A 55,477-nucleotide genomic window follows, 5' to 3' on the forward strand; every position below is an offset into this window, starting at 1 on the left:
TGTCTACTCCGGCGCACACAGATTTTGCGACGCTCTGGGGTGAGGTAACCTTCCGCTGCGCGGCGGCGGCAACCCCCCGAGCCGCCGCCGCGCGCCCTAAGCAGCGAGCCGCACCGCGCGGGGAGGCAGAAGTCGAAGACCTGGCGCCCGTCGGACCGGAGACGGCCCGGAGGGCGGGACGGGAGGCCCTGGTCGAAACGATCACCAAGGCCGTGCCCGGCGGTGACGGCCGGGCCGTCCGTCGGCTACTGGACCGCTTCGCGGAACTGGCCGCCATCGCCGACCTGTACGCCCTGCGCGACGGCCCCTCGGAAGTTCATTTCGAGCCCGGTGCATGCCGGAGGGGGCGGCGGTGTCGCCGTCCGCCACGACCTCCCCTCCTCACCGCCGACCGAGCCGGCGCCACGACCGCAGCCCGTTCCCTCGCCGACCGGCTCGCCGCCGCCTACCGCCTCGACCGGGTCGTTTACCGCAACGGCGCCCGCATGCCCGTCCGGGCCTGGGCCGAAGCCGCCCTCGCCGCCCGCTCCGCCGTCGCCCACAACACCGGCACCCTCAACACCGCCCGCGAGTACGGAATCCACCAGGTCGAGGTCTCTGACGGTCACGACTGCGGATGGAACAGCCACCCCGACCCCGACAAGGCCACCCGCACCCTGCGCACAGTCGAGGAAGCCGCCGACTGGCCCATCTCCCACCCGCGGTGCGCGCGGACGTTCGGGTTGAGCCCCGACGCGTCGGACGCGCCGGGCGAGGACAGTGCTGTCACGGCCCCTTGAACGTCCCCTCCCGTGCCGGCTGGGTGGGAACCGCGTGGGGCAAGTCGACTGGGTGATTCGGAAGCCAACCTTGCCTGTTCGATGGCCTGTTCACACCTTTCGGTGCAGCGGGGTCCGGGGCGGGCTGGGACGATCAAGCCGCCGTGCGCACCTGCGCCCGGGCCGTCCGTGAAACGAATTAAGGACCCCTCGCCATGAGCATTCACGACACCGCCCACCCGCAACTGGCCGAGCACTACAGCCGGGCCGCCGAGTCCCACCTCGACCTGATCACAGCCCGGCGGGCTATCGACCCCGACCTGATCGCCGGGCAAGCGGTGATCGTCCCCAAGAAGTTCTCCTACTCCGGGTCCGTGCACTCCTTCTCGGTCCTCGGGGGCGGTTTCTCCGGGGACTTCACCGACGAGAAGGGCGTCGAGTACGAGATCACCGGTGCCGGAGGCGGCCTGAGCGTCGGAGGCGGAGACGTCTGGGGCACCCTGTGGACCAACGGCCACCTGTCCGACTACGCGGGCTGGACCACCCGCTTCGAGGCGACCACCACCGCGGCCATGTTCAACATCAACCTGTGGGGCCTGGACGGCGAGTACATCGGTTCGTTTGTCGGTGGCGGAGCGGAGATGGGCGTCGGCGCGATGGGCGGACAGGGGAAGATCGACATCAAGCACTGACAACCACCACCTCTGGCCGCGCTGCCATCGTGCAGCGGCAGTGCAGGGTGGGAGTCCAGAGCTCGGAGGCCGGACCGGTGCGATGCTGCTCTTCGGGCCAGGTTGGGCAACTCCGGGACTGGGAGCGCGCCGTCGGCGCTATCGCGCAAGAGTGCTGGCGTGTCCAGAGTATTCACCCGATCGAGTGGCGGCGAATGGGGAGCCGCCTATCGAGGAACTGTCTTGGCCGGGCCCTCGCAGATGCCCGACGGACAGGGCCGCCAACCGCCAGCACAGCACTTCTACAAAGGGGAAGCCACAGATGGGCACGCCGGACTACGACCACCTGCTGAAGACCATCGCCTCTCAGGCCGCAGACCTGGCCACATCGCTGAGCGCGCTGAACGGCGCTCCCGCCCCGGTCAAGGCGAAGGCCAAGGCCGCCATCACGTCGAACCTGGGGACCTACGAGGCGACCGTCGGCGACAAGTACCTCACGGACGACATCGTCTATGCGGTCGGCAAGTAGCACGGGCGCGGTCCCCGGATTCCACCGACTTCTGGAGGCCGCCGGGCTGTCAATGCCTCTCGTTCACGCCGAGGAGCGGGCCATCGCCCGGCGGAGCGCGAGAGCGATCGGGCTCTCCGAGGGACGGTCGCCGTCAGTCCGCACAGACCGGCTGCCAGCCAGCTGCCTCCGGTAGGCGTCATCAGGTGGCGGACGGCTCGTTGGTCCAGGTGCTTGACGCCCCGAAGAAGGAGAACCCCATGCCCGAGCCCGAAGAGTACGTCGACGAGCAGCCCGAACTGGTCGTCCACAGGGTCGCAGACCCGCAGGACGACGGCTCCGACCCCATTGCGGATACCGCCGACCAGGCACTCGGAACGCAGGCACGGACGCGCGCCGGCGGCTTGATGGACCAGGGCCAGATGTAGCAGAGGCCCGGGCGGGTGGGGCTGCCGTAAGGCAGCCCCACCCGCCCCCAGTGGTGGAGGACTGCGTCGGCGGGCGAATCCACCGCGCGTTGGCGCAGAGCGCCGGGTGCAAATGGCGGCCCGCACGGGCGTGACCGGCAGGTCGGGCTGCGGGTAGCTGTGCCGGATCCGCCTCGCGGGCGGATGCACTGCTGCGAGGCGGATCCGGTCCGGGTGCTGCTTCTGCGGGGGTTAGGGGTTCTCGACCTCGACGGCGTAGAGGCCGCGGAGGCGGCCGTCGCCGGCGTCGGACTGGGAGGGGTAGAGGATCTGGACGTCGACGGGCAGCGGGGTGCCGGGGTCGATGGTGTGGGAGCCGTCGTTGGGGGACCCAAGGACGACCGTTCCCTCCAGGCCGTCCTTGATGACCCGGTACCACTGGGTCTGCTGGGGGTTGACGCGGGTGCGCGCGGGGACGTCGAAGGCGATCTCCCAGGCTGTCACGCGGTGTTCGTTGGCGGCCAGGGTGAGGTTGTAGCTGACGAGCCAACCCTTGGCGTCCTCGGGCCAGGTCTGGTCCCACTGCCCGGCGATCTTCTGGCCGACGGTGATCAGCGGCAGTTCGGCAGTGGTGGTGACCTGGCCGGACTGCTGGGCCGCGGTATTGGCGCGGGTGGCGGAGGTGATCCGGCTCGTGGCGGTGAAGTCGCCTTCGTGGTGAGGGTCGACGGTGCCCCTCAAGGTGATCACCGCCTTGCTGCCCTTGGGCAGGCTGAGCGGCTGGTGGAGTTCGCCGTCGGTAGCGGTTCCCGGGCCGCACACCGCGCCGTTCTCCCCGCGGCATGTCACCTCCACGTCGAGCAACTGGACGGGGACGTCGCCGCGCACGACGGCGTCGGGGGCGTCGTTGGGCCCGTGGTTCTGGACGCCGATGGTGTAGGAGATCCGATGGCCGGCCTTGGCGGTCAGCGGGCCGCTCATCTCCAGCGGCATGGCGACGGGCAGGGCGACGGTGAGGTTGCGGATGCGGTGGGCGGCGGTGGCCCCGCCGGTGCCGGCGCCGAACCCGAGCTTGAACGTCGCGGGCATCTGCACCTGGCCCGGGCCGGCGGCCAGGTCGAGATTGTCGATCAGCACCGCGCCGTTGGGGTCCGAGGTGCTGGAGCGCCGCACCGTCAGGCGCCCGCCGATGACGGTCACCTGCAGATGGGCCCCCACCCCCCAGCCGCCCCGGAACCCACCCGGCACCTCGACACCGGCCAGCCAGGCGAAGCCCGTGAGCAGGTCCCCGGAGCCGCGCACACCCACAGTGTCGGGGCTGCGGCCGGGACCGCCGGGGCCGCATGAGGGGGCGGCGAAGTTCCCGAAGTTGTCGAAGCCGACGCCCACATAGCCGGCAGTGACGCCGGGAAGGTTGACCGAGCCGTCCTTGATGTAGGAGTAGCCCAGCGCCCCGCCGCGGGCCCCGGGCTGCGTGGTACGGCTCCCGTCGATCAGGTAGAGGCTGAACCCGTCCCCGAGACCCTGGGCCCCGCCGCCCTCACAGGAGTAGTCGAAGTCGATGCTCACCCCGAGCGAGGAGGAGAACGGTTGGTCCAGGAACGCCGTACCCGCCTTCGAGGGGGTGTTCGGCGTCAGCTCCAGGGCGCCCTCGTTCAGCCGCGCGCTACCCAGCAACTGCCAGTGCTCATTCTCCGGGGCTGTGCCGGTGAACGACTCGGTGATGGGGAACTGCACCTGCTGCTGCGCGGCGTCGGGCGTCTGACCCGTCATGGAAGCTCCTCTTCGCTGGACCGGCACCTTCTCGCGGCCCGCAGTGGACGCGAACCGCAGGGACCGTGACGGCCCCGGCGCTGACCATGCCCAAACCCCCGACATCGTACGCCTGGAGGCCTACACAAAGTGACGATAGATCACCTGTGAGTGTCGCGCGGATGTGCGGGGGCCGGGGGGGAGAGATGGGAGCGCCGCGTCTGCGATGCGGCCGTGTGGGAAGTGGGGTGCGGTGGTGTCCGCCGTTGGTGTGCCGGAGGCCGCTGGGCGCGGTGCGACCGGCCTGGCGGCCCTCGGGGTGGGCGGGGCGGTGGTGGTCACGTGCGGGTGATGGTGAAGGGGATGTGCTTGCGGAGGTCCTGGACGAAGACCTTTCCTTCCAGGACTGCGTCACCGACGGCAGCCACCAGCAGCAGGCCGCCGAACTCGACCGGGCGATCGACACCCTGACCCGGCGCTCGCCCTGGCAGCCGCCGTCCTGCGCCGGCCCTGAGCTCAGTCCTGAGCTGCGCCGAGCCACCTGTCGAGCGCCTCGCCGAGCCCGTCCGGGGCCTCACCGCTGTCGCCCGCCCAGGCGACGAAGCCGTCCGGGCGGACCAGCAGGGCGGCCGGCGTGGGCTGTTCGGGGCAGGGGGAAGTCACGATCCGCAACCGGTCGCGGTGGCCGTCGGCGCGGGCGCGCAGCTCGGGGTCGTCGGTGAGGTCCAGCAGCAGCGCGCGGCCGTCGTGCAGGTGGTCGGCCAGTTTGCTGCCGTCGGCGAGTGCGAGGTCCGGTGCGCTGCGGCCCACCAGCGGGTGTTCGCCGGGCAGGTCGTAGCGCTGCCACACGCCGGAGAGCTGCTTGACGAAGTAGGTCGTCCCGGCCGCGGTGTCGGCCAGCTGGGCGACGACGTTGCGCAGCGCGCCGCTGCCCGGCTCGGGCCGCATCAGCGCGACCTGCGCCCTCGTCCAGTCCAGGACCCAGGCGCCGATCGGGTGCCGCTCGGCGGTGTAGCTGTCCAGCAGGCCCTCCGGTGCCCAGCCCTGTACGGTGGCGGCGAGCTTCCAGCCGAGGTTGATCGCGTCGCCGATGCCGAGGTTGAGCCCCTGGCCGCCGAACGGGGAGTGCACGTGCGCCGCGTCGCCGGCCAGCAGCACCCGGCCCGCGCGGTAGGTGCTCGCCTGGCGGGCGTTGTCCGTGAAGCGGGTCGCGCTGTGCACCTTGGTGATCGTCACGTCCACGCCGCTGACGTTGCGCAGGCTGGCCTGCAACTCCTCGGTGGTGACCGGCGACTGGCGGTCCGCGGGCGGACCGTCGAACTCCACGGTGAGGATCCGGCCCGGCACCGGCCCGTGCACGTACGTCCCGACCGAGGTCCGGTTCCAGCCGGCGCCCAGGGCCTCGGAGCCGGTCATCTCCACTATCGCCTGGTGGCCGGTGATCTCCGGGGCCGTGCCGGGGAAGTCGAACCCGGCGAGCCGGCGCACCGTGCTGCGGCCGCCGTCGCACCCGACCAGCCAGCCGGTTCGGATCGGCGCACCGCCGTCGGTGTGCACGGTCACCCCGTGCTCGTCGGTGTCGAAGCCGGTCAACTCCACGCCCCGGCGCAGCTCGACGCCCAGCTCGGCCGCGCGCTCGCCGAGCACGTGCTCCAGGGCGGCCTGCGGGACGAGGGCGGCCTTGTCGACGGGGCCGCGGTCGGCGAAGTCGGGGTCGTCGGCGGGGTCGAAGCGGTCGAGGCTCAGCATGATTCCGGCGAAGTGCCCGGCGATCCGCTGCGGCGCCCGCGTGGGCACTGCGCTGTCGGCGGGCACTTCGCCGTTGGTGGGCACTTCGCCGTTGGTGGGCACTTCGCCGTTGGTGGGCGGCCCGTCCGGGTGGCGCTGCCGGGTGAACTGGGCGAACTTCTCCATTGCCTGCGCGTGGATCTCTTCGAGCGCGGGGAGCAGCCCGCGCCGGTAGAAGGCCTCCACGCTGGGCGTGTTGATGGCGCCCGCCTTGACCGTCTGGTCCACCTCGGTGAGTCGTTCGATGACCAGCACCGAGGTTCCGGCGAGCCGGAGCTCGCAGGCCAGCATCAGCCCGACCGGCCCGCCGCCCGCCACCACCACGTCGTAGTCCGTGCCTGCGTCCGTGCCTGCGTCGGTGCCTGCGTCTGTGCTCATGTCCGTGTTCATGTCCGTGTTCATGACTTCACTGTAGTCACTAAAAATCTGTGGTGGGTATAATTTCGGTCATGGATGTAGCCAGGACCCCAGACGCCGGCGACGAACCGCAGTCCCGGAACCTCACGATGCGTCAGCGCAAGAAGGTGCAGACCCGGCAGCGGATCTCCGGCGTGGCCACCACCCTGTTCCTGGCGCGCGGGTTCGACCAGGTCACCGTCGCCGAGGTGGCCGAGGCGGCGGAGGTCTCGACCATGACGGTCTTCAACTACTTCCCGCGCAAGGAGGACCTCTTCCTGGACCGGATCCCGGAGGCTGTCGAGCTGTTCACGAGCGCGGTGCGCGACCGCCCGGCCGCCGAGTCCCCACTCGCCGCGCTGCATCGCCTGATTCTCGAACTCATCGACGAGGGCTACCCGTTGGCGGCTCTGCGGGATCGCTTCACGGCCTTCTGGCAGGTCGTGGTGGACTCCCCGTCGCTGCGGGCGCGGGCCCGCGAAGGCGTCGAGGAGCTGGAGGGCGCGCTGGCCGGGGTGATCGCGCAGACCTCGCCGGACCCGCAGCCCCGGCTGACCGCCGCGCTCGCCGTCGCCGCCTATCGCACCGGCTGCCTCACCTCTGCGGGCCGGATGCTGGCGGGGGAGAGTGCGGCGGCGGTCGACCCCGATCATCGCGCCCTGCTGGACGCGGCCTTCGGTGCGCTCAGGCGGGCGCTGCCGCTGTCGTAGCGCCATCGCGGTCGTAGCGCCGCCGTGGGCGCGAACGCGAACGGCGAACGGCGGGCGGCCGACAGGCCGAAGTGGCCTGCGGTCGCCCGCCGTTCAAAATCCCCGCGACTACTCGACGACGAGCGAGACCGGGATGGCCCCGGGTGGGTTTCGCGGGCGCCTTGGCCGGACCCCCAATAGCCGCTGGCCGGGTCGCCCGTCCTTCGGCCACCTGGGATCGGTGTGGCTGCGATCGGGTCTGCGGTCAGCTCTCGACCATGAAGGAGCGCGGGTGCGAGTTGAACCTGACCGAACGGCCGGCCGACACGCTGAACAGCGACCCGCCGGTGCAGTCCTCGCCCCAGTAGAAGCGGACCGTGCTGTCCGTCGCGTTGTTCACGCCTGACAGGGGCCCCTGTGCCTCCCTCGGTACGTCGTAGCAGCCGGGGGCCGGGTCGAGGTACGGCACGCCCGGGCCGCTGCCCGACCCGCCGGGGAAGATCACGTTGTAGAACGTCAGGGTGCCCGTGGCGGCCTGGGCGGACGTGGGGACGGCCACGGCCAGCGTCCCTGCGGCGATGAGGGTACCGATCGTCGTGACGAGGCGTCGCATGATGGGACCTCCGGTACGCCGGGTCGCCAGGTGCGACCCGTGATCGCAACCAACGGTAAGGCTGCGTACGCGAATCGTCACCGGCGTGAAGGGGCGCGAACGGCGCGCGAGGGCCGTGCCCCTGCCAGGTGAAAGCCCGACGGGGGCGCCGTCCCGTCGGGCCTCCGTGGTGCCGATGACCTGCGGGTGCTCCGAGTCGGGCACTGCGCTTGAACCCTTCCCGTCGCCGCCGTGGCGCCCGCCCGTCCGCGGCCGGAACGGGAAGGGCCCCTGGGGCGGGAGTGGGGCTCCCGGCCCGGGGGCCCGTGGTGCGTCCGGCTGGTCAGGACGCTGTGGCAGCGCCGATCAGTGGTCGGTGGCAGGCCACCGCGCGGCCTGGTGCCACCTCCCGCAGCTGCGGTTCCTCGGTGGCGCAGCGGGTGTCGGCCAGGGGGCAGCGGGTGCGGAAGCGGCAGCCGCTGGGCGGGGCGAGGGGGGAGGGCGGGTCGGTGGGGAGGAGGCCGGTGTCGCGCAGCGGGCGGCCGGGTTCGGGGACGGCGGCGAGCAGGGCGGCGGTGTAGGGGTGGGCCGGGGCGGCGAGGACGGCCTCGGTGGGGCCGCGTTCGCAGATGCGGCCGAGTTGGAGCACAGCCACCTCGTCGCTCACCGCGCGGACCACGCCGAGGTCGTGGGAGATGAAGAGGCCGGCCAGTCCGCGTTCCTCGGTGAGCCCGCGCAGCAGGTTGAGCACGGTGGCCTGGGCCGAGACGTCGAGGGCGGAGACCGCCTCGTCGGCGATCAGGACGCGCGGTCCGGCGGCCAGGGCCCGGGCGATGGCGACCCGTTGGGCCTGCCCGCCGGAGAGCTGGTGGGGGCGGCGGTCGCCGAACAGGGCGGGCGGGAGGCCGACGGCCGACAGCTGCTCGGTGACGACCTGCTCGCGGTCGCGGGCCGGGTCGGGGTGGGCGTCGAGGGGTTCGGCGACCAGGTCGCGGACCCGGCGGTGCGGGTTGAGGGAGGAGAGCGGGTCCTGGAACACCAGCTGGAGGCGGGGCCGGACGGCCCGCAGGGCGCGCGGGGAGAGGGTGGCGAGGTCGGTGCCGTCGAGGGTGACGGTGCCGGTGGTGGGTGGGGGCAGCCGCAGCAGGGCCTTGGCGATGCTGCTCTTGCCGGAGCCGGACTCGCCGACCAGGGCGAGGGTGCGGCGCGGGTGGAGGGCCAGGTCGACGCCGCTGACGGCGTGCAGCGGGCCGGAGCGGGTGCGGTGGACGACGCTGAGGTCGGTGGCCTCCAGGACGGCCGTTCCGGGAGCGGCGGCGCCGGGAGCGACGGCTTCGGGGGCAGCAGCGTCGGGGGCGGTGGTCATGCCGCGGGCTCCAGTTCGTCGGGCGAGGGCGAGGGCGAGGGCGAGGGCGACGGCGCGTCAGGCGGCGCGGTGAGCGGGAAGTGGCAGGCGGCGGTGTGGCCGTCCGCCGCGGTGTGGGTGGGCGGCGCGGTCGTGGTGCACAGGTCCGTCGCCAGTTCGCAGCGCGGGGCGAAGGGGCAGCCGGGGGTGGGCCGGGTGAGGTCGGGCGGCGAGCCGGGGATCGCGGGCAGGGTGCGGCGCAGCGGGCCGGTGACCCGGGGTACGGAGCGCAGCAGGGCCGCGGTGTAGGGGTGCCGGGGGTGGCGGGTGACGGCCTCGGTGGGGCCGGTCTCCACGATCCGGCCGCCGTACATGACGGCGATCCGGCGGGCCCGCCCGTACAGCAGGCCGATGTCGTGGGTGATCAGCAGGGTGGCGAGGCCGCGGCTGCGCCGGTGCTGGTCGAGCAGGTCCAGGACGGTGCGCTGGACGGTGACGTCGAGGGCGGTGGTGGGTTCGTCGGCGAGCAGCAGGGCGGGTTCGCCGGCCAGGGCGGCGGCGATGCCGACGCGCTGGCGCAGGCCGCCGGAGAGCTCGTGCGGGTGGGCGCGGGCCCGCCGGGCGGGGTCGGGGACGTCGACGGCGGCGAGCAACTCGGTGGCGGTGCGCAGCCGTTCGCGCCGGGAGAGCCGGCGCCGGTTGGTGAGGGACTCGGTGACCTGGTCGGCGATCCGGACCACCGGGTTGAGCGAGGTCATCGGGTCCTGGTGGACCATGGCGATGCCGGTGCCGAGCAGTTCGGCGCGGCGGGTGCGGGAGGCGGCGAGCAGGTCCTCGCCGTTCAGCCGGATCTCGCCGGTGGCGACGGCCCTGGTGGTGCGGGACTCGACGCCGAGGACGGCGCGGGCGAGCACGGACTTGCCGGAGCCGGACTCGCCGACCACGCCGAGGCACTCGCCGGCCGCGATGGTGAGGCTGACGCCGTGCAGGACGTGCAGGGCACGGCCGTCGGGGGTGTGCAGGACGGTGTCCAGCGAGCGGACGTCGAGCACCGGGACGTCGAGGGCGGGGACGTCCAGGGCGGGTTCGTCGAGGTCGGGGGCGGAGGTCATCCGCGCGCTCCCTTCGGGCCGGCGGGACCACCCGAACGCAGGTGCTCCCCGAGGTAGTTGAGGGCGAGGACGGTCAGGCAGAGCACGGCCGCGGGCGCCAGCGAGATCCACGGCGCGCTGCCGAGGGCCGTGCGCCCCTCGGCGATGATGCCGCCCCAGGAGGGCTCCGGCGGGCGCAGCCCGAAGCCGAGGAAGCTGAGCGAGCCCTCGGCGACGATGGCGACGGTGGTGGCGGTGAAGGCGAAGGTGAGGGCGGCCGGCGCGACGTGCGGGACGATCTCGCGGCGCAGGACGCGCAGCGGGGCGGTGCCGAGCATGCGGGCGGCCTGGACGAAGCCGCGTTCGCTGAGCGAGAGCACGACGGCGCGCACCACCCGGGTGAAGTGCGGGACGGTGAACAGCCCGATCAGCGTGCCGATCACGGTGAGGCTGGGGCCGCGCAGCGAGACCGCGATCATCACCAGGATCAGGCTGGGCACGGACATCAGCAGGTCGGTCGCGAAGCCGATCGCCTTGTCGAGCGGGCCGCGGAACCAGCCGGCGGCGAGGCCGAGCGTTCCGCCGCCGAGTAGGCCGACCAGGATGGTGAGGGCGGCGACGGTGAAGGAGGCGCGGGCGCCGGCGACGGTGCGTTGCAGGACGTCCCGTCCGGCGCTGTCGGTGCCCAGCCAGTGGCCGGGGCCGGGGGCGGCGGCGGGGTGGGCGAAGTCGCCGTGCAGCGGGTCGAAGCCGGGCAGCAGGGGCAGCAGCAGGGCGGCGAGGGCGACGACGGCCAGCCAGGCCCCGGCGGCGAGCACGCCGGCGGGGGGCCGGCGGCGGGCGGTGCGCGCCGCGACCGTCTCGACGGTCACGACTGGGGTCTCAGCGGTGCTCATGGGCGATCCTCGGGTCGATCGTGCGGTACAGCAGGTCGACCGCGAAGGTGGCCGCGACCACGCCGACGGCGCTGACCACCACCACGGCCTGGACGACGGGGAAGTCCCGGCCGGAGATGGCCCCGGCGGCCAGGCTGCCGACGCCGGGCACCGCGAACAGCGACTCGACCAGCACCGAGCCGCCCAGCGAGGTGCCGATGCCGATGCCGACCAGGGTGACCAGCGGCAGGCTGGACGGTCGCAGGGCGCGGCGCAGCAGCAGCCGGGTGGTGCCCATGCCGCGGCTGCGGGCGGCGGCGATGTACGGCTGGTCGAGGGTGTCGAGCAGTTGTCCGCGCAGGGTGCGGGTGAACACGGCGGCCTCGGTGAGGCCGAGGGTGAGGGCGGGCAGCACCAGGTGGCGCAGGTTCTCGGCCGGGTCCTCGGTGAACGGGGTCCAGCCGGTGGCGGGCAGGATGCGCAGTTGGACGGCGGCGAGCCAGATGAGCAGCAGGCCGAGGGCGAAGCCGGGGACGGCGAGCCAGCCGAAGGTGCCGGCGGTGGCGATCCGGTCGAAGGTGCCGCCGGGCCGCCAGGCGGAGAGCAGGGCGACGGGCACGGCCAGGGCGAGCGCCACCAGCTGGGCGGCGAGGAAGAGTTCGAGGGTGACGGGGATGCGGTCGGCGAGTTCGGTGGTGACGGCGGCTCCGGTGGACAGCGAGTGGCCGAGGTCGCCGTGCAGGGCGTCGGCGATCCACTGCCAGGTGGCGGCGAACAGATTGCGGTCCAGGCCGAGCCCGGCCTCGTAGGCGGAGATCTGCTCGGGGGTGGCGGTGGGGCCGAGGGCGGCGGCGGCGGGGGAGCCCGGCATCAGGTGGGGCAGGTACAGGGCGGCGACGGTGACCAGCAGCAGTACGGCCGCGGCGCGGCCGAGCCGCCCGCCGTGGCGCAGCGCGGTGCGGGTGCGGGGGGTCACCGCTTCACCCACAGGGGGGCGGGGGAGACGTTGAGGACGGTGCGCTTGGACAGGTCGGGCAGTCCGCCGACCTTGGCGCCGGCGAGGAAGCCGACGGTGTTCTCGGTGAGGAAGGCCATCGGCACCTCGCCGACGACCCGCCGGGCGGCCTGCTGGTAGGCGGCCGCACGCTTGGCGGGGTCGGTCGAGGCGCGGCCCTCGGCGATCGCCTTCGAGGTCTCCGGGTCGGACCAACTCATGAAGTTGTAGGGCGAGTTGGACAGGTAGAGATTGGTGAGCGCGGTGTCGGTGTCGCCGAACATGCTGGTGGGGAAGTCGATCACCTGGAACTTGCGCTGGAGCATCGCGGTGCCCAGGCCCGCGGCGTCGAGAGGCTTGATGGTCACCTTGATCCCGGCCTCACCGAGCATCTGCTGGATCACGGTGGCGCGCTGCTGGCCCTCGGGGCGGCTGTCGACGAGGTAGTCGAAGGCGAGGTCGGGGTGGCCGGACTCGGCGAGCAGGTCCCGGGCCTTGGCCGGGTCGTGGGCCGGGTACCCGGCGGCGGTGCGGTACGGGGAGCGGGAGCCGATCGGGCCGTCCGAGACCTTGCCCTGGTCGAGGGAGACGACCTTCTCCAGGGCCTCGCGGTCGATCGCGTACTGCACGGCCCGGCGGACCCGCACGTCGTCGAAGGGCGTCGACGCGGTGTTGAAGACCATGGTGGTGGTGCCGCCGGGCCCGGTGGCGCTGCGCAGCCCGTCGGCGGCGGCCTGCTTGAGCTGGCCGGGCGTCTCGGTCCAGATCAGGTCGGTGTCGCCGGAGCGCAGCGACTGGTAGCGGCTGTCGGTGTCGGTGAGCACCCGGTAGACGAGCTTGTCGGCGTGGCCCTTGGCGCCCCAGTACGCGGGGTTGCGGGTGAGGGTGACGGAGACTCCGGGTTGCACGCTCTCCACGGTGTACGGGCCGGAGCCGACGGCGGGGGAGTCGCCGGACGGGGCCTCGGAGACGTAGCCGAGGGAGCGGGTGAATATGTTCGGGAAGGCGGCGTCGGGCGCCTTGAGGGTGAAGGTGAGGGTGGTCGGGCCGGAGACGGTGGTGGCGCCGATGGTGGCTGCGTCGATGGCGCAGGCGCACTTGCTCTCCGGCTTGGCGAGCCGGGTGACGTGGTCGGCGACGGCCTGGGCGTCCAGCGGCTTGCCGTCGCCGAACTTCACGCCCTCGTGCAGGTCGAGGGTCCAGACCGTGGCGTCCGCGTTGGGGGTGAAGGACTTGGCGAGGTAGGGCTGGACGGCGCCGTTGTCGCCGTTGACCATCAGCGGGTCGTACAGGGCGTTGGCGAGGACCATCATCGGCATCGAGGTCAGGGTGCCGTCGGCCGGGTCGAGCTTGGCGAACGGCCGGTCCAGGCCGATCTTGAGCGTGCCGCCGTCCACGGCAGGCCCGTCGTTCGCCGCGCCGGTGTTCCCGGCGCCGGAGCCGGAGACCGTGTCGTCGGAGGCGGAGCAGGCGGTGAGGGTGAGCGCGGCCGTGCAGGCCGCCGCTACCAGGAGGTGGGTGTGCCGCTTCATGGTTCCTCGGTTCGGGGGAGTGGGGGCGGCCTGGGGGAGTGCGACCGCCGACGCTTCACACCATTCCGGAAGTGGCAGTACTGCCAAAAGGCAGTTGTGCAAATTTCAGATGACGGAACCCGGAAGAGTCGGCGCTCGCCTTGAGCGAGCACGGTCGGACGTGATTCGGTACTGACAGCCGCCCCCTCGGCGGCCCCATCCACACTCAACTCACCGAGAGGAAACGGAAGAACCATGCAGGGGACGGACACCGCGGCGGAGCAGGGCATGCGCGACCGCAAGAAGGCGCGCACCCGCGACACCATCCGCACCGCGGCGCTCGACCTCTTCGAGGAGCAGGGGTTCGAGCGCACCACCGTGGACCAGATCTGCCGCCGCGCCGACATCGCCCACCGCACGTTCTTCCGCTACTACCCGGCCAAGGAGGCTCTGCTGTTCGGCTGGGACTTCGGCCAGGCCATCCTCGACGCCTTCGCCGCCGCCCCCGCCGAACTCCCGCTCTGGGCCGCGCTCGACCACGCGCTGACCGCCACCGGCGGCCGGCTGGAAGAGCCCGTCGAGCACACCGAGCGCCGCCGCCGGCTGCGCCGGAGCCTGATCGAGGTGCAGGGTTCCGTGCACAACTACGCCGTGGTCGTGATCGACAGCTTCACCGAACGCACCGTCACCATCGCGGCCGAGCGGCTCGGCGTGGACCCGGCCACCGACCTGCGTCCGACCGCGCTCGGCGCGCAGTTCGGCGGCATGGTGCGCCACCACGTCCTGATCGCGTCCGAGACCGGCACGGTGGCCGACTGGCACAAGGCCTACCGGGACGTGCTCGACACCATCGGCTGACCCGAGCCGACACCCCTACACCCCGTCACCCCTACACCCCGTCACCACTGGGCGATGCCGTCGGCCGTCCGGACGGCACCGCGCGCCCTTTCGCCGCCGGCCCTGCCCTTTCTCTCCCCCCCTCGTGCGGCCCGCCGCGCACCTTCACCACCTGCTTCGCACTTCCTGAAAGGCCCCCCGCATGTCCCTGGTCAACTTCCGCGACCCCGCAGCGCTCGCCGACCCCGCGAGCCGGTGGATCCGCCCCGGCACCCTGTTCCGCTCCGCCCAGCCCTTCCCCGCCGCCGACGAGGCCGTCGTCGCCCAGCTGCGCGAGCACGGCATCACCACCATCGTCGACCTCCGGGGCGAGTCCGAGAGCCGCCCCGAGGACTGGGCCGCCGCCGAGGCCGCCGGCATCGCCGTCGTCCTCGCCCGGATCGAGCCGACCAACGACGAACTGGCGCAGGCCATGCGGGCCATGACCACCGCCGAGGACCTCGGCGCCTTCTACCTGCTGATGGCCGAGTCCGCGCCGCAGGGGCTGGCCGCCGCCGCCGAGGCCACCGTCCGCCCGGGCGGCGTGCTGGTGCACTGCGCGGCCGGCAAGGACCGCACCGGGCTGCTCACCGCGCTGCTGCTGGAGCTGCTCGGGGTGCCCGCCGAGGAGATCGTCGCCGACTACGCCCGCACCAACGAGGCGATCGAGCAGATCTGGGCCGGCCTCGCCGACCGCAACCGCGCCGCCCTCAACGAGGTCGAGGCCGGCCGGCTGGTCGTCCCCGCCCCGCTGCTGGAGGCGCCCGCCGGGGCGATGAGCACCTTCCTCGACCTGGTCCGCGCCAAGCACGGCGGCGCCGAGGGCTTCCTGACCGCCTGCGGGGTCACCGCCGAGACCCTGGACGGCTTCCGCGCCAAGGCCGCCGCCCGCGCCGCCGCCAGCACCGAGGCCGGTACCGCCGCCAGCACCGAGGCCCGTACCGCCGCGTCGAACACCGCCGAGGTGACGGCATGCTGACCCTGCTGCGGCACACCGACGGCACGCCCTTCCGCGACCTCAACCACAACGGCACCATGGAGCCCTACGAGGACCCGCGGCTGCCCGTCGAGGAGCGGGTCGAGGACCTCCTCACCCGGATGACCTTGCAGGAGAAGGCCGCGCTGATGCTGCACGGCCGGATGCTCCCCGGCGACCAGGGCCCGTTCCCCTCCGGCGCCCGCCTGATCACCGAGCGCGGCCTCACCCACTTCGCCATGATGGCCGTCCCCGACCCGCGCGCGATGGCCGAGTGGAACAACCACGTCCAGGACCTCGCCGCGGCCGGGCGGCTGGGCATCCCCGTCACCCTCTCCTCCGACCCCCGGCACGGCTTCACCGCCAACCCGGCCACCGCCCACACCGGTGGCGGCTTCAGCACCGGCCCCGAGCCGATCGGACTCGCCGCCACCGACGACCCCGACCTGGTGCGGCGCTACGCCGACCTGATCCGCCGCGAGCTGTGCGCCGTCGGCATCCGGGTCGCCATCCACCCGATGGCCGACCTCGCCACCGAGCCCCGCTGGGCCCGGATCAGCGGCACCTTCGGGGAGGACCCGGAGCGCGCCTCGCGGATGATCACCGCCTACATCGAGGGTCTCCAGGGCGGGCCGATCGGCCCGGACAGCGTCGCCTGCATGACCAAGCACTTCCCCGGCGGCGGCCCGCAGGCCGCCGGCGAGGACTCCCACTTCGCCGCCGGCCGCCGACTGGTCTACCCCGGCGGCGAGTTCGAGACCCACCTGCGCCCCTTCGAGGCCGCCTTCGCCGCGGGCACCGCGCAGATCATGCCCGCCTACGCGATCCCCTCCGGCAGCGGCCTCGCCGAGGTCGGCGCCAACTTCAACCGGGACGTCATCACCGGCCTGCTGCGCGGGCGCTACGGCTTCGACGGCGTGGTCTGCACCGACTTCAACGCCATCACCGGCATGGACGTCCCCGGAGTGGTCACGCTGCCCCCGCGGCACTGGGGCGTCGAGGAGCTGTCCGTCGCCGAGCAGGTCGTGCTCACCCTGGACGCGGGCGCCGACCAGCTCGGCGGCGAGACGGACCCGGAGCTGATCCTGGCCGCCGTCCGTTCCGGCGCCGTCACCGAGGCCCGGCTCGACGAGTCGGTCCGCCGCATCCTGCGCGACAAGTTCCGCCTCGGCCTCTTCGCCGACCCGTACGTCGACCCGGAGGCCGCCGCCGACCTGGTCGGCGCCCCGGAGGGCCGGGCGCTCGGCCGCGAGGTCCAGCGCCGCTCGGTGGTCCACCTGGCCGGCGAGCCGCGCCCCGCCACCCGGCTGTACGTCGAGGGCATCGACCCCGCCGTCGCCGCCGGGTACGGCACCCTCGTCGAGGAGCCGGAGCGGGCCGAGCTGGCCGTGATCCGCCTCGCCACCCCGTACGAGCGGCGCGAAGGGCTGCTGGAGCAGCACTTCCACAGCGGCTCGCTGGAGTTCGAGTCGGCCGAGGTCGACCGCCTCACCGCGCTGGCCGCCACCGTGCCCACGGTGTTCGCCGCCCAGCTGGAGCGGCCCGCCGTGCTCACCCCGCTCGCCCCGCACGCGGCGCTGCTGATCGGCGAGTTCGGCGCCGCGGACGAGGTCGTGCTGGACGCCGCGCTCGGCCGGGCCCCGATGACCGCGACGCTCCCGTTCGACCTCCCCCGCTCGGACGCCGCCGTCGCCGCCTCCCACGAGGACGTGCCCTTCGACACCCGCGCCCCGCTCTTCCGGCACGGGCATCGGGCCACCGGGGAGAACCGGGCCGCCGGGAAGGGCTGAGGCACCCGGGGCCGGGGCCTGCCACGGACCAGCGGACCGGTGGCAGGCCCCGGCGCGGGTGGAGCCGAGCCGCTGATCAGACCGGATGAATTACCGGCGCTCTCGCACCTCCACCGGTGTGTGCGGCCGACCGATCGGGTACCGGTGCAATTCGTCCGCCTCCCCCATCCGGCCCGCGCGGCCCAGACCTGGAGGTCCGCATGTCCACCGACTCCAGCGCACGGAACTGCCCGTTCGACTTCGCCGAGACCCTAGAGTTCGACCCGACGCTCCGGCAGCTCATGAACGACGCACCGGTCAGCCGCATCCGCCTCCCCTACGGCGAGGGGGAGGCCTGGCTCGTCACGGGGTACGACGACGTGCGCACGGTCACCACCGACCGGCGGTTCAGCCGCCACGCCATCGTCGGCCGGGACTTCCCGCGCATGACCCCCGAGCCGATCGTCCAGGCCGAGGCGATCAACGTCATGGACCCTCCCGCCAGCGCCCGCCTGCGCAGCCTGGTGTCCAAGGGCTTCACCCCCGACCACATCGAGCGGATGAGGGACCGCACCCAGCACGTGGTGAACGGGCTGCTGGACCGCATGCGGGACCAGGGCCCCCCGGCCGACCTCATGGAGCACCTGGCCCACCCGCTCCCGCTGATCACGATCTGCGAGGTCCTGGAGATCCCCGAGGCCGACAGCGCCCGGCTGCGCGCCAACGCCCGGACGATGATGGACGTGAGCCTGGCCAACAAGCCGAACGCGGTACGGGCCAAGGCCGACCTGCGGGCGTACTTCGCCGAGCTGACCGCCGAACGGCGCAGGAACCCCGGCGACGACCTGATCAGCGTGCTGGCCACGGCCCGCGACGGCGACGAGGTCCTCGACGAGAAGGAACTCACCGTGATGGCCATGGTCCTGCTGATCACGGGCCAGGACACCACGACGTACGAGCTCGGCAACCTCTCGTACACCATCCTCAGCCGCCCCGACGTGCTCGCCGCACTGCGCGAGCGGCCCGAGACGCTCTCCCGGACGCTCCAGGAGCTGCTGCGCTTCATCCCCTTCCGCAAGGGCGTCGGCATCCCCCGGGTGGCCCTTGAGGACGTGGAGCTGAGCGGGGTGACGATCCCGGCGGGGGACATCGTGCACGTCTCCTACCTGACGGCCAACCGGGACGGCCGCCGGTTCGACCGGCCCGACGAGCTGGACCTGGAGCGGACCAGCCCCTCCCACATGACCTTCGGCTGGGGCGCGCACCACTGCCTCGGCGCGCCGCTGGCCATCACCGAACTCGAAGTCGCCCTCGGGACCCTGCTGGAGCGCTTCCCCAGGATCGCGCTGGCGAAGCCGGCCGCGGAGCTGGCGTGGAACACCACGTCCATCTGGCGCTATCCGCTGGCGCTGCCGGTCACCTGGTGACGGTGCCCCCACGCTCCGGCGCCCGCCCGCCGCCACCCGCCGCCGGCAACACCGCGCACGTCGGCCCGCACACCCCGGGGTGTGCGGGCCGACATGCGGGACGGGCCCGCCTTCCGTAAATTGGGCTAGGTGGCCTGAACCAACTTGCGACCAGCACGACCGCCCGTACCGCGATCATCCGATCCTCGCCCGGTCGGCTCGTCGGCCACTGAGTTGGGTCCCGCCCGGTGCGTCCCGCCGCCCGCGCCCTCCGCGCGTCCGGCTCGCAGCGGCTGCCGTCGAGTGGTGAAATCCCGCCCCGCCAGGGTCGCACCGGGAACACCGCTCGTCTGGAGGAAGTGCCGTGGCAGTTCTGTGCAAACCGGCGATAGACGTACCCGAGCACGTCATCACCAACGAGGAGACCATCGAGCTGGCGCGCAGGCTCCACCCCGACCACCCACAGCTCGAACTGGCGCTGCGTCTCATCAAGAACACCGGAGTGCGCAAGCGGCACCTGATCCAACCCATCGAGGTGGTGCTGAAGCACCCGGGGTGGGACGAACGGAGCGCCGTCTTCGCGACGGAGTCGAAGGCCCGCGTCCCGGCGGTGGTGCTCAGGGCCCTCGAACAGGCCCAAGTGGAGCCGTCCCAGATCGACTTGATCGTCTATGTGTCGTGCACCGGTTTTATGATGCCGTCGCTCACGGCGTGGCTGATCAACAGGCTGGGCTTCCGGCCGGAGACCCGGCAGCTGCCGATCGCCCAACTGGGGTGTGCGGCCGGCGGCGCGGCGGTGAACCGGGCCCATGACTTCTGTTCGGCCTACCCGGGCGCCAACGTGCTGATCGTGGCCTGCGAGTTCTGCTCGCTGTGCTACCAGCCCACGGACCTGGGCGTGGGCTCGCTGCTGTCCAACGGCCTGTTCGGCGACGGGATCGCCGCCGCCGTGGTCCGGGGCGAGGGCGGGACCGGAATGCGGCTGGAACGCAACGGCTCGTACCTCATCCCGGACACCGAGGAGTGGATCTCCTACGCGGTCCGCCCCACCGGATTCCACTTCCAGCTGGACAAGAGGGTGCCGGGGACGATGGAGCCGCTCAGCCCGGCCCTGCGCGCGGTGGCGGAGCAGCACCAGTGGGACGTGGGCACGCTGGACTTCTACATCGTCCACGCCGGTGGCCCACGGATCCTGGACGACCTCAGCCGCTTCCTGGAGGTGCCGCCCGAGGCGTTCCGCTTCAGCCGGGCCACCCTCACCCAGTACGGCAACATCGCCAGTGCGGTCGTGCTCGACGCCCTGGCCCGGATGTTCGACGAGAAGTCGGCCCTCGACGGCCACCAGGGGCTGCTGGCCGGGTTCGGCCCGGGGATCACCGCCGAGATGTCCCTGGGCACCTGGGCGTCGCCCGAATCCTGAACGGCGGCCGGGGCCGGTCGGCCCGACGCCAGTGCCGGCCGGCCGCTCCGGTGCCCACCAGGTGCCCGGCCCCCGCGTCAGTCGTTCCGGGCCCGACGCCAGTGCCGACCGGGGCCCGGGCAGGTGCGGTCGCGCTGCGGAGCGCGCGAAGCTCGCCGATACTGAGCCGACGGGCAGTGACGGAACGTCGCGTCGGCGCTACGGTCCGACACGCCCGGCCCGCGCCGTCGTGCGCGCGGCGGCCACCGAGCAGGGCCGCCGGAAACCACGACCGGCGACCACTGGCCCGGCGGCGCACCGACCGTCCGGCCCTGGACGGAAAGACCGGGAATGCTGAACCGACGAGACCTTTTGAAAGCCGCCGCGATAGGCGGTCCGGCGGTCCTCTTCCCCTGGGACCGCGCACCGGGCGGGGCCCGGGTCTCGTCCCTGGCGTTGTCGGCCGCGCAGGCCGCCCCGGCCCCGCAAGCCGCGCCGCCCAGGTCGGAGGCCAAGCGGTCGGCCGCCCGGATCACCCCCTTCGAGCACGCCATGCCGGTACCCCCCGTGCTGAGCCCGGTGTCGCGGACGGACTCCTCGGACCTGTACCGGCTACGGATGGCCGACACCCAGGCGGAGATCGTCAAGGGGCTGCTGACCACCGTCCGGACCTTCGGCGGCTGCTTCCCCGGCCCGACCATCCGGGCGGTCAGAGGGCGGGAGGTGGTGGTCCAGCAGACCAACGACCTGCGCGTGCACACCTCCGTCCACCTGCACGGCGGCCATGTGCACTCGCGCTACGACGGCCTGCCGATGGACCTCGTCAAGCCCGGCGAGACCCGCGAGTACCGCTACCCCAACGAGCAGGTGGCCGCCTCGCTCTGGTACCACGACCACGCGCACGAGCTGGAGGCCGAGAACGTCTACCGCGGCCTGGCCGGCGCCTACCTGCTCAGCGACCCGCACGAGAGCGGCCTGCCGCTGCCGAACGGCGAGTTCGACATCCCGCTGCTGATCCGGGACGCCCGGATCGAGACCGACGGCAGGCTGGTCTACACCGACCCGTACGCGTGCCCGCACATGCTGGTCAACGGCAAGGAGCGGCCCTACTTCCAGGTGGCCGCGCGCAAGTACCGGCTGCGGGTCTTCAACGTCTCGCCCAACCGCCATGTGTCGCTGCGTCTCGCCGACGGCCAGCCGTTCACCCAGATCGCCTCGGACGGCGGACTGCTCGCCGCGCCGGTGACGGTGCACGAGCTGACCCTGACCGGCGCGGAGCGCGCCGAGATCGTGGTCGACTTCGCCCGCTACCCGGTCGGCGGATCGGTGGTGCTGGAGAACACGGCCGCGCTGGAGAGCGAGCGGACCGAGGTGCTGCGCTTCGACATCACCCGGACGGCCGAGGACCGGAGCCGGATCCCGGACGTCCTGGCCACCCTGCCGCCGATCCCGAAGGCGACGGTGCACCGGGAGTTCGCGCTGACGACCTTCCCGGACGCCAGGATCAACGGGCGCAAGTACGACCCGAAGCGCACCGACGTGCGGACCACCGTCGGCAGCAGCGAGATCTGGACGATCCGCAACCACCTCACCCGCCAGCCGGCCGGGGTCTTCCACGCCCCCCACTCCTTCCACACCCACCTGGTGCAGTTCCGCGTGCTGGACCGTGACGGGGTGCCGGTCGGACCGGCCGAGGCCGGGCTGAAGGACACCGTCACGGTCCACCCGGGGGAGAGCGTCCGGATCGCCATGACCTGGGGCCAGTACCCGGGCGAGTACGTCTACCACTGCCACCACATGGTGCACTCCTCGCACGGCCAGATGGGCCGGATCGACGTGCTGCCCGCGGGATCGAAGGACTCCGGGCGGGAGTCGGAGGACGCCTTGGCCGACTCGTCCCGGTCCACCGGAGCGTCGGCGGCCGGAGCATCGGCGGCGGGAGCCGGTCGACGGCGGTGGCGACGGCGCCACGGGCACCACCACGTGGGCCGCCGCCGTCGGCACCGGGGGCTGCGGTGAGTCCGGAACCGAACGGCAGGCCGGTCCGGGCGAGGGGTTGAGCCTGGCCGCGTGCCGATGCTGAACCGGCGGCGTCCCAGAAGTCTGGGATACCGCCGGTCGGCGCCGCCGTCCAGGATCAGTACGGACGATCCCGCCGGCGCGCCCGCGCTGTGTAGGCGGGCGGAGCCAGCTCTGGAGCCGTCCATGACCATCTTGTTCGAGTCCGGCGTCCCCCAGCGGGAACCTGCGGACCACCGGGCCTTCACGGGCGAACTGTTCGGGCGAGCACGTGAGACGGCCGAGCTGCTGCGGCTGCTCGCCGACCCCGCCGTACCCGGCGTGCTGCTGCACGGCCTACCGGGCAGCGGCAAGACCCGGCTGGCGTTCGCGGTCGCCGAGCAGTACCGGGCGGCGGGCGGGGCGGCCGGAACTCCGGGACCAGCCGAGCTGCTGATGGCTGATCAGGTCGAGCCGGACGACTACCCGGCGCTGCTGGCCCGCTGTGCGCCGCGTGGGGCGAAGCTGCTCGCCACCGGTCGGCTGTCACCCGCCGGCGCCGGCGTGGCGTACCGGGTGGACCCACTGGCCGTTCCGGTGGACTGGTCACCGACCGACCTGGATGCCTTCTGCCGTACCCCCGCGGTAAAGGCCTTCACGGCTGCCCGGCGGGCCTGGAGCCCGGGCTTCACGGTGACCTCCCGGAACCAGCAGACCGTGGGCCGGATCTGCGTGGAACTCCGGGGCCTGCCGGGTGCGTTGGTGCTCGCGGCCCGGGTGGCGGCGCTGGAGGGTGTCGGCACCGTGCTGGCCGCACTCGGCGGGGCGGGGGGAGGCCGCCTGGTGGCCGCCTATGCCGAGCCGCCCGTTCCGCCGGCGGACCGGGCGCCGGGACGGTCGCCGGACCGGTTGCCGGGACGGGAGGTAAAACGGGAGGCAGGGCGACCACCAGGACGGTGCGGCGCGCTCGGCGCCGACGCGGCGCGGCTGATGTCCTGCACACCCCTGTTCGCCGGCGGGTTCGGGCCCGAGGCGCTCCGGGCGGTGTCCGGGATCGCGCCGAGCGCCTTCCCGGCGGCGCTGGAGGCCCTGCTCGATCGGCAGTCGCTGACGCTGGAGGACCGGCCGTCCGGCCGATTGGACGGTGCGGCCGAGACGCGACTGTACGTGCCGTTCGGCGACCTTCCCGAGGTTCGGCCCGCCGGCGGCCCGCTCGTCGTCCTCGCGCTCCGCCATGCGCGCTACTACGCCCGGCTCGCAGCCGGAGCCGCCCGGCGGCTGGCCGCCGGCGACCAGCCGACGGCCCTGCTCGCCCTGCGCGTCGAGGAGGCCAACCTCCGGCTGGCGGTCGGCACACTGACCCGGCACGGGTTCACCGCCGAGGCCCTCGACCTGATGGAGCAGTTGCTCGCCCACGCCCGACTCGTCGGCCTCGGCCCGGACTGGGCCGACCGGCCCGCCGTGCCGCTCGGCGTCACCAGTCCCACCGATCCCGCCGATCCCACCGGCATCACCGGCATCACCGGCGGGCGAGCGCGGGTCCGGCTCGCGCTGATCCGCGCCGAGGCCCGACTGCTCGACGGCGACCACGAGTTGGCGAGTGCCCTGCTGGATGAGGCCGGGGCGGCCTCATCCGTGCCCGACCGATCCCGGACCACGCCCGATGAACCCTCCACGGCGGCCCGACTCCTGCGGCTGCGGGGCCTGACCGGATGCGACCGGGACCCCGACCGAGCGCTCGCCGCCCTCACCGGGGCAGCAGCGCTCCTCCGTGCGGCCGACGACGAACCGGCGGCCCTGCGCGTCGAGTTGGAGGCCGCCCTGGTCGAGCTTCGGGTCGGCCGGACCGGGCGCGGCGCCGCACTGGCGGGCCGGGTGCTGACCGCGGCCCGGCGCCGTGGGGACGTGCTGCTGGTCGGCACGGCCCTGCTGCACCTGGGCCTGATCGCCGCCGCCGGCGGCGATCCGTCCGCGTCCCGCGCCCACTACGTCGAGGGGCTGGCCCACCTGCGCCCGCTCGGCGCGGTCGCCACGCTCGGCGCGCTGGTCGGCCTGGTCGCGAGTCCGCTGCGCCCCGCACCGGCGCGGGCGACCGACGCCGCCCGGCTGCTGGGCAGCTTCCATCCGGGGCGAGCCGGCATTCCCGGCGACCCCGCAGATCCCGACCTGGCCACCGCGCGGCTGCTGCCCGGCATCCGCCGCCGGCTCGCCGAGGACGAGTTCGCCCACGCGCTGGCAACCGGCGCGGCCACCGCGCTCCTGGACCTGCTCTGCTCCTTCTCCCTCGCCCTCCCCCTCGCCGAGCCGGACTCCGCCGAGGCGCCGCCGGGGCGGCAACTGACCAGCCGCCAACTGGAGGTATCGCTCCTGGTGGCCGACGGACTGAGCAACCATCAGATCGCGCGCCGCCTGGGCATCTCGGAGTGGACGGTGGTCAACCACCTCCGCGAGACGATGCGGCGGTTGCAGTGCTCCTCGCGGGTCGGCGTCGCCGGCTGGGTGCACCGCTCCGGCCGCCGGCCGGGCCCCGCCCGCAGCGTGCCGCGGGGCCCGGACGACGTGACGCTCGACGAGTCCGTCAGCCGATGATGGTGATCGTGACGAGCGAGAGGACGACGAGCGAGACGGTCGGGGTGACCTCCAGCTCCGCCGGGACGCCGGCGACGCCGGTGCTGGCGAGCTCCGCGATCGCGGCGTTCGGCGTGGTGTAGGCGGCGTAGCCGCCCATCAGGTCAGCAGTACTCATGTCGAACTCCCTTGAGATGGAGGGGAAATCAGGTCTGCGAGCGGATCACAGCTGGGTGGCGATGGAGACCACCACCAGGGAGATCGCCTCGGTCCACGGGGTGACCGTGAGGACCGGGGTGAACTCCAACTCGGCCGTGATGCCGGTGCTGGCGAGCTCCTCGATCGCCGCGTTCGGGGTGGTGTAGGCGGCGTAGCCGCCCATCAGGTCAGCAGAGCTCATGGTCATCCTCTCGACTCGTCGGATTCGGGCCCGGATCGGGCCCGGATTCGGCTTCGGATTTCGGTCGAGGAGCGGGTTCCTCGACCGCCCCCAGCAGATCAGGCGTTCGATGCCAGTGCCCAGTAGCAGGAAAGTGGGGCATCCTGCCCCCTTGCCCGCTCGGGCATGACAGGATCCTGCCTGTGGTGACCGCCGGCCGGGATCCCTAGCGTGGCCGCCATGGCAGCGACAGTCTCGACTCCACCGGCAACGCCGGCAGCCGACCGGGCCGGCCCCGGCCGCACCCCGGGCCTCTTCGAATACGCGCCCGAAGTGCCGGTGGCACTGGCCGCGTTGGGCTTCGCCCCGCTGGACCCGGACAGCCTGGTGAGCCATCTCGGTCGCAACGACTCGTGGGCGGGACGCACCACGGACGGCACCGGCGTCTTCATCAAACGGCTCGACGGCCAGGCCCCCGACGGAACCGACCGCTATGACCGCTCCTGCGCCTTCGAGTCGGCCCGGACCGGGGCCGGCGCACTCTCCTGGGAGTCGCCGGCGCTGCTCGGCGGCGATCGGAAGCGGTTGGTGCTGGTCTTCGACCTGCTGGTGGATGCCGTCACCGGGAACACCCTCGCCGACGAGGACGGATTCGACACCGGACTCGCCCGGCGGGCCGGCCGGGCGCTCGCCGAGCTGCACGGCTTCCCGACGGCCGACGTCCGGCCCAAGCCCCGCCCCGGCACGCGCACCGGCCACCGGCTGGCCGCGCTGACCGTGGCCGAGTACACCGCGAGCAGCGGCGCCGAACTGGCCCTCTGGGGCCTGCTCCAGCAGGACCGCCGACTGCACGGCGCCCTGCGCGCGTTGGACGCCCGCTCGGCCGCCGCCGACCACCTCCCGGTCCACGGCGACCTGCGGCTGGACCAGTTCCTGCTCTGCGACGGCACGCTCCAGCTGACCGACTGGGAGGAGTTCCAGCTAGCCGACCCGGCGATCGACCTCGGCGGCTTCGTCGGGCAGTGGCTGTACCGCGCGGCGAGTCGGATGTTCACCGGCGTCGACACCGACGAGGTCGATGCGGAGGTCGACGCCACCGATCCCGATCCCGACCCCGACCTCACTGACGCTGACGCCGACGGCGGCCGAGCCGCCGACGCCCACGGCACCCTCATGCGCAGCGGAGAGCGCGAACTGGCCGCCGTCCTCCCGGTGATCGGCGCCTTCTGGCAGGGCTACCGGCAGCACGCCGACCGGCTCGATCCCGAACTCGCCGAGCGGGTGGTCGGGTACGCCGGCTGGCACCTCTTCGACCGCACCATGGCCACCGCGAGCGTCCGGCCCACCCTGAGCGCGGTTCAGCGCGGCATCGCCGGTGTGGGACGCGGGGCACTGCTCGCCCCGGACCGGTTCATCGAGGCGATCGGGCTGGTGGCGTCATGACGTACGTGTCCGAGCAGCTCGCGGCCGCACTCACCGGCATCGATCTCACCGAGTACCCGCAGGCCGTCACGGTGGACGGCCACCGCATCAGCGCCGACTCGCCGCGCGGCCTGCGGATCGCCCTGGGCACGGCGCTCTACGAGCAGTGGCACGCCGGCCTCGACCGGTCGCGCCTCGACCGATCCAGCACCGCCACCCGACTGCCCCGCCGTGACGTGGAGTTCGAGCGGCAGCTGATCTCGGCGACACCGCACGCGGACACGCTCGCCCCCGCCCGCCTGCGCGCCGCCGTCCCGACCGGGGCCGAGGCCGCAGCCGGAGCCGGGGCCGGAGCTGAGTCCGGGACCGGAACCGGGGGCGCCGCCACGGAGTTCACGGTCGAGCTGGGCGGCGTGACGGTCCGCGTCCCGGCCGCCGCCGTCCGGAGCGACGACCCGCGACCGGCGGACACGTCCGTGACCGTCGAGCTGCCTGCCGTCCGTCCCGCGCTGTCGCCCGGCTTCCTGCTGGTGGACGGGCCGCACGGCGGGCCGCACGAGGGCGAGTCGCTGCGGCGGCTCTACCTGCACGTCGAGGACCCCACCGCCGCGCCCGCGGTCTGGGCGGCGCTGCTCCGGGAGCTGGCCGCCCGCTCGCTGCGATACCGGGCCAAGGTGCTGTCCCGGCCCTGGTCGTACCCGCGTCGCGACGCGGTCGTGCTCTACCTCCCCCGCTCCCACGCCGACGAGTTGACGGCCTTGGCGGCGGCGCTGCGCGGCCTGCCCGGCCTCGGCACGCAGACCTCGGTCTTCGCCCACCCCCTGGGGCCGGGCATCGCCACCGCCGACGAGCCCGGCGACACCAGGGCCGGGTGGCGCGGCCGGAGCTTCGGCCAGCACCGGGCGGCGGCGGTGGCCGAAGGAGTACTGCGACACGCGGCCGCCCCGGACGGCCCGGACGGCCCGGCCGGATCAGGCGGACCGGCGCTCGCCGCCTCCGTCGCCCGATCGCTGCGCGACGCGGCCACCGACCCCACCGACCCCTCGCGGAACGGCTGAGCGGCATGCGGATCTCCGTCCTCTTCCCGCACGCCCTCCGCGACCGGGCCGACCTCACCGCGCTGACGGCGCTGGCCTCGCTGGTGGACGCCGGCGCGGCCGACCGGCTCTGGCTCGGGCAGTCCCTGACGGTGGAGAGCCACCAGGCGCTGGCCTGGCTGGCCGGTACGGGGCAGCGGATCCCGGTCGGGCTCTCGGTCACGCTGACTGCTCTGCGACACCCCTTCGAGGCGGCCGCCCAGGCCCAGTCCCTGGCCGTGCTCACCGGACACCGGCCGGTGATCGGCTACGGCGCGGGCGAACCCTCGCTCGTCGGTCGCCTGTTGGGCGCCCCCTACGCCCGGCCGGCCGAGGCCGTGGCGGACTACGTCGGCGCCGTCCGCGCGCTGCTGGACGGCCGGTCGGCCGGGCCTCCCGCACCGGGCCCCGGTTCCGCCGCGCCCGGGCTCCGGCTCCCGCACGGGGAGCCCCCGCCGGCGGTCGAGCTGGGCGCGGGCGTCCTGCGACCCGCCATGGCCCGCGCGGCCGGGCGGGTCGCGGACGTCGCGATCACCTGGATGACCCCGCCCCGGTACGTGGCCGAGGTCCTCGTCCCCGCCCTGGCCGAAGGCGCAGCGACGACGGGCCGGGTGGCGGCCCCGCCGAGAGTGGTGACCGTGGTGCACGCCGCCGTCGCCCGGCCGGGCCGCCACCCGATGGTGCTGGCCCAGCACGGGGCCGGCCGGCACCTGGGCGCGCCGCACTACGCCGACATGCTCCGCCGCGCGGGCCTGCACCTGGACACCCGCGACCCGGTGGCCGGAGCCCGCGAACTCGTCGAGTCCGGTGTCTTCCTCTACGGCACACCGGACCAGCTGGCGACCGAGCTCGCCGCCTACGGGACGGCCGGAGTCGACGAGGTGGTACTGAACCCCGCGGGCGTGGTGCTGGCCCACGGGTGGGACGCCGCGCTGGCGGACCTCACCGAACTCCTCACCTGTTCTTGAGGACGTCGGCGAGGCGTGCCGTCGTGGCGCAGCACGAGGGCGTGGGGGGCGCAGCGGACACGGTTCCGTCCGCCTTCCAGGTCGAATCCGGCCCGAACGCTCGCCATCGAAGTGCCGCGGGGCGCAGGCTGCTTCCGTGACCGCGTCGGCCCGGGCGCGGCGCGAGCGGAAGGACGAACATGACGAGCAAGCGCGGCCGTATCGCCGCTCTGCTGGGTGCCGCCGCGGTGGCCGCCGGGACCACCCTGGCCACCCCCGCAGTCGGCTTCGCCGCCACGGCCGGACCGGCCCGCGCCGGCGGGATCACCGGCCAGGCGCCCTGCCCGGACGCACCGGAGTTCACCTGCGGGACCCTCACCGTCCCGTTCGACCACAGCGGCGCCACCCCCGGCACCCTCGACCTCCAGGTGGCTATCACCGGCAACACCAAGGCCCCCAAGGGCGACCTGCTCTTCCTCACCGGCGGCCCCGGCCAGCCCGGCGTCCCGGCGATCAAGCGGATCGCGGGCAAGCTGGAACCCGTCCTCAAGGACTACCGCCTGGTGATGTACGACCAGCGCGGCACCGGCCGGGGCGCGCTCCAGTGCCCGGGCCTCCAGGAGGACATGGGCTCCTCCGACCTCGCCGCGCCGCGCAAGCAGTCGATCACCGACTGCGCCGCCGCCCTCGGCCCCGACGCCCGCCACTACAGCACCGCGGACACCGTCGCCGACATCGACCTGCTGCGCCGCGCGCTCGGCGACCGGCGCCTCACCCTGGACGGCGTCTCGTACGGCACCATCGTCGCCGAGCGGTACGCGCTCGCCCACCCGGCGCGCGTGGCCCGGCTGGTGCTCGACTCGGTGGCGCCGCAACAGGGTTTCGACCCCCTCGACCTGGCCGCGCTGCCCGCGAGTGCCCGGGTCCTGCGGGCCGCCTGCCGGTCCACCGGCTGCACCACCGACCCGGCCGCCGACCTCGCGGCCACGGTTCGGCGGTACGGCAACGGGGCGCAGGTCCTGAGTGCGCTCACCGGCTACGAGTTCATCGACCCGGACTACGGCGGTGTCCCGGAGATCCTGCACGAGGCCGCCGCAGGGCAGCCCGCGAAGCTCCAGGACTTCTTCGACTTGGTCCACCAGCAGGTCGACGCCGCCCCGGCCGAGGAGCTCAGCCAGGGGCTGCACTCCGCCGCCCTGTGCGCCGACTCGCGCTTCCCGTGGGGCACCACCGACACACCCGTCGCGGGCCGCGCGGCGGCGCTGGAGCGCACCCGGCAGCGGTTGACGGCCGAGCAGACCTGGCCGTACGACCCGACGACCGCGACCGGGCTCGGCAGCCTCCTGGTCTGCCTCGACTGGCCGCGCGAGCGGGTGCCGCCGGCGCCGTCGGAGCACCGCAGGCTGCCGGACGTGCCGGTGCTGCTGCTCGGCGGCGACCGGGACCTGGCCACGCCGTACGAAGTGCTGTACCAGCAGGCGAAGTTGGCGCACGACCCGCAGATCGTGATCGTGCCCGGGGCGGCGCACTCGGTGCAGAACCGGGTGGCGAACCCGGCCGGACGGCAGGCGGTGTACGACTTCCTGCTGAAGTAGCGGGAGCCGTCGGCGGACCGTTCCGCGCGGGGGACGGAACGGCCCGCCGCCTCGCCCCGTCCGGCCTGCTGCGCCGGCCCGTCCGCCTCCTCCGCTGGGATGCCTCATCCCCTTCCCCGTCCTCCTCTGAGGGGATGTCAACTGCTGCGCCCGCGAACTAGCGTTGCCGGCATGACCAGAATCCGTCGTGCTGCCCTGGCCGCCGCGCTCACGCTCGTCCTGCCGCTGCCGATCATCGGGGCGGGTGCGGCGTTCGCCGCGCCTGGGCCCTCCGTCGCAGCTCCCTCCGCGGCCTCGGACAGGTACGGCGTCCACCTGGAGCTGCCCCGCCCGACGGGCCCGCACGCGATCGGACGCAGCACCCTGCACCTCGTCGACCAGCACCGCCGGGATCCCTGGGTGCCGGCCGGGGGTGCCCGGGAACTGATGGTGTCGACGTACTACCCGGCCCGGCCCGGGACCGGCGGACCGGCCCCCTACATGACCACCGAGGAGGCCCGTCTGCTGCTGCAGCAGACGGCTCCGGGCGGCGCCGTCCCGGCCGAGACACTCGGCGGCACCCGCACCTACGCGCACGCCGACGCCCGGCCGGAGCGCGGCAGGTTCCCCCTGCTGGTGCTCTCGCCCGGCCTCACGCTGCCGCGCGCCACCCTCACCGGCCTCGCCGAGGACCTGGCCAGTCGCGGGTACGTCGTCGCGCTGGTCGACCACACCTACGAGTCCACCGGTGTGACCTTCCCCGACGGACGGACCCGCACCTGCGTCGTCTGCGACCAGACGCCCACCCTCGACGGCCTGGAGGCGATAGCCCGGAGCCGGGCCGAGGATCTCTCCTTCGTCGTCGATCAGTTGACCGACCGTCATTCGCCGTGGCGGTACGCCGGCATGATCGACCCGCAACGGATCGGCATGGCCGGGCACTCCATCGGCGGTGACGCCGCCGCCGCGACCATGGCCGGTGACGACCGGGTACGAGCCGGGGTGAACATGGACGGCACCTTCTTCGCGCCGGTTCCCGCCACCGGCCTCCAGGGCCGCCCCTTCCTCATGTTCGGCACCCTGGCCAACCACAGCCCGGGCGGCGCGGACACCAGCTGGGACCGCGACTGGGCGCGCCTGGACGGCTGGAAGCGGTGGCTGACCATCGCCGGCTCCGACCACTCCAGCTTCACCGACCTGCCCGTCCTCGCCGCACAGTTGGGCGTGACCGACCCCGCCGTGCCGATCCCGGCACAGCGCGCGGAGGAGATCACCCGCGCCTACGTCGGGGCCTTCTTCGACCTGCACCTGCGCGGCATCCCGCAGCCGCTGCTCGACGGCCCGTCACCGGCCGACCCGGAGGTCGCCTTCCAGCACCCCTGATCCCGCCGTCGACCCCGCGCGGGGTCCCGGTAGGGGGCGGCTCAGGCGGACGGTGCGGTGGGTGGTGCGGGCCGACCGGCCCGCACCACCCCCGCCGGGCAGCGTTCGTCCGGCCTGTCGCCGGGCCAGCCGGCAGGGCTGTTCAGGGCCTGCGGTCGTGGAAGGTGAGGCGCAGGTCGCCCACCCAGGCGTCGGGGTTCTCCCAGGGGATGAAGTGGCCGCCGCGGTCGTGGGCGTTGACGTTGACGTGGTTGAACCAGCCGGCCTGCGGGCCGGTCTTGAACGCCCGGACGCGTTCGTCGGCGGTGTGGATACCGGGTGGGTTCTCGTACGTGACGAGAGTGAGGCCGACCGGGGCCTGGACGACCGGGGTGCGGTCGTGGGCGGGGGTCCAGGGGTAGCGGTTGGCATTGGCGTAGTAACGCATCGACGTGGCGATGGAGTTGTTCACCCAGTAGATCGTGGCGTGGGTGAGCAGGTCGTCCTTGGTGAAGACGGATTCGACGTCTCCGCCGTTGTCGCTCCAGGCGTTCCAGCGCTCCAGCAGCCAGGCGAGCAGCCCGGCGGGGGAGTCGCTCAGCCCGTGGGCCAGGGTGGCGCCGTCGAGCGTGTGCACGGCGAGGTGGGACGCCAAGCGGTGGTCCAGCTCGATGGTGCGGGCGCGGACGTCGGCGGGCTGGTCGTCGGTGAGGGGCCGGTTCCGGGCGAAGTCCCAGGCGCGGGGGCCGGTGAAGAAGTCGAGCGGCAGCCCGGAGCCGATGTGGATGCCGTACAGCTCGTCGGCGTACTTGTGGCCGAGCTGGCTGGAGACGATCCCGCCGATGTCGCAGCCCCCGGCGGCGTACTTCTCGTATCCCAGGGTCTCGGTCATCAGGGTGTGCCAGAGGTCGGAGACCTTCCAGAAGTTGACGTCGGGAAAGCCGGTGAGCGGGCCGGGGAAGCCGAAGCCGGGCAGGGACGGCACGATGACGTCGAACGCGTCGGCGGGGTCGCCGCCGTATGCGGCCGGGTCGGCGAGCGGGCCGATCACCTTCGACCAGTGCCAGAACGTCCACGGCCAGCCGTGGGTGAGGATCAACGGGATCGGGCGGGGGCCGCGGCCGGGCTTGCGCATGAAGTGCACCGGGACACCGCCGACGCTCACCCGGTAGTGCTCGTGGGCGTTGACGGCGGCCTCGGCCTTGCGCCAGTCGTAGCCGTCCCGCCAGTAGGCGACCAGCTCACGGAGGTAGCTGTCCGGGACGCCGTAGGACCAGTCCTCGTTCCCCTCGTCCAGCGGGGCACGGGTCAGTGTGAGACGGGTGCGCAGGTCGTCGAGGACCTCGTCGGGCACGTGGATCGGGGCGGGTTCCAGGGGGAAGGCGTGCGGGGCGGTCATGGCGTGGTTCCTTTCCGGGGAGGAGGAAATGGTGCCGTCGGCGTGTCGGTCGGTCGGGTGGCGGGCCGGGCCGTCCTGAGGAGTGCGGGCAGCGACGCGGCGAGTGCCTGCCGCTGGTGTGCGGGTCGAACCGGCCGGCCAGGTCGGCCAGATGGCCGATGTACTCCTTATCTAGATCTAGCGGAGAGCGCCCTCATGGTCTTCGACGTGACCGCCCCCCCGAGGACTGCGACTGCTGCTCGGTGGCTAGGGAAGGGGGCTAGGGAAGGGGACCGTTGAGGTTGAGTCGGTGGAGGGCCAGGGCGAGGTGGAGGCGTGTGCGTCCTTGCGGGGTGTCGGGGGCGAAGCCGAGGGCGGCGGTCAGCTTGGGCAGGCGCGCCTGGAATGTGGAGTGGTGCAGATGCAACGCGGCGGCTGCCTGGCGCAGGCTGCCGTGGGCTTCGAGGGCGGCCAGGGTTTCCAGCGCGCCGGTGCCGGCTCTTTCCGCCGCACGCAGCGCGCGCACATCCTCGATCAACGCGTTGTGCGGGGAGACATGCTCGGCCACGAGGGCCAGGCCGCCCAGCGCGTCGTAGTTGAGGTGGCGCGGACCGTGGGTCTCGGCTGTCAGCCGCAGCGCCGTCAGCGCTCCGTGCCATGATCGCGGCAGCCCACCGGCTTCCACGGCGGGGCCCAGCCCGGCTCTTGGCCCGTGCTCGGTCCCGATGCCGGGTCCAAGGCTCGCGGTGGGCTCGGTCGTGGTGTCGACGACGATGGCGGCGGTCACGCGTCCGAGGCGAGTGCTCCACCGGTTGATCGTTGGATCATCCGGGTTTCCCAGCAGGGCCGCGACCCTGAATCTCGCTGCGGGAAGGGCGAGTCTGCGCACGCCCTGCGCGCGGGCTGCGGGTGTGGCCTCCGGTGAGAGCAGCACTTCCACGCTGGCCGGGTCGTGTGTGGCGGCCCGGCCGCGGGTTCGGTCCAGGACGATGCCCGCCCCGGCCGCGAGGCGTTCGAGAACGATGGCGTCGGTGGGCAGCGACATGCCGGTGCGTTCGAGCCAGACCCGGCCTGCGGTCGTACCGCGTAGTGCGGTGCCGGGCCAGGAGGGAACGTCCGCGGCCGGTTCCAGCCGGTGGCCGTCGGGATGGATGCGCACCAGGACGTGACGGTCGGGATCGGCCAGCCCCGCCGTGCAGCCCGAGAGGATGGCCCCGGCCCTGACGAAGGCATCGAGGCCGGCCCGCTGCTCGACGAGGGTGTCGAAGTAGGCGATGGCGCGCACCGCGTCCCCGGCGGCGGGATCCAGTGCCGAGAGCCGTTGGAGCAGTTCTTCCACCACTGGACCATATCCGCCACATGGCGGATGACGTGAGCCATCCGGCGGTGGATCGGGCGGCGACCGGCCAGGACACTGGGGCGGCGAACCACTGAAGGAAGGACCCGAGCATGTACTCCCGACCACCGTTCGACCCCGAGTTGGCCGCAATCCTGGCCACCTATCCGCAAGAGGTGCGGGAACTCGGCTGGCTCGGGCCGGCCGATATCCCCGCTTACCGGGAAATGAACGCGACGGTGCCCGGCGGGGCCGACGCGGCCGCGCTGCGCCGGGACGGGGCCGTCGAGATCGAGGAACGCACGGTGCCCGGCCCCGCCGGGGCACCGGAGATCTCGCTGCTCATCATGCGTCCTACCCGCGGCGCGGGCTCACGCCCGTGCGTCTACCACACCCACGGTGGCGGCATGATCTCCGGCAACAAGTGGGAGCTCTCCCACGTGCTCGCCGAGTGGGTGGACGTCCTCGGCATCGTCGGAATCTCGGTGGAGTACCGGCTGGCTCCCGAGCATCCCCATCCCGCACCCGTCGAGGACTGCTATGCCGGGCTGGCGTGGGTCGCGGCCAACGCCGACGAGTTGTCCATCGACCCCGAACGGCTGATCATCTGGGGCACGAGCGCGGGCGGTGGGCTCGCAGCGGCGACGGCGCTGCTGGCTCGGGACCGCGGCGGCCCGGCCCTGGCCCACCAGATGCTGCAGGCGCCGATGCTCGACGACCGCTGTCAGACAGCGTCCAGCCAGGAACTCGACCGCGAGGGATTCTGGGACAGCCGGGCCAACCTGACGGCATGGACCTGCCTGCTCGGGCAGGCCAGGGGCGGGCCCGAGGTCTCGCCCTACGCGGCTCCGGCCCGCGCGGCAGACCTGAGCGGGCTGCCCGCCACCTACATCGACACCGGCCAGGTCGACACCTTCCGGGACGAGACCATCGACTACGCCGCGCGGCTGTCCCGGTCCGGAGTCCCGGTCGAATTGCACGTGTGGCCGGGAGCCTGGCACGCCTTCGCCACCGCCGCGCCGCAGGCGGCCGTCTCGCAACTCGCCATCGCGGCCAGGACCGCCTATCTCCAGCGCGTCCTGGACTACTGATCCGAAAACGACAGCGGGCTGACTCGTCAACAGGCGTGGCGGGGCACCGGTGCGGCGGCCGTATCGACGCCGCCATGCGGGGGAGTCGGGCAGATCCCGTCAGCAGCCGCTTGCTCCAGACGGAGCACGGGCGGTGACCCCGGTATCCGCGTGCGCCGGGTGTGCAGTGTCGGAGACGGAATCCAGCTCCGGCAACGTCAGCACCGCACCGACCGGTACGGCGGAGCCGTTGAACTTCTCCTTGACGTCCCAGCAGGGTGAAGCGGCGCGACCGCTGTTGAGCCACCTGGTCGCGCCGGGGCCACCCGGCCAGCCCCGGGGTGTCCTGCGATCAGGCGGTTGTGGCGAGGTTCTTCTCGAACGCGGCGAGGTAGTTGCGCAGGTGGTGGTCCTTGATGCCGTCGGTCTCGGGGGCGAACATGTCCTGGCGGTAGCCCTTCGCCCGGTCCTTCAACCCGGCGATGAGCGGCATGGCCTCGTGGAGCCCTCCGTCGGCGTCGAAGTAGCGAAGTGCGCTGACGTGGGTGAAGGCCGGCTCGGGCGGGAGCTGGGGGACGATGTCGTTGTTGTTGACGAAGCGGTAGCAGCGGTCCCGGAAAGCCGTGTTGTGGGCGGCGGCGAGAAGGCGTTCACAGGTGCGGGGCTGGCCGAAGGTGTAGACGCCGTCGGGGAGTTGGCGAGGCTCCTCGAAGTACCAGCAGGCGCCGGCCAGCATGGCGAGGGCGCCGCCGAGGCTGTGGCCGGTGAACCAGACGCTCTGCCCGTTGGTGCGCAGTCCCTGGATGGTGTCGCGGATCTCGGGGTAGACGGACCGCAGGGCCTGGTGGAATCCGTAGTGGACGAAGCCCTTGTTCGCCGGTCCGGGAACGGGCGGGGTGCTGACGTCGGTGAGCCAGTCGTAGATCTTCAGGACCTCGGTGCCCCGGAAACCGGTGACGATCATGCGGTCGCTGGCCATCGTGTAGGCCTGGGTGTCCTCGATCAGGAACGGCATCTGGTGCGTCGACTCGAAGTGCCGCACCTCGTCGAAGCCCCAGGCGTGGGCCTTGTCCTCGATGCCGGCCCGGTCCAGCACGGCCAGTCCGGCGGCCTGCGCCATCCAGTAGGCGTGGGGGAGGGAATAGCGGGTCGTCGAGTGGTCCAGAGCGGAGATGGCCATCGGTGTCCTCCGGGAAGCGGGCCAGCGGGTCGCCCAGCAACCTAGCGCCGCATGCGAACGGAGGGGAGCCGGAAGCGCGGAAGGCCACCCGGACGGGCGCAACCGCGGCGGGACCCGGATCCGGGCGGGCGGTGAGGGAACCGCCGCAGGACACGGGCGCCCGGCCATGGTCGAGGTTGAGGACCACGGTGAGGACTACCGCGCTCTCGCCGAGCCGATGGTGTCGAGTTCGGCGACCGCGTCGGCGGGCAGCACCAGGTCGGCCGCGGCGGTGTTCTCGCGCAGGTGGGCGATGGAGGAGGTGCCGGGGATCAGGACGGTGGTGGCCGAGCGCTGCAACAGCCAGGCCAGTGCGACCTGTTGCGGGGAGGCGTCGAGGCGGGCGGCGACATCGTTGAGCACCTGGGACTGGAGCGGGCTGAAGCCGCCCAAGGGGAAGAACGAGGCGAAGGCGATGTTCTGGTCCGCGCAGCGGTCCACGAGTGTGTCGTCCTGCCGGTTGGCCAGGTTGTAGAGGTTCTGCACGGTGACGACCGGGGCGATGGCCTGCGCCTCGGTGAGCTGGGCGTCGGAGACGCCGCTGATGCCCAGGTGGCGGATCAGCCCCTGACGGCGCAGGTCGGCCAAGGCGCCGAACCGCTCGGCGATGGGCGCGTCGGAGATGTTTTCCACCGAGTCCAGGCGCAGGTTGACGACGTCCAGGGCCTCCAGGCCGAGGTGCCGGAGGTTGTCGTGGACCTGGGCCTTGAGGTCCGCGGGTTCCTGCGAGGGGATCCAGTCGCCGGTCTCGTTGCGGCGGGCGCCGACCTTGGTGACGATGTGCAGTCCGGCCGGGTAGGGGTGCAGGGCTTCCTTGATGAGTGCGTTGACGACGAACGGCCCGTAGTAGTCGCTGGTGTCGATGTGGGTGATGCCCAGCTCGACGGCTTCGCGCAGGACCGCCAAGGCCTGGTCGCGGTCCTTGGGGGGACCGAGGACGCCGGGGCCGGCCAACTGCATGGCGCCGTAGCCCATCCGGCTGAGGGTGAGGTCGGGGGCCAGGGTGAGGGTGCCGCCGGGAGCGCTGCTGGTCATGTCGTGCCTTTCGCCGGTTTCGCTGAGGCCGGGGGCGACGAATCGGATGCTCGTGGACAGCCCGGCGTGATTCCTAACTCTGGGGGAGCGGGGGTGGGCGGGGCGGCACCCCGGTGTTCCTGGGCGTGGCAGGGACACCCGCCCGTGGCGTGATGCGGGCCGGCACCAAGCCGTGGGCCTTTCCCCCGTGCGTGGTGGTGAGTGCCGATCGCCACGGGCGCAAGCCGCGGGACCTCGACATGCGGGCCCTGGCACGCCGCCATAGCGTGAGCGTGGTGGTGGCGGCGAGACGCCAGGCACACCCGTCCGGGCCGGCGGGCCTGCCCGGCTTCCCCCCTTCCCTCCCCTTCCTCCGGCTCCCGATGAGGAGAGTTCCATGCCCGGCCATACGCTCAAGGACAAGGTCGTCGTCATCGCAGGCGCATCGAAGAACCTCGGCAGCCTCATCGCCAAGGAGTGCGCCCGGGACGGTGCCAGGATCGTTGTGCACTACAACAGCGATTCCTCCCGCGACAAAGCCGAGCAGACGGCGGCCGACGTGAAGAAGCTCGGCGGCGACGCCATCGTCCATCAGGGCGACCTGAGCGGGGTCGCCGAGGTGGAGACGCTGTTCGACACCGCGGTGCGTGCCTTCGGCAAGGTCGATTGCATGGTCAACACGGCCGGCATGGTCATCAAGAAGCCCATGACGGAGACCACGGAGGAAGAGTTCGACAGGATGTTCGCCGTCAACACCAAGGCGGCGTACTTCATGATGCGCGAGGCGGCCAAGCGTCTGGAGGACGGCGGGAAGATCGTCACGATCGTGACCTCGCTGCTGGCCGCCTACACCGGCCTGTACTCCGTCTACGCCGGTAGCAAGTCCCCCGTCGAGCACTTCACCCGCGCCCTGTCCAAGGAACTGTTCGGCCGCAACATCTCCGTCAACAACGTCGCCCCCGGCCCGATGGACACCTCGTTCTTCTACCCGGCCGAGACCGACGACTCCGTCGCCTACCACAAGTCGTCCTCCATGAACGGGGAGCTCACCAGGATCGAGGACATCGCCCCGCTCGTGAAGTTCCTGCTCACCGACGGCTGGTGGATCAACGGGCAGACCGTGTTCGCCAACGGCGGCTACACCACCCGCTGATCCGACGGCCCGCACCGGTTCGGTCACCGGCGCGGGCACGGGTACCGGCAGCCAGGGCTCCGGTCCAGGTCTGGGCCCTTGCCGACTGCCCCCGAGTGGAAGCGGCCACGCCCTTCCGGGCGTGGCCTGCATCGTTTCGTCCGGGGCCCGGGCCTGCCCTGCGGCTCAGCCTGCGGCTCAGCGCAGGCCGGTGAACAGGTCCTTCTCGGGCAGCGCCGCGCCGGTGGTGTCGAGGACCCGGACGAACGTCTCCACGCCCATCAGCTCGGTGAACCGCTCCCGGCCCATCTTCAGGAAGAAGATGTTCTCGCCCTGGCTGGCGTGCGCGAGCAGCGCGTCGTACTTCTGCCCGCCGAAGGCGGTGGCGTCCACCCAGGTGGTGATCTCCTCGTCGGGCAGCCCGATCGGGGGCAGCTCCACGGCCTCCCCGGTGGGCTCCGGATTGTCCCCGTCGCCCCCGTCGCCCCCGTCGTTCCCGTCGGCGCCGAACTCGCGCATGAGCTCGCCGAAGCGCTGCATCATCGAGTGCGGCGCCGTGGTCCAGTACACCTTGGGCGTCAGGGCGGCCTGGGTGAGGGCGGCCATGGTGATGCGGTTGGCCTGGATGTGGTCGGGGTGGCCGTAGAAGCCGTTCTCGTCGTAGGTCACGACGACGTCGGGCCGGTAGTGGAGCATCAGGTCGGCGAGCCGGGCAGCGCCGTCGGCGACGGGGGTGCTCCAGAACGATCCCGGGGCGTCGTTGGCGGGCCAGCCCATCATCCCGGAGTCGCCGTAGCCGAGCAGTTCGAGGTGGTCGACCCCGAGGACCCGGCAGCTGGCTTCGAGTTCCTGGCGGCGCAGTTCGGCGACGGCGGCGGGGTCGTGGCCCTCCTCGCCCGGCTTGGCGCCGCCGGGGCCGTCGCCGCAGGCGCCGTCGGTACAGGTGACGAGGACGGTGCGGATGCCCTCGGCGGCGTAGCGGGCGAGGACGCCGCCGGTCGAGGTGGCCTCGTCGTCGGGGTGGGCGTGCACTGCCATCAGCGTCAGGGGCCGGTCGGCCATGGGTGTCGTCCTCCGGTCGGTCGGGTGTGGTCCGCCTCCCAGTCTGCGCCAGCGCCTCGGGCGGCTCGGGCCCGGGGTGGTCGAGGCCGCCGGGCAGGTCGGCGGGGTGGCGCCGCCAGGCGGTGCGCTCGGCCTCTCGGCCGCCTCGCGGGGCTTCCGGGGTGTGGGCGGCGAGGTCAGCCGGTGGTGCAGTTGCCGGGTCGGCAGTCGCGCCAGGGGCCCCAGGCGCCGCCCGGGGCCTGCTCGGAGATCTGGGCGAACCACGAGGAGGCGTTCCACATGTGCGCGACCACGGTCAACGTCCCGTCGGCCGACTCGGTGACGGAGGAGGGGGTGGCGACCCCGGACGGCAGCGGACCGGATCCCAGGGCGGTCCAGGAGCCCCAGACACCGGGGGCGCTCTGCTCGTTGACGTACAACTGCGGGCTGCTTGAGCCCTGGTAGACCTCGAAGAAGGCCAGCGTGCCGTCCGCCCGCTGGAAGGCCACCGGCGCCCCGAAGAACCTCGGCACGCCCGCCCCGGCGGGGCCGAAGGGCTCGGGTGCCGACCACGGCCCGTCCGGGCCGGCCTGGTGCATCCGGACCAGGACCGACGACTGGTACCCGATGGTGAACACCTCCAGGGCGCCGTCGGCGTCCGCGGCGGCGGTGAGCACCTGGTTCTGGAAGTTGAGGTTCATGCCGTTGACCTGGCTCCAGGCGCCGAACGGGCCGCCGGGGGCGGACTGCGTCTGGTACCAGATGGTCTGTCCGGTGGCGTAGTCGGTCGAGAAGACCGCGAACCGTGCCTGGGTGCCGTCGGGACGGGTGACCGTGGTGGACTGCCCCTCGGTGCCCGGGGGCGTGGTGGTGTCCCGGGGCCGGTCCGCCGTCGACGACGCGGTCGCCGGTGCCTGTACCGGGGCCGGTGCCTGGGTCCGTGCCTGGGCCTGGGCCTGGGCGGATGGTGCGAGGAGGCCGACTGCGCCGATGAGTGCGGCGCAGACGGTCGCCGCCGCCGTGCGTCGCCGTGCGCTCCTGGGCATGGTTGGTCCCTGCCTTCCGATCGGTCTGCGGGGCCCGGAGCCGGGCAGTGGCGCGGGCCGTCGGCCATCCTGCCCACCAGGGCGACCGGTACGGGCGCCTACACCCGGAAATGGCCGGAACACGCGGGCGGGCCGCCGGGCCTGCGCGAGGCGGCCCGCGGCTCCTGGCGGCTCCTGGCGACGGCGCGTTGCGGCGCCGACCGGTCCGAACGACTGAACGGCTGAACGGCTGAACGGCCGTCAGGAGACCGGGACCGGGTCCCGCCAGATGTCCAGCGGAACGGCGCGGACCGCGCGTCCGTCCGCGTCGAGGATCCGGCCCATCCGCTTCACGGTGCGCAGCGACACGCGGCGCTCGGCCACCCGCAGGTCGGGGAACCTGCGGGCGAGAGCGGTTTCCAGCCGCTGGACGTCGGCGAGGGAGCGCTGCCAGACGGAGAGCAGGAGGTTGTGAGGGCCGGTGACGGACACGCACAGCCGGACCTCGGGGAGTCTGGCGAGCTGGGGTCCGACCTCGTCGAGCCGGTCCGGGGGGAGGTTGGCCCGGAAGGTCGCCAGGACCGGCCGGCCGGCGTCGCGGGCGGCGATCTCGCAGCGGAAGCGGATCGCGTCGGAGGCGGCCAGCCGGTCGAGGCGCCGGCGCAGCGTGGACGGGCTGAGCCCGGTGGCGGCGGCCAGCTCGGCTTGGCCGAGGCGGCCGTCGACGCCCAGTCTGATGAGCAACTCCCGGTCTTCTTGCCGGACTTCAGCTCGTGCGCCGGACGGCGTCCCGTAGCCCGCCGGGTGATCGTCGTGCAGTTCCACGCGCTGGGCGGGGTCCAGCGAGTCCAGTCGCCAGCGGATCCCCTCGGCGTAGAAGCCGGTCGCCAGGTGGACGCGGACGGCGTTGACCCCGGGGAGTGGGCCGAGCCGTTCGGCGGTGTACCGGGAGACCATCGCCAGGTCGGTGAAGGCCACGGTGACGACGAGGTCGCAGCCCTGGGCGAGGTGCTCGATGCTCATCACGTGCGGGTCCTCGGCCAATTCGTCGGCGATCTGCCGGAGCCGGTCGGGAGCGCAGTCGAGGTCGAGGTAGGCGACGCACCCGCGGTCCTCGGGGTGCGGCAGGCCGTAGGCGGTCACCCAGGCGATCCCGGCCTGCGAGAGCCGGTGCCAGCGGCGGGCGGCGGTGACCGGGCTGATCCCGAGCGTCTGGCCGAGCAGGGACCAGGGTGCGCGGGGCCGCAGTTGCAGCGCGTTCACCAGGGCGAGGTCCAGCTCGTCCACCGTCACCTCGGCGCCGGTCACGGCCGGCTGCCGGTGGATTCGTTCATCGAAGGGCCTCCTGGTGGCGTGATCCTGCGAAATCGCGGGAAAATCCCGCCGAGAGATCCAGAATCACGGAACAAGATCGCTCTGCACAAGTTCCCGCCACGCGCGGGATCGACGGAGGTGCCCGTGTCCCTGCACGACGACGCTCTCGCTCTGGCCCCGGACCTGGTCCGGCTGCGCCACGACCTGCACCGGTTCCCGGAGCTGGGACTGACCCTGCCGCGCACCCAGGAGCGGGTGCTGCGGGCCCTGGACGGACTGCCGCTGGAGGTGAGCCAGGGCTCCGCGCTGAGCTCGGTCACCGCGGTGCTGCGCGGCGGCCGACCGGGGCCGGCGGTGCTGCTGCGCGGCGACATGGACGGCCTGCCGGTCGCCGAGAAGGCCCCGCTGCCGTTCGCCGCCGACAACGGGGCCATGCACGCCTGCGGACACGATCTGCACACCACCATGCTCGCGGGTGCCGCACACCTGCTGGCCGCACGGCGGGAACAGCTCCACGGCGACGTGGTCTTCATGTTCCAGCCGGGCGAGGAGGGGTGGGACGGAGCCGGAGCCATGCTGGCCGAGGGCGTCCTCGACGCGGCAGGCAGGCGCCCGGTCGCCGCCTACGCCCTGCACGTGTCGTCGGCCATGCGGCACGGGGAGTTCGGCTCCCGGCGCGGGCCGATCATGGCCGCTTCCACTGCGCTGAACGTCACCGTCCACGGTGCGGGCGGCCACGGCTCGGTACCGCACCGGGCCAAGGACCCCATCCCGGCGGCCTGCGAGATGGTCACCGCCCTGCAGACCATGGTGACCCGCCGCTTCGACGTGTTCGATCCGGTGGTGGTCACCGTCGGGCTGATCCAGGCCGGTACCCAGCGCAACATCATCCCCGAGACCGCCTACTTCGAGGCGACCGTGCGCACCTTCTCCGCCGAGGCGCAGTCCAAGGCCGCCGACACCACGGTGGAGCTGGTCAGGGCCATCGCGGCCGCCCACGGCCTGCGGGCCGAGGTCGAGTACCTTCCCCAGTACCCGGTGACCGTGACCGACGGGGCCGAGACCGACTTCCTGGCGGACACCGTCCGGGAGGTCTTCGGCGAGGAGCGCTTCCAGTCGATGCCGAACCCGATGACCGGGTCGGAGGACTTCTCCCGGGTCCTGGACGCCGTGCCGGGATCGTTCGTGTGGCTCGGCGCCGCCCCGAAGGGGACCGACCCCGACGACCTGCCGGTCAACCACTCGCCCTACGCGGAGTTCGACGACGCGGTGCTCCCCGACGGGGCCGCGCTCTACGCCGAACTCGCCACCCGCCGTCTCGCGGCCTGAGCCCGGCTGAACCCGTAATACGTAATTCGTACACCGAGGAAGGGACGACCAATCACATGACCGAACCGCGCGAGGTGGTCGAGCAGCAGCTCGCCGCCTACAACAGCCACGACATCGACGCCTTCGTCGCCACCTATGCCGAGGACGTCACGATCCACCGGGCCGACGGCACCCGACTTCAGGGTCGGCAGGCTCTGCGCGACAGGTACGCCGGACAGTTCGCCAAGGGCCGCTGCCGGGCGGAGATCGTGGGGCGGCTCAGCGAAGGCGACTGGGTGGTCGACCACGAAGTCGCCCACGGCCTGGCCGACGAGCCGGTCCGCGTCCTGGTGGCCTACCGGGTGCGCGAAGGCCTCATCGACCGCGTCGACTTCCTGGGCTGAACCAGCGCAGGCCCGTACGGCGGTCGCCGTCGTACGGCCGGTCCGCGCCCCGTCGGTGAATCGCCGTCAGAGGCCGGGGACGGCGTCCTTCGCGACGGTGTGCCAGTTGGTGACGATCGGCTTGTCGACCGGCGTGTCGCCGACGGGGATGCTGGCCGGGTTGGGGTCGGCGTTGCCGATGCCCACGATGACGTCGGTGAACTGGACCGCCTGGTTGTCCTTGGTGGTCTTCGTCATGATGCCCGCGTACGCGACCTTGGCGCCGCTCAGGGTGATCGGTTCGCCGGTGGCCTGCTCGGCGTTGGCGGCCTCGATGCCGCGCGAGCCGAACGCGATGGTGGGGTGGGTGCCGGGGAGCGTGCAGGTGATGCCCGGCTTGGCCTTGGCCGTGATCAGGAGGTAGCCGCCGGCCTGGGATTCGGCCTTCGCGCCGAGGACCAGGTCGTTGGCGCCGCAGGCCTGGCCGTAGCCGGTCTTGTCGGCGGCGGGGGAGGAGGCCGCGTCGGGCGACTTCGGCGTGGAGGACGACTTCGGCGTCGAGGGCGACGTGGGCGCGGCGGCGGCTTTCGTCGGCGAGGCCCCGGTGGATGCGGTTGCGGCCCTGGTGGGCGCGGCGGCGGTGGCCGCGGGGCTGGCGGCGGTGGAGCCCGTGTCGCTGTTGTCCGGCCCGCAGGCCGTCGCGGTGGCGGCGAGCGCCGCGACGGCGGCGGCGGTGAGGGCGAGGCGGCGCGTGCGCATGAGGTCTCCCGATGTCGTTCGACCGGTGAGGTTCACCGGGTGTGATCACCGTAGGCGGGGGTCGTTCACAGGCAGGTGCGGGAAGTATCCCGATCCTGTCCCAGAAACCGATGGGCCCTGTCCGCCGGACAGTTGACGGCTCACCCGCGCAGGGCGCCCACGCCATGCCCTCGCCCCGGCGGGTGCCCTCACCCCCGGCGGGCCGAACCGCGTCCCCGACACCGTGGTCGTCCGGTAGCCGCACCGCCCGGGCAGGCAGGGCCCGCCTGCCCGGGAGGCAGTCTCAGACGCCGTCCTTGTGGCCGTTCGCGACGAGCAGCCGCTCCATGCTCTTGTGGGCGGGGGCGGCCTCGGTGTTGCCGTCGTCGTGGAACATCCTGAGGTACTGGATGAGGGCGCTCACGCACTTGTCCCGCCCGTCGTACTCCGCGTTGTCGACGAGTCGGCAGTCCTTCGAGATCTCCCTCATCTGCCCGCCGGGAGCGGTGTACACGGGGTGCCAGATCAGCTTCACGTCCGGGTTCAGCCGCTGGACCAGCCGTAGTTCCGGGACCTCCAGCCTGATGAGGATGCTCTCCGGAGCGTAGGCCCGTACGAAGATGTGCACGGGGCCGGTCGCGCGGGACACGAAGGCCTTGGACAGGACGCTCCACATCGGCCCCGTCAGCTTCCAGTCCGGGTGCAGCTCCAGGACGTTGAGCACACTGCCGATCCGGGTCCGTCCCAGGGGCGTGTGGCCCTTCCGGTACGCGTAGTCACTGGTCTCGATGCCGCCCGCCCACAGGGCCATGGTGGGCGTCTCGATCTCCAGGTGCTCGGCCACGAGCTTGACGAACTCCTGGTACCAGGAGTTCGACGCCCGGAGCTCGCGCTGCTCCTGGCGGTCGCTCGTCTTCGCCATGGCCTCGTCGTTCAGCGTGCCCTGCGAGTCGACCCCGCCGAGCAGCAGTTGCCAGGCGGCGTCGGCCTGGGGTTGGGGGATGCCCGCGGCCTTCGTCAGCTCCTGGTACGGCCCCCACTCGGGGTGCTCGGTGGGCCTCGTGGCGTAGTGCTCGTCCAGGCCGCCCTTCTGGCGCTGCACCTGGCGTGTCACCGCCGCGTTCCCCACCCGCCGCTGAAGCGCGGCCAGGCCCGTGAGGCGCGCCCCGCGCTCGGCGGCGGCCGGCGCCGCCGTCTGCCGCTCCGCGGTTCTCCGTGTCTCGCGCACGCCCTCCCCGTCCTTCCAGCCGCCCCCGCCCGCCGAGTCTAGGGGCGGCGGGAGCGATTGGACGAGGGACGAAAGGGCAGAACCGGGGCCACGGTCAGCCCCTCCGTGGTGCCGGCCCGGCAGCCGCCCACTCCCGAAGCGACCCGCCCGACGATCCCGCAGTCCACCGTCCCGTCCCGACCATGCCGGGCCGCGTCGCAACCCGGCCGGGGCGGCGGCCGGCCCCGATAATCGGTGGGCACACCCGGGCGCCTGCGCAAGGCGCGGTCCCCCCATGTGGGGGAGTTCCAGAGGAGGTTGGTTCATGAGCAGGACGAAGAGGACCGGGACGAAGGCGTGGGGCGGCCGGGCCGCCGTGATCGGTGCGCTGGGTCTGGCCTCGGTGGCCCTGGCCGCCGGGCCCGCGTTCGCCAAGGGCGAGGTGGAGGTCGTGGCTCCGCACACGGCGCGGGTCGGCACGACCTTCACGGTCACGGGGCACGGGGACGACGACGGCGCCGCCTACGTGCAGGTGTGCCTGGAGGGCCGCGGCAGCGGGTCGACGTGGGAGCGGATGACCTGCGGCGCCGTGGTCGAGACGGGCACCGAAGCGGAGGTCGCCGCGCAGGTCAAGGCAGCACACGGCGGCGTCCTGGAATACCGCGCGGTGCTGTTCGGCCTGACCGGCCTGGACGATCGCCACCCCGTTCGCGAGAGGACCTCGGATCCGGTGACGGTGGAGGTCCGCTAAGACCGGCGGCGCGGACCAGCCGCCGATGGGGCCGCGCCGCCGCTCCTCCTCCGGGCCGCCTGGCCGCCGCGCCGCCGAACCGTCGCGGCCCGCTCAGCCCGGCAGCCGCAGGCGGAACAGCGCCCCGCCGCCGGGGGCGGCCTCGGCGGTGAGGGTGGCGCCGTGCGCGTGGGCGATCTGCCGCGCCATGGCGAGCCCGAGCCCGGAGCCGGGCAGGGCGCGGGCGGCGGAGGCCCGGTAGAAGCGGTCGAAGACGTACGGCAGGTCCTCGGGCGCGATGCCGGGGCCGTGGTCGCGGACGGTCAGTTCCAGCCCGGCGGTGAGCCGGACCTCGACCGTGGCGCCCGGCGGGCTGAACTTGGCCGCGTTGTCGAGGAGGTTGGAGACCAGCCGGGCCAGCCGGGCCGGCACGCCGGGGACGGTGCGCTCGGCGGCGCCGTGGCCCGCGGCACCCTCCGCGTCGTCGTCGAGGGCGAAGGCGATCGCCGGCCAGTGGCCGCGCGCGGTGTCGACGCAGTGCCCGACGAGCCGGCCGACCGCGACCTGTTCGAGCAGCGGCTGCGGCTCCTCGTCGCGGGCCAGCTCGATGAGGTCGTTCACCATCCCGGTCACCTCGCGCAGCTGGCGGTGCAGCGCGGACGCCGCCCGCTCCCGCTGTCCCTCGGTCAACCGGTCGGCGCGGGCCAGCAGTTCGGCGTTGGTGCGCAGCGCCGTCAGCGGGGTGCGCAGCTCGTGCGAGGCGTCGGCGACGAGCCTGCGCTGGGCGGCCACGGACTGCTCCAGTTCGCCCAGCATGGTGTTGAAGCTGCCCGCCAGCCTGGTCAGTTCGTCCTCGCGGCGCCCGGGCGGCAGCTCGATCCGCAGCCCCGCGTCCCGGGTGTCGGCGATCCGTTCGGCGGTGCGGGTCAGCCGGGCGACCGGGGCGAGGGCGGTGCGGGCCACGGTGCGCCCGAGTACGGCGGCCAGCAGCAGGCCCGCCGCCGCGACGGCCGCCATCAGCGCGCCGGCCTGCCGCACTCCCTCCTGGACGCTGTCGGCGCGCAGCGCGACCTGGACGGCCTGCCGGGCACCGGGCGGCGCCGCGATCATCGGGGTGGTGAGCATCCGGGCCGGGTGGCCGCCGATGGTGAGGTCGGTGAAGTAGCCGGCCCGCTGCCGGTCGGCGACCTGGCGGGTGGTCGGAGTGACGGGCAGCAGGTACGGCTCGTTCGGCGCCTTGCCGGGGTCGGCGGAGACGATCTGGGCGCAGGCCGGGGCGGCCAGGAAGTTGCACTCGCCGTAGACGACCTGCGGCCCCTGGTCGCGGTGCTGCTGCTGCACCAGGGTGGCCTGCTGGGTGAGGTGCTGGTCGAGCTGGTGGTTGAGCTCGTAGCGGACGATGCTGAACGCGGCCGCGCTGATCCCGAGCGCCACCACGGCGACCGCTGCCGTGCAGGCGAGGGCCAGCCGGGTGCGCAGCGGGCGCCGGCGCCGCCAGCGCGCGTGCGCCCTCAAGCCCGGTCCAGCCGGTAGCCGACCCCGTGCACCGTGTGCACCAGCCGGGGTTCGCCGCCGGCCTCCAGCTTGCGGCGCAGGTAGCCGACGTAGACGGCGAGGGAGTTGGAGTCGGGGCCGAAGTCGGCGCCCCACACCCGCTCCATGATCACCTCGCGCGGGAGCACCTGGCCGGGGTGGCGCAGCAGCACCTCCAGCAGCGCGAACTCGGTGCGCGAGAACTCCACCGGCCGTCCGGCCCTGCTCCCGGTCCGGGTGGCCGGGTCGACCTCCAGGTCGGCGAAGCGGTAGCCGGGCTCCTCGGCGGCCGGGGCGCTGCGCCGCAGCAGGGCGCGCAGCCGGGCGGTCAGCTCGTCCAGGGCGAACGGCTTGACCAGGTAGTCGTCGGCTCCCGCGTCGAGGCCGTCGACGCGGTCGCTCACCGAGTCGCGCGCGGTCAGCACCAGGATCGGGAGCCGGTCGCCCAGGGCCCGCAGCCGGCGGCAGACGGCCAGCCCGTCGAGGACGGGCATCATCAGGTCGAGGACCATCGCGTCGGGCTGCCAGCCGGACACCTCGTTCAGCGCCGCCAGCCCGTCGGCGGCGCCGCGCACCTGGTAGCCCTCGACGGCCAGCCCGTCCTCGACGGCGGCCCGCACCTCCGGATCGTCGTCGACGACCAGCACTCTCTGCCCGTTGCTCATGCGGACAACCCTCTCAGAACGAATCTGAGAAGCCTCTTAGCTCGTCCTCGCGGCGGCCACGGGGCCCTCTGCCGGGCGTTGCCACCTCTGTGCCGCCGGTCGCGCCTGGGCACGTCCGTCGTCCTCGCCCCGCAGAACGACTCTGAGAAGTCTCTTAGGCGGCCTCAGCAAGCTCGACGGCATGCGGACAGAACACGGCAACCATGCCAACCACGATCCGGCCCGCCCCCTGTCGGTGGTGATCGGCGCCGGCGGCACCGGCGGACACATCTACCCGGGCCTCGCGCTGGCCGAGGCGCTGCGCAGAGCCGACCTGCGGGCCGTGATCTCCTTCGTCGGCACCGAACGCGGACTGGAGACCACCCTCATCCCGCAGGCCGGCTACCGGCTGCACACCGTCGACATGATCCCCTTCGACGCCTCCCTCGGCGCGCGCCGCTACCTGCTGCCCGCGGCGCTGCTGCGCTCCGGCCGGGACTGCCGGGAGATCCTGCGGGCCCAGGGCGCGCAGGTCGCGGTCGGCATGGGCGGCTACCCGAGCGCGCCGGTGATCGTCGGCGCCAGGATGGCCGGGCTGCCGAGCGTGGTGCACGAGTCGAACGCGGTGCCCGGGCGGGCCAACCGCTTCGCCGCCCGGCTCACCCCGCACATCGCGCTCGCCTTCGACCGCACCCGCGAGCACCTGCCCGCCGGCCGCTCGGCGCAGACCGTCGGGATGCCGCTGGTCGGCGCCGTCGCCCAGCTCGACCGGGCGGCGCTGCGCGCCGAGGCCCGTCGGCACTTCGCCGTCCCGGAGGGCGTCCGGCTGCTGGTCTTCAACGGCGGCAGCCTCGGCGCCGCCCGCCTCACCGCGGCCGCCGTCGAACTGGCCGGACGCTGGCGCCACCGCACCGACCGGCGGCTGCTGATCAAGACCGGCCCGGCCGCGCTGGCGCAGGTCCGGGCCGCGCTGGACGGCAACCCGGTGGCGCACGCCGTCGCCTACCTGGACCGGATGGACCTCGCCTACGCGGCCGCCGACCTCATGGTGTGCCGGGCCGGCGCGGCCACCGTCGCCGAACTCTCCAGCCTCCGGATGCCCGCCGTGCTGGTGCCCTACCCGCACGCGCCGCACGACCACCAGACCCACAACGCGCGCGTCCTCTCCGACGCCGGCGCCGGCCTGCTGCTGCCGGATGACGAGTGCACCGGCGAACGGCTGGCCGCCCTGGTGGAACCGCTGCTCACCGACCCGGCCCGGCTCGCCGCGATGGCGCAGGCCGCCGACCCGGGCGACCACGCGCGCGCCGCCGACCTGCTGGCCGCCAAGGTGCTGCGCGTCATCGGCCGGATCCCGGCGCCCGCGCCGCCCGCCGTTCCGGCCCCCCTCCCCGGCCCGTACGACCGCTGACCGCCGACCACCTGACCGCCGACCACCTGACTGCTGACCGCCGACCACCCGCCCCGAACCACCGGAGGACCACCATGAACCGCCCCGCCCACCCGAACACCCCCGCCGCCCACCAGGACTGGACCGGCCGGACCGTCCTGGTCACCGGCGCCGAAGGCTTCATCGGCAGCACCCTCGTCGACCTGCTGGTCGCCCGCGGCGCCCGCGTCCGGGCCCTGGTCCACTACAAGCCGTACGCCGAGCGCGGATACCTCGCCCACTACCTGGCCGACCCCGACAGCCCCGTCGAGATGCTCGCCGGAGACGTCCGCGACGCCGGCCGGGTCCTGGACGCCGTCGCCGGCTGCGACACCGTCTTCCACCTCGCCGCGCTCATCGGCATCCCCTACAGCTACCAGGCCCCCGAGGCCTACGTGCAGACCAACGTCGTGGGCACCCAGAACGTCGCCGCCGCCTGCCTGCGGCACGGCGCCCGCCTGGTGCACACGTCCACCAGCGAGGTGTACGGGACCGCGATCACCGCACCCATCGACGAGCACCACCCGCTCCAGCCGCAGTCCCCGTACTCCGCCTCGAAGATCGGCGCGGACATGATGGCACTCTCCTACTGGCACGCCTTCGAACTGCCGGTCGCCGTCGTCCGCCCGTTCAACACCTACGGCCCGCGCCAGTCCGCCCGCGCCGTCATCCCCACCATCCTGGCCCAACTCCACTCCGGTGCACGGGAGATCAGGCTCGGTTCGACCACCCCCACCCGGGACTTCACCTACGCCACCGACACCGCGGAGGGCTTCCTGGCCATCGCCCGCGCCGACCGCACGCTCGGCGAGACCGTCAACCTCGGCACCGGCAGCGAGGTGTCCATCGGCGACCTGGCCAAGGCCCTGATCGTCGCCTCCGGCCGGGACGCCGACATCGTCGTCGACCCGACCCGGCTGCGCCCCGGCGGCAGCGAGGTCGAACGGCTGCTCTCCGACAACCGCAAGGCGCGCGACCTGGCCGGCTGGCAGCCCCGGGTCGGCCTGGACGAGGGCCTGCGCCACACCTCCGACTGGGTCGCCGAACACCTGCACCTCCTCGCCCCGGACCGCTACCAGGTCTGACGCCGCCACTTTGCGGCCAACTTCCCCCTGGGGAAGGGGGCTTGGTGCCGGATCCCACCCGCCGGCTCCGGCACCAAGCCCCACCACCGGCGCCGACCCAACGACCCCGGAAACCGGCACCTCAAGGACCGCCGCGCGTTCGATGAACGTGCCGCCTTCCCTCAGGTGTTGGCTGCCGACACCGATCGTGCGGTGAAAGGGTGTCCTACACTGCGAGCGCCGGCACGGACCGCGATGGGAGAAGGTGAGTGGACATCGACGTCCATGGATTGATGTCGTTGTCGGCCCAGCAACGCTACCGGCTGCTCGCCGACCGACTGAACGCCTACCGGCTATGGGCGTACGAAGACCTCTTCCCCGCAGCGTTCGCCGACGCCGTCGACATCATCCACGCACGTGGCGAGCAGCACCTCGATGCCCAGCGGTTCGTCGACCACACGTTCATCAACCTGATCACCAGACCCGGCGACCTGGTGGCCTTGTGCCGGCGAATCCCTGCCGCGCACCTGCGTCTGGCGGTTGTCGAGGCCTACGTCCGTCAGCCTCTGGTCCCGCCCGACGTTCTGGCCGCCATGGGTGCCTCGGGTGAGGTGTATCGGGAGCTTCCGCCCGGGGGCTGGGCCGAGGTGCCGATGCTCCTGCACGCGTCCGCCAGACTCAGTGCCGAGCCGAGCCGCCGTTTCGAGCTCCATGAGCTGGTTCCGTTCGGTACCGTCCACGATCGGTCGTGTGCCCGGTCGGTTCTTCACTCGGCTCTGGAAGCGGACCAGCTCACCGACCAGGCGCGCGCAGCCGTGCTGAGTCCGGGCGGTGCCGAGATACCCGCGCCCGCCTTCCACGACGGCCAACGAGCGCAGGTGGTGCTCGATGACCGTAACCGCACCCCCCACTGCGGCACCGTCCGGGACAAGATCTGGCACCACAGGGATCAGCAGTGGTACTTCTTCCTGCGCGACGACTCCGGGCGCAGGATCAGCAAGCGGTACTCCGCCGCGGACCTGCAAGCCCGCTGCGCCTGACAGCCGGCCCACGGCTCGGGTGGCTCGGCCACACTCACCGTGTCCGTTCGGGGTGGCGAGCGGGGCGTTGGAGCGCTGTCGCAGGACACGGGGGACGGGTGTCGGCTCCGTCGCCCGATGGCTCCGGAGGATCGGCCGTTCCCTCCCGCGCTCGTCACCAGACGCGCGTGGATCGTCTGCCGCCGGGGCACCCGCCCTCGAAGCCCTCGCATCCGATGGCCTCCGGCGGAAACGGCTGGCCCGACGCGTTGGTGAATGCCAGACTCGCCCCGTGCGAGCGATCATCGAGGAGATGGCCAACCGCCTGGCCGAGGTGCCGGGCGTCGTCGGAGTCATGCTCGGCGGCAGCCGGGCCCGCGGAGAGCACCGGCCGGATTCGGACTGGGACCTCGGCGTCTACTACCGTGGCGGGCTCGATCTCGCCGCGTTGCGCGCGCTGGCCGGCTCCGAGGTGGAGGTGGCCGGCCCGGGCGGCTGGGGGCCGTGGGTGAACGGCGGCGCGTGGCTGCGAGTCGACGGCGTGGCAGTGGACTGGATCCTGCGGGACGTGGACCGGGTCGAGCAGGTGTGGGCGGACTGCCGCGAGGGTCGGTACGAAGTCGGCGTGCAGGCGGGGCATCCCCTCGGCTTCTGGTCGCCCTGCTACGCGGGCGAGGTGGCGCTCGGCCAGGTCCTGGCCGACCCAGCCCGCGAGCTGACGGACCTTCAACAGGAGACCGCGACCTACCCCGAGCCGTTGCGAGAGGCCCTGACGGCGGGAGCCTGGGAGGCGGAGTTCCTGGTCGGCGCCGCAGCGAAGGGCGCGGCACGGGCGGACACGCTGTACGTCTCGCTCTGCCTCTCCCGGGCCGTTGGCGTGCTGGTGCAAGCGATGTTCGCCGCCGACCGGCGCTGGTGCCTCAACGAGAAGGGCGCGCTGGCCGCCGCCGAGACGCTACCGGCCGCGCCAGCCGGCTTCGGCCCGCGAGTCCGCCACCTGTTGGGGGCGCCCGGAGAGAGCGCCGAACTGCTGGCGGCAACAGTGGCCGAGGCGCGGCTGCTGGTCGAGGAGACCCTCGCCGCGCTCCGGAGCCGCACCGAGTAGCAGCACACACCTCGAACCGGGCGCCTCGCCCCTGGCGGCCCGTCAGCGGCTCCACGCCATCATGCGAGCAGCGAACCACCGGGCGGCGGAATCAGCTGGTTCGTTCCTTCGGGTTCACCGTGCAGAAGTGGACGCGGTTGGTCAGCTTGTCGAATCTGCACAAGACTTTCGCCACGTCAGATTCGAGACCGATCAAGCCACCCCCGCCGCACCGGACTTCGCGGCAGGCCCCGGGCGTCCGGAACCTGGCGCCGAGCCGTGGCCGATGAGCATCAGAGCGGGTCGATGCGAGCCTTGAGCAGGCAGAACTCATTGCCTTCGGGGTCGGTCAGGACATGCCACTGCTCCTGCCCGGTCTGGCCGATGTCGGCCGGGCGCGCGCCGAGCGCCAGAAGGCGTTCGAGCTCGGCGTCCTGATCGCGGTCGGTGGGGTTCACGTCGATGTGCAGGCGGGACTTGCCCTTCTCGGGCTCGTCCCGGCGGCTGAGGAAGATCGTCGGTTGCGCACCGCCGAACCCTTCGCGCGGCCCGATCTCCATCGAGCCGTCGTCCTCGCGACCGAGTACGACGAAGTCCAGGACCTCGCACCAGAACCGTGCCAGCACCTCGGGGTCGCGGCAACCGAGCACCAGCTCACCGATACGACACGCCATGACGAATACCTGCTCTCAGCCGGGGAACCGCCGGGGAGACCGCATGCGAACCGCACGGGCTCCCGGCAGCGAAAACAACCCCGCGACCGTACCGGACGAGGCGAGCGCGGTCGACATGATTTCCGGGCCGACGCCGGGCCGGCGGCATCGGGCCCGAAGCCGGAGCGGGCTCAGGACAGCATGTTGATCCGGTACTGCATGATCCGGTAGTTCGTCGGGTCGTACCACTGGCTGACGACGATGTGGAAGTTGCCGAACGTCGAGCCGGGGATGACGAAACCGCCGTACGGGCTGGCGACGAGGTTGGCGACCTCCTGGCCCGGGGCGCAGGGGAGGATCATGGCCTGCTCCAGCGTCGTGGTCAGGTCCGAGGTCGGAAGGGCGAAGACCATCGCCCTGATCGACAGCTGGTCCATGTTCAGCCACGTGAGGACGTACTTGCCGTCCATGGCGCGGAAGCACATCTCGCCCCACTTGCGGGTGCCGAAGACGGTCGTCGGGGCGGGCGCGTTCCACCGCCACCCGCCGTCGGCGTAGCCCCACGGCTCGTAGGCGTCCGGATTGCCGAGGCTCTCCTTCCGTACCCGGTGCAGCAGCATTCCCGATTCCACGTCGCGGTTGAAGACCGTGGACAGGACGTAGCAGTAGCCGTCGTCGGCCACGGCGTACGTCTTCTGCTGGAACTGGCCGCCGTACAGGTCGCCCGGCCACTGGCACAGGTACTGCCAGGTCTCACCGTTGTCGGTGGAGCGCCAGAAGTCGGTGTGGTGGGTGTCGTAGATGACGCCGCGCATGAGGTGCATGTACATCACGCCGTCGACGACGAACACGTCGGACGGGATCGCCGTCGTGGCCTTGTCGCCGACCGGGTTGTGCGGCTCGTCGACCAGGCTGTTGGCGTGGCTGCCGCCGACGCTGCCGTCGATGCGCAGGTTGTTCAGGTCGGCGCTGCTGGAGCGCAGACCGACCGGGGCACGCCAGTCGGCGGCGCCCACCTGGGCGCCGTCGAAGGTGTCGCCGCAGACGAAGAGCATGGTGCCGTCCGGACACAGCACGGGGATGCCGAGGTCGGTCCACGGCGAGGCGAACGGCCCGGTCTCGACCGGTCCGCTGAGGTTCTTCACCTTGGTCGCGACCGTCGGGCTCGGAGGGTCGTTCGGACCGCCGGCGACCGCCGCTGGGGCACCCGAGCCGATGGCCCCCGCCCCCACGGCGACGCCGATGCCGATCTTGAGGAGCTTCCGGCGGGAGGGCCCGCCGGCCGCCGCGTCGGTCCCGCCCGATGAGCCCGATGAGAGTGTCATTTCTGTCGATGGCCTTTCCGAGTCGACGAATTCCCGTGGCTCCGAACGGATCGCGCACCTCGGCGGCGACGGGTCGCCACCGAGGCTACGGCGCCCCGTCGCCCTCCCGTCGACCGGTGGGCAAACCTTCACCCAAATTGGCTATGCCACACGGAAGTTCCGCATCCGGACGTGGACCAGCCGACGGGAGGTGGGGCCGAACGTCCACAGCCGGACGGCCCGCCCACCACCGGCCGCTCCGTGACCCGATCCCGGACGATCCCGGACGGGCGCGGTGAGCAGCAAGTGCTCTCCCGGGCGCAGGTTTCGATCGATCAGCGCGTGCGTGCCGTTTCACGCCCCCTGATCGAGACGCGAGCATCACATATCGTATGCGTATCGCTACCGTTGGAATATGACGCACTCTCAAGTCCGCAGTCTCCTCGTTCGTGGGGTCGTGGCCTTCGTGCTCCTGGCTGCGCCCCTCGGGGCGCGGGCCGCAGCCGCGCCCAGTACGGGTGAGGACGCGCGGCCCGCCATCAGAAACCTGGCCCGCAGTGACCGCGACCTGCTGCAGCAGGCGGTGGACGCCCAACTCACCGCGAGCAAGGACGGTAAGCAGACCGCCGCCAACGAGATCACGTACCCGGACGGGGCGGTGGTGGTCCTGCCGCTGCCGGGCGAGGCGCAGGCTCCGCCGTGGAGCGGGGACCACCACCGTCG

49 protein-coding genes and 1 pseudogene (1 of these 50 cut by a window edge) are annotated in these 55,477 nt (G+C 72.9%); 27 read left to right on the top strand and 23 right to left on the bottom strand.

Annotation, left to right across the window (positions count from 1 at the left end; translation table 11 throughout):
- Nucleotides 1–212 precede the first annotated feature (212 nt).
- From ACIOGZ_RS34985 to ACIOGZ_RS35000, 4 genes are all read left to right on the top strand, one after another.
- Nucleotides 213–779: a hypothetical protein gene (locus ACIOGZ_RS34985; protein ID WP_363580987.1), complete on the top strand. Its 567-nt coding sequence runs from the start codon at nt 213–215 to the stop codon at nt 777–779.
- Nucleotides 780–973: 194 nt separating this feature from the next.
- A complete protein-coding gene (locus ACIOGZ_RS34990) occupies nt 974–1,450 on the top strand; it encodes a hypothetical protein (RefSeq protein WP_363580989.1) in 477 nt (158 codons plus the stop codon).
- 301 nt (nt 1,451–1,751) lie between these two features.
- Entirely contained in the window at nt 1,752–1,958 is a 207-nt protein-coding gene (locus ACIOGZ_RS34995; RefSeq protein ID WP_363580991.1) for a hypothetical protein, read from the top strand.
- Nucleotides 1,959–2,197: 239 nt separating this feature from the next.
- Nucleotides 2,198–2,365 (top strand): hypothetical protein, encoded by a 168-nt coding sequence (locus ACIOGZ_RS35000; protein ID WP_363580993.1) that lies wholly within the window; start codon nt 2,198–2,200, stop codon nt 2,363–2,365.
- 231 nt (nt 2,366–2,596) lie between these two features.
- Here ACIOGZ_RS35000 and ACIOGZ_RS35005 read toward each other — a convergent pair whose 3' ends face one another.
- The gene (locus ACIOGZ_RS35005) at nt 2,597–4,117 is read right to left on the bottom strand and encodes a hypothetical protein (RefSeq protein ID WP_363580995.1); all 1,521 of its coding nucleotides are present in this window, start codon (nt 4,115–4,117) and stop codon (nt 2,597–2,599) included.
- A 495-nt stretch (nt 4,118–4,612) separates the two neighbouring features.
- Nucleotides 4,613–6,262 carry an FAD-dependent oxidoreductase gene (locus ACIOGZ_RS35010; protein ID WP_400988883.1) on the bottom strand — a complete coding sequence of 550 codons (1,650 nt, stop codon included), beginning with the start codon at nt 6,260–6,262 and terminating at the stop codon, nt 4,613–4,615.
- A 71-nt stretch (nt 6,263–6,333) separates the two neighbouring features.
- Here ACIOGZ_RS35010 and ACIOGZ_RS35015 point away from each other — a divergent pair, with 71 nt between their 5' ends.
- Nucleotides 6,334–6,990, top strand: a complete 657-nt coding sequence (locus tag ACIOGZ_RS35015; RefSeq protein ID WP_363580999.1) for a TetR/AcrR family transcriptional regulator — start codon at nt 6,334–6,336, stop codon at nt 6,988–6,990.
- A 244-nt stretch (nt 6,991–7,234) separates the two neighbouring features.
- Here ACIOGZ_RS35015 and ACIOGZ_RS35020 read toward each other — a convergent pair whose 3' ends face one another.
- The 6 genes from ACIOGZ_RS35020 to ACIOGZ_RS35045 all read right to left on the bottom strand — a co-directional run bounded on the left by ACIOGZ_RS35020 (nt 7,235) and on the right by ACIOGZ_RS35045 (nt 13,398).
- Nucleotides 7,235–7,582: a hypothetical protein gene (locus ACIOGZ_RS35020; RefSeq protein ID WP_363581001.1), complete on the bottom strand. Its 348-nt coding sequence runs from the start codon at nt 7,580–7,582 to the stop codon at nt 7,235–7,237.
- A 322-nt stretch (nt 7,583–7,904) separates the two neighbouring features.
- Entirely contained in the window at nt 7,905–8,927 is a 1,023-nt protein-coding gene (locus ACIOGZ_RS35025) for an ABC transporter ATP-binding protein (RefSeq protein WP_363581003.1), read from the bottom strand.
- On the bottom strand, nt 8,924–10,018 hold the full coding sequence (locus tag ACIOGZ_RS35030) for an ABC transporter ATP-binding protein (protein WP_400988884.1): 1,095 nt from the start codon (nt 10,016–10,018) through the stop codon (nt 8,924–8,926). Before ACIOGZ_RS35030 ends, ACIOGZ_RS35025 begins: the two co-directional genes overlap by 4 nt.
- Entirely contained in the window at nt 10,015–10,893 is an 879-nt protein-coding gene (locus ACIOGZ_RS35035) for an ABC transporter permease (protein ID WP_363581007.1), read from the bottom strand. Before ACIOGZ_RS35035 ends, ACIOGZ_RS35030 begins: the two co-directional genes overlap by 4 nt.
- On the bottom strand, nt 10,880–11,848 hold the full coding sequence (locus tag ACIOGZ_RS35040) for an ABC transporter permease (protein WP_400988886.1): 969 nt from the start codon (nt 11,846–11,848) through the stop codon (nt 10,880–10,882). The genes ACIOGZ_RS35035 and ACIOGZ_RS35040 overlap by 14 nt, the downstream gene beginning before the upstream one ends.
- A complete protein-coding gene (locus tag ACIOGZ_RS35045; RefSeq protein WP_400988888.1) occupies nt 11,845–13,398 on the bottom strand; it encodes an ABC transporter substrate-binding protein in 1,554 nt (517 codons plus the stop codon). Before ACIOGZ_RS35045 ends, ACIOGZ_RS35040 begins: the two co-directional genes overlap by 4 nt.
- A 234-nt stretch (nt 13,399–13,632) precedes the next feature.
- On the opposite strand from ACIOGZ_RS35045, the gene ACIOGZ_RS35050 reads away from it, so the two are divergent.
- The 7 genes and pseudogenes from ACIOGZ_RS35050 (at nt 13,633) to ACIOGZ_RS35080 (ending at nt 24,390) form a co-directional block, all read left to right on the top strand.
- A complete protein-coding gene (locus ACIOGZ_RS35050) occupies nt 13,633–14,235 on the top strand; it encodes a TetR family transcriptional regulator (protein WP_400988890.1) in 603 nt (200 codons plus the stop codon).
- A gap of 181 nt (nt 14,236–14,416) precedes the next feature.
- Nucleotides 14,417–15,232: a tyrosine-protein phosphatase gene (locus ACIOGZ_RS35055; protein ID WP_363581015.1), complete on the top strand. Its 816-nt coding sequence runs from the start codon at nt 14,417–14,419 to the stop codon at nt 15,230–15,232.
- Nucleotides 15,226–17,019 (top strand): glycoside hydrolase family 3 N-terminal domain-containing protein, encoded by a 1,794-nt coding sequence (locus ACIOGZ_RS35060; RefSeq protein WP_363581017.1) that lies wholly within the window; start codon nt 15,226–15,228, stop codon nt 17,017–17,019. Before ACIOGZ_RS35055 ends, ACIOGZ_RS35060 begins: the two co-directional genes overlap by 7 nt.
- A gap of 200 nt (nt 17,020–17,219) precedes the next feature.
- Nucleotides 17,220–18,425 carry a cytochrome P450 gene (locus tag ACIOGZ_RS35065; RefSeq protein ID WP_363581019.1) on the top strand — a complete coding sequence of 402 codons (1,206 nt, stop codon included), beginning with the start codon at nt 17,220–17,222 and terminating at the stop codon, nt 18,423–18,425.
- A gap of 334 nt (nt 18,426–18,759) precedes the next feature.
- Nucleotides 18,760–19,824: pseudogene (locus tag ACIOGZ_RS35070) on the top strand (type III polyketide synthase); the annotation flags it as partial.
- A 330-nt stretch (nt 19,825–20,154) separates the two neighbouring features.
- Nucleotides 20,155–21,822: a multicopper oxidase family protein gene (locus tag ACIOGZ_RS35075; protein WP_400809415.1), complete on the top strand. Its 1,668-nt coding sequence runs from the start codon at nt 20,155–20,157 to the stop codon at nt 21,820–21,822.
- A gap of 186 nt (nt 21,823–22,008) precedes the next feature.
- A complete protein-coding gene (locus ACIOGZ_RS35080) occupies nt 22,009–24,390 on the top strand; it encodes a LuxR C-terminal-related transcriptional regulator (protein ID WP_400988891.1) in 2,382 nt (793 codons plus the stop codon).
- Here the strand turns inward: ACIOGZ_RS35080 and ACIOGZ_RS35085 are convergent.
- Entirely contained in the window at nt 24,380–24,547 is a 168-nt protein-coding gene (locus ACIOGZ_RS35085; protein ID WP_350876060.1) for a hypothetical protein, read from the bottom strand. The genes ACIOGZ_RS35080 and ACIOGZ_RS35085 overlap by 11 nt on opposite strands.
- Before the next feature lie 45 nt (nt 24,548–24,592).
- Complete coding sequence (locus ACIOGZ_RS35090; protein WP_350876063.1) at nt 24,593–24,769, bottom strand: hypothetical protein; 177 nt, start codon at nt 24,767–24,769, stop codon at nt 24,593–24,595.
- A gap of 219 nt (nt 24,770–24,988) precedes the next feature.
- Between ACIOGZ_RS35090 and lxmK the strand changes: the two genes are divergently transcribed.
- From lxmK to ACIOGZ_RS35115, 5 genes are all read left to right on the top strand, one after another.
- Complete coding sequence (gene lxmK / locus ACIOGZ_RS35095; protein WP_400988893.1) at nt 24,989–26,191, top strand: class V lanthionine synthetase subunit LxmK; 1,203 nt, start codon at nt 24,989–24,991, stop codon at nt 26,189–26,191.
- Entirely contained in the window at nt 26,188–27,228 is a 1,041-nt protein-coding gene (locus ACIOGZ_RS35100; protein ID WP_400988894.1) for a T3SS effector HopA1 family protein, read from the top strand. Before lxmK ends, ACIOGZ_RS35100 begins: the two co-directional genes overlap by 4 nt.
- 5 nt (nt 27,229–27,233) lie before the next feature.
- On the top strand, nt 27,234–28,214 hold the full coding sequence (locus tag ACIOGZ_RS35105) for an LLM class flavin-dependent oxidoreductase (RefSeq protein WP_400988896.1): 981 nt from the start codon (nt 27,234–27,236) through the stop codon (nt 28,212–28,214).
- A gap of 179 nt (nt 28,215–28,393) precedes the next feature.
- Nucleotides 28,394–29,788 (top strand): alpha/beta hydrolase, encoded by a 1,395-nt coding sequence (locus ACIOGZ_RS35110; protein ID WP_400988897.1) that lies wholly within the window; start codon nt 28,394–28,396, stop codon nt 29,786–29,788.
- A gap of 171 nt (nt 29,789–29,959) precedes the next feature.
- Nucleotides 29,960–31,150, top strand: coding sequence for an alpha/beta hydrolase family protein (locus tag ACIOGZ_RS35115; RefSeq protein ID WP_400988898.1), 1,191 nt, complete (start codon nt 29,960–29,962; stop codon nt 31,148–31,150).
- Nucleotides 31,151–31,292: 142 nt separating this feature from the next.
- Here the strand turns inward: ACIOGZ_RS35115 and ACIOGZ_RS35120 are convergent, their stop codons facing one another.
- Nucleotides 31,293–32,528 carry an epoxide hydrolase family protein gene (locus ACIOGZ_RS35120; RefSeq protein ID WP_400988900.1) on the bottom strand — a complete coding sequence of 412 codons (1,236 nt, stop codon included), beginning with the start codon at nt 32,526–32,528 and terminating at the stop codon, nt 31,293–31,295.
- 259 nt (nt 32,529–32,787) lie between these two features.
- Nucleotides 32,788–33,846 carry a helix-turn-helix domain-containing protein gene (locus ACIOGZ_RS35125; RefSeq protein WP_400988902.1) on the bottom strand — a complete coding sequence of 353 codons (1,059 nt, stop codon included), beginning with the start codon at nt 33,844–33,846 and terminating at the stop codon, nt 32,788–32,790.
- Nucleotides 33,847–33,956: 110 nt separating this feature from the next.
- Between ACIOGZ_RS35125 and ACIOGZ_RS35130 the strand changes: the two genes are divergently transcribed.
- Entirely contained in the window at nt 33,957–34,934 is a 978-nt protein-coding gene (locus tag ACIOGZ_RS35130) for an alpha/beta hydrolase (protein WP_363581039.1), read from the top strand.
- 331 nt (nt 34,935–35,265) lie between these two features.
- On the opposite strand, the gene ACIOGZ_RS35135 is transcribed toward ACIOGZ_RS35130, so the two are convergent.
- Both ACIOGZ_RS35135 and ACIOGZ_RS35140 read right to left on the bottom strand, forming a co-directional pair.
- Entirely contained in the window at nt 35,266–36,093 is an 828-nt protein-coding gene (locus ACIOGZ_RS35135) for a lipase family protein (protein ID WP_363581041.1), read from the bottom strand.
- A 195-nt stretch (nt 36,094–36,288) separates the two neighbouring features.
- Nucleotides 36,289–37,167, bottom strand: a complete 879-nt coding sequence (locus ACIOGZ_RS35140) for an oxidoreductase (RefSeq protein WP_363630850.1) — start codon at nt 37,165–37,167, stop codon at nt 36,289–36,291.
- Nucleotides 37,168–37,543: 376 nt separating this feature from the next.
- Between ACIOGZ_RS35140 and ACIOGZ_RS35145 the strand changes: the two genes are divergently transcribed.
- The gene (locus tag ACIOGZ_RS35145) at nt 37,544–38,299 is read left to right on the top strand and encodes an SDR family oxidoreductase (RefSeq protein WP_363581045.1); all 756 of its coding nucleotides are present in this window, start codon (nt 37,544–37,546) and stop codon (nt 38,297–38,299) included.
- Nucleotides 38,300–38,476: 177 nt separating this feature from the next.
- On the opposite strand, the gene ACIOGZ_RS35150 is transcribed toward ACIOGZ_RS35145, so the two are convergent.
- From ACIOGZ_RS35150 to ACIOGZ_RS35160, 3 genes are all read right to left on the bottom strand, one after another.
- On the bottom strand, nt 38,477–39,340 hold the full coding sequence (locus ACIOGZ_RS35150; RefSeq protein ID WP_400988905.1) for a PIG-L family deacetylase: 864 nt from the start codon (nt 39,338–39,340) through the stop codon (nt 38,477–38,479).
- 176 nt (nt 39,341–39,516) lie between these two features.
- The gene (locus ACIOGZ_RS35155) at nt 39,517–40,365 is read right to left on the bottom strand and encodes a hypothetical protein (protein WP_400988907.1); all 849 of its coding nucleotides are present in this window, start codon (nt 40,363–40,365) and stop codon (nt 39,517–39,519) included.
- Nucleotides 40,366–40,605: 240 nt separating this feature from the next.
- On the bottom strand, nt 40,606–41,652 hold the full coding sequence (locus ACIOGZ_RS35160; protein WP_363630853.1) for an Lrp/AsnC family transcriptional regulator: 1,047 nt from the start codon (nt 41,650–41,652) through the stop codon (nt 40,606–40,608).
- Between the two features lie 150 nt (nt 41,653–41,802).
- Between ACIOGZ_RS35160 and ACIOGZ_RS35165 the strand changes: the two genes are divergently transcribed.
- Nucleotides 41,803–42,987, top strand: a complete 1,185-nt coding sequence (locus ACIOGZ_RS35165) for a M20 family metallopeptidase (RefSeq protein ID WP_363581053.1) — start codon at nt 41,803–41,805, stop codon at nt 42,985–42,987.
- A 56-nt stretch (nt 42,988–43,043) separates the two neighbouring features.
- Entirely contained in the window at nt 43,044–43,370 is a 327-nt protein-coding gene (locus tag ACIOGZ_RS35170; protein ID WP_363622167.1) for a nuclear transport factor 2 family protein, read from the top strand.
- A 66-nt stretch (nt 43,371–43,436) separates the two neighbouring features.
- On the opposite strand, the gene ACIOGZ_RS35175 is transcribed toward ACIOGZ_RS35170, so the two are convergent.
- Together ACIOGZ_RS35175 and ACIOGZ_RS35180 are read right to left on the bottom strand one after the other, a co-directional pair.
- A complete protein-coding gene (locus ACIOGZ_RS35175) occupies nt 43,437–44,108 on the bottom strand; it encodes a hypothetical protein (RefSeq protein ID WP_363630855.1) in 672 nt (223 codons plus the stop codon).
- Between the two features lie 283 nt (nt 44,109–44,391).
- Complete coding sequence (locus ACIOGZ_RS35180) at nt 44,392–45,315, bottom strand: hypothetical protein (RefSeq protein ID WP_400809387.1); 924 nt, start codon at nt 45,313–45,315, stop codon at nt 44,392–44,394.
- A gap of 304 nt (nt 45,316–45,619) precedes the next feature.
- On the opposite strand from ACIOGZ_RS35180, the gene ACIOGZ_RS35185 reads away from it, so the two are divergent.
- Nucleotides 45,620–46,045: a hypothetical protein gene (locus ACIOGZ_RS35185; RefSeq protein ID WP_363581061.1), complete on the top strand. Its 426-nt coding sequence runs from the start codon at nt 45,620–45,622 to the stop codon at nt 46,043–46,045.
- Between the two features lie 93 nt (nt 46,046–46,138).
- Here the strand turns inward: ACIOGZ_RS35185 and ACIOGZ_RS35190 are convergent, their stop codons facing one another.
- The gene (locus ACIOGZ_RS35190) at nt 46,139–47,539 is read right to left on the bottom strand and encodes a HAMP domain-containing sensor histidine kinase (RefSeq protein ID WP_363581062.1); all 1,401 of its coding nucleotides are present in this window, start codon (nt 47,537–47,539) and stop codon (nt 46,139–46,141) included.
- Complete coding sequence (locus tag ACIOGZ_RS35195; protein ID WP_063352055.1) at nt 47,536–48,222, bottom strand: response regulator transcription factor; 687 nt, start codon at nt 48,220–48,222, stop codon at nt 47,536–47,538. Before ACIOGZ_RS35195 ends, ACIOGZ_RS35190 begins: the two co-directional genes overlap by 4 nt.
- 181 nt (nt 48,223–48,403) lie before the next feature.
- On the opposite strand from ACIOGZ_RS35195, the gene ACIOGZ_RS35200 reads away from it, so the two are divergent.
- From ACIOGZ_RS35200 to ACIOGZ_RS35215, 4 genes are all read left to right on the top strand, one after another.
- The gene (locus tag ACIOGZ_RS35200) at nt 48,404–49,612 is read left to right on the top strand and encodes a UDP-N-acetylglucosamine--N-acetylmuramyl-(pentapeptide) pyrophosphoryl-undecaprenol N-acetylglucosamine transferase (RefSeq protein WP_400988910.1); all 1,209 of its coding nucleotides are present in this window, start codon (nt 48,404–48,406) and stop codon (nt 49,610–49,612) included.
- 74 nt (nt 49,613–49,686) lie between these two features.
- Entirely contained in the window at nt 49,687–50,715 is a 1,029-nt protein-coding gene (locus ACIOGZ_RS35205) for an SDR family NAD(P)-dependent oxidoreductase (protein ID WP_363622064.1), read from the top strand.
- A 248-nt stretch (nt 50,716–50,963) separates the two neighbouring features.
- Nucleotides 50,964–51,734 carry a hypothetical protein gene (locus ACIOGZ_RS35210; RefSeq protein WP_400988912.1) on the top strand — a complete coding sequence of 257 codons (771 nt, stop codon included), beginning with the start codon at nt 50,964–50,966 and terminating at the stop codon, nt 51,732–51,734.
- A gap of 292 nt (nt 51,735–52,026) precedes the next feature.
- The gene (locus ACIOGZ_RS35215; RefSeq protein ID WP_400988977.1) at nt 52,027–52,818 is read left to right on the top strand and encodes a nucleotidyltransferase domain-containing protein; all 792 of its coding nucleotides are present in this window, start codon (nt 52,027–52,029) and stop codon (nt 52,816–52,818) included.
- A 272-nt stretch (nt 52,819–53,090) separates the two neighbouring features.
- Here ACIOGZ_RS35215 and ACIOGZ_RS35220 read toward each other — a convergent pair whose 3' ends face one another.
- Together ACIOGZ_RS35220 and ACIOGZ_RS35225 are read right to left on the bottom strand one after the other, a co-directional pair.
- Entirely contained in the window at nt 53,091–53,471 is a 381-nt protein-coding gene (locus ACIOGZ_RS35220) for a VOC family protein (protein WP_363581071.1), read from the bottom strand.
- 170 nt (nt 53,472–53,641) lie between these two features.
- Nucleotides 53,642–54,775, bottom strand: coding sequence for a DUF4185 domain-containing protein (locus ACIOGZ_RS35225; RefSeq protein ID WP_363581073.1), 1,134 nt, complete (start codon nt 54,773–54,775; stop codon nt 53,642–53,644).
- A 394-nt stretch (nt 54,776–55,169) separates the two neighbouring features.
- Between ACIOGZ_RS35225 and ACIOGZ_RS35230 the strand changes: the two genes are divergently transcribed.
- A protein-coding gene (locus ACIOGZ_RS35230; protein WP_400988914.1) for a peptidase inhibitor family I36 protein crosses the window boundary here: on the top strand, nt 55,170–55,477 show its start. Its footprint extends 325 nt past the window's final position; only the first 308 of its 633 coding nucleotides appear in the window; the start codon lies at nt 55,170–55,172; its stop codon lies beyond the right edge, outside the window.

This window comes from Kitasatospora sp. NPDC088160, from assembly GCF_044741445.1.
In the GTDB taxonomy this organism is placed as follows: domain Bacteria; phylum Actinomycetota; class Actinomycetes; order Streptomycetales; family Streptomycetaceae; genus Kitasatospora.

Excerpts from the sequence above, each read along its gene's own strand:
- ACIOGZ_RS34990 (WP_363580989.1), top strand. The coding sequence starts at position 974 with ATGAGCATTCACGACACCGCCCACCCGCAACTGGCCGAGCACTACAGC.
- ACIOGZ_RS34995 (WP_363580991.1), top strand. The coding sequence starts at position 1,752 with ATGGGCACGCCGGACTACGACCACCTGCTGAAGACCATCGCCTCTCAG.
- ACIOGZ_RS35000 (WP_363580993.1), top strand. The coding sequence starts at position 2,198 with ATGCCCGAGCCCGAAGAGTACGTCGACGAGCAGCCCGAACTGGTCGTC.
- ACIOGZ_RS35005 (WP_363580995.1), bottom strand. The coding sequence starts at position 4,117 with ATGACGGGTCAGACGCCCGACGCCGCGCAGCAGCAGGTGCAGTTCCCC.
- ACIOGZ_RS35010 (WP_400988883.1), bottom strand. The coding sequence starts at position 6,262 with ATGAGCACAGACGCAGGCACCGACGCAGGCACGGACGCAGGCACGGAC.
- ACIOGZ_RS35015 (WP_363580999.1), top strand. The coding sequence starts at position 6,334 with ATGGATGTAGCCAGGACCCCAGACGCCGGCGACGAACCGCAGTCCCGG.
- ACIOGZ_RS35020 (WP_363581001.1), bottom strand. The coding sequence starts at position 7,582 with ATGCGACGCCTCGTCACGACGATCGGTACCCTCATCGCCGCAGGGACG.
- ACIOGZ_RS35025 (WP_363581003.1), bottom strand. The coding sequence starts at position 8,927 with ATGACCACCGCCCCCGACGCTGCTGCCCCCGAAGCCGTCGCTCCCGGC.
- ACIOGZ_RS35030 (WP_400988884.1), bottom strand. The coding sequence starts at position 10,018 with ATGACCTCCGCCCCCGACCTCGACGAACCCGCCCTGGACGTCCCCGCC.
- ACIOGZ_RS35035 (WP_363581007.1), bottom strand. The coding sequence starts at position 10,893 with ATGAGCACCGCTGAGACCCCAGTCGTGACCGTCGAGACGGTCGCGGCG.
- ACIOGZ_RS35045 (WP_400988888.1), bottom strand. The coding sequence starts at position 13,398 with ATGAAGCGGCACACCCACCTCCTGGTAGCGGCGGCCTGCACGGCCGCG.
- ACIOGZ_RS35050 (WP_400988890.1), top strand. The coding sequence starts at position 13,633 with ATGCAGGGGACGGACACCGCGGCGGAGCAGGGCATGCGCGACCGCAAG.
- ACIOGZ_RS35055 (WP_363581015.1), top strand. The coding sequence starts at position 14,417 with ATGTCCCTGGTCAACTTCCGCGACCCCGCAGCGCTCGCCGACCCCGCG.
- ACIOGZ_RS35060 (WP_363581017.1), top strand. The coding sequence starts at position 15,226 with ATGCTGACCCTGCTGCGGCACACCGACGGCACGCCCTTCCGCGACCTC.
- ACIOGZ_RS35065 (WP_363581019.1), top strand. The coding sequence starts at position 17,220 with ATGTCCACCGACTCCAGCGCACGGAACTGCCCGTTCGACTTCGCCGAG.
- ACIOGZ_RS35075 (WP_400809415.1), top strand. The coding sequence starts at position 20,155 with ATGCTGAACCGACGAGACCTTTTGAAAGCCGCCGCGATAGGCGGTCCG.
- ACIOGZ_RS35080 (WP_400988891.1), top strand. The coding sequence starts at position 22,009 with ATGACCATCTTGTTCGAGTCCGGCGTCCCCCAGCGGGAACCTGCGGAC.
- ACIOGZ_RS35085 (WP_350876060.1), bottom strand. The coding sequence starts at position 24,547 with ATGAGTACTGCTGACCTGATGGGCGGCTACGCCGCCTACACCACGCCG.
- ACIOGZ_RS35090 (WP_350876063.1), bottom strand. The coding sequence starts at position 24,769 with ATGAGCTCTGCTGACCTGATGGGCGGCTACGCCGCCTACACCACCCCG.
- lxmK (WP_400988893.1), top strand. The coding sequence starts at position 24,989 with ATGGCAGCGACAGTCTCGACTCCACCGGCAACGCCGGCAGCCGACCGG.
- ACIOGZ_RS35100 (WP_400988894.1), top strand. The coding sequence starts at position 26,188 with ATGACGTACGTGTCCGAGCAGCTCGCGGCCGCACTCACCGGCATCGAT.
- ACIOGZ_RS35105 (WP_400988896.1), top strand. The coding sequence starts at position 27,234 with ATGCGGATCTCCGTCCTCTTCCCGCACGCCCTCCGCGACCGGGCCGAC.
- ACIOGZ_RS35110 (WP_400988897.1), top strand. The coding sequence starts at position 28,394 with ATGACGAGCAAGCGCGGCCGTATCGCCGCTCTGCTGGGTGCCGCCGCG.
- ACIOGZ_RS35115 (WP_400988898.1), top strand. The coding sequence starts at position 29,960 with ATGACCAGAATCCGTCGTGCTGCCCTGGCCGCCGCGCTCACGCTCGTC.
- ACIOGZ_RS35120 (WP_400988900.1), bottom strand. The coding sequence starts at position 32,528 with ATGACCGCCCCGCACGCCTTCCCCCTGGAACCCGCCCCGATCCACGTG.
- ACIOGZ_RS35130 (WP_363581039.1), top strand. The coding sequence starts at position 33,957 with ATGTACTCCCGACCACCGTTCGACCCCGAGTTGGCCGCAATCCTGGCC.
- ACIOGZ_RS35135 (WP_363581041.1), bottom strand. The coding sequence starts at position 36,093 with ATGGCCATCTCCGCTCTGGACCACTCGACGACCCGCTATTCCCTCCCC.
- ACIOGZ_RS35140 (WP_363630850.1), bottom strand. The coding sequence starts at position 37,167 with ATGACCAGCAGCGCTCCCGGCGGCACCCTCACCCTGGCCCCCGACCTC.
- ACIOGZ_RS35145 (WP_363581045.1), top strand. The coding sequence starts at position 37,544 with ATGCCCGGCCATACGCTCAAGGACAAGGTCGTCGTCATCGCAGGCGCA.
- ACIOGZ_RS35150 (WP_400988905.1), bottom strand. The coding sequence starts at position 39,340 with ATGGCCGACCGGCCCCTGACGCTGATGGCAGTGCACGCCCACCCCGAC.
- ACIOGZ_RS35155 (WP_400988907.1), bottom strand. The coding sequence starts at position 40,365 with ATGCCCAGGAGCGCACGGCGACGCACGGCGGCGGCGACCGTCTGCGCC.
- ACIOGZ_RS35170 (WP_363622167.1), top strand. The coding sequence starts at position 43,044 with ATGACCGAACCGCGCGAGGTGGTCGAGCAGCAGCTCGCCGCCTACAAC.
- ACIOGZ_RS35175 (WP_363630855.1), bottom strand. The coding sequence starts at position 44,108 with ATGCGCACGCGCCGCCTCGCCCTCACCGCCGCCGCCGTCGCGGCGCTC.
- ACIOGZ_RS35185 (WP_363581061.1), top strand. The coding sequence starts at position 45,620 with ATGAGCAGGACGAAGAGGACCGGGACGAAGGCGTGGGGCGGCCGGGCC.
- ACIOGZ_RS35195 (WP_063352055.1), bottom strand. The coding sequence starts at position 48,222 with ATGAGCAACGGGCAGAGAGTGCTGGTCGTCGACGACGATCCGGAGGTG.
- ACIOGZ_RS35200 (WP_400988910.1), top strand. The coding sequence starts at position 48,404 with ATGCGGACAGAACACGGCAACCATGCCAACCACGATCCGGCCCGCCCC.
- ACIOGZ_RS35205 (WP_363622064.1), top strand. The coding sequence starts at position 49,687 with ATGAACCGCCCCGCCCACCCGAACACCCCCGCCGCCCACCAGGACTGG.
- ACIOGZ_RS35215 (WP_400988977.1), top strand. The coding sequence starts at position 52,027 with ATGGCCAACCGCCTGGCCGAGGTGCCGGGCGTCGTCGGAGTCATGCTC.
- ACIOGZ_RS35220 (WP_363581071.1), bottom strand. The coding sequence starts at position 53,471 with ATGGCGTGTCGTATCGGTGAGCTGGTGCTCGGTTGCCGCGACCCCGAG.
- ACIOGZ_RS35225 (WP_363581073.1), bottom strand. The coding sequence starts at position 54,775 with ATGACACTCTCATCGGGCTCATCGGGCGGGACCGACGCGGCGGCCGGC.